Source organism: Methylobacterium sp. J-059 (assembly GCF_022829485.1).
Classification (GTDB): Bacteria; Pseudomonadota; Alphaproteobacteria; order Rhizobiales; family Beijerinckiaceae; genus Methylobacterium.
This window is the reverse complement of the sequence record NZ_JAKSYA010000159.1, coordinates 1-56,171: the sequence shown is the minus strand read 5'-3', so window position 1 is coordinate 56,171 and position 56,171 is coordinate 1. Positions and strand designations below refer to the sequence as shown.

The 56,171-nt window shown below is 70.1% G+C and carries 50 protein-coding genes, 3 tRNA genes and 1 pseudogene (1 of these 54 running past the window's edge); 24 read left to right on the top strand and 30 right to left on the bottom strand.

From position 1 onward, the window contains the following. Positions 1–1,405 carry the 3' portion of a histidine kinase gene (locus tag MKK55_RS24515; protein ID WP_243938094.1) on the top strand. The gene continues 8 nt to the left of window position 1, outside the view, so 1,405 of the gene's 1,413 nt are visible here — the last part of the coding sequence; its start codon lies off the left edge, out of view; its stop codon occupies positions 1,403–1,405. Positions 1,406–1,495: 90 nt separating this feature from the next. Here the strand turns inward: MKK55_RS24515 and rpoH are convergent, their stop codons facing one another. Together rpoH and MKK55_RS24505 are read right to left on the bottom strand one after the other, a co-directional pair. Then, the gene (gene rpoH / locus MKK55_RS24510; protein WP_147728070.1) at positions 1,496–2,380 is read right to left on the bottom strand and encodes an RNA polymerase sigma factor RpoH; all 885 of its coding nucleotides are present in this window, start codon (positions 2,378–2,380) and stop codon (positions 1,496–1,498) included. Between the two features lie 243 nt (positions 2,381–2,623). Continuing rightward, positions 2,624–3,601, bottom strand: a complete 978-nt coding sequence (locus MKK55_RS24505) for an RluA family pseudouridine synthase (protein WP_147728071.1) — start codon at positions 3,599–3,601, stop codon at positions 2,624–2,626. A 128-nt stretch (positions 3,602–3,729) separates the two neighbouring features. Between MKK55_RS24505 and MKK55_RS24500 the strand changes: the two genes are divergently transcribed. Both MKK55_RS24500 and MKK55_RS24495 read left to right on the top strand, forming a co-directional pair. Next, a tRNA-Glu gene (locus MKK55_RS24500) sits at positions 3,730–3,804 on the top strand. Positions 3,805–3,975: 171 nt separating this feature from the next. Further along, the gene (locus MKK55_RS24495; protein ID WP_147728069.1) at positions 3,976–4,233 is read left to right on the top strand and encodes a hypothetical protein; all 258 of its coding nucleotides are present in this window, start codon (positions 3,976–3,978) and stop codon (positions 4,231–4,233) included. Positions 4,234–4,360: 127 nt separating this feature from the next. Here the strand turns inward: MKK55_RS24495 and MKK55_RS24490 are convergent, their stop codons facing one another. The 8 genes from MKK55_RS24490 to MKK55_RS24455 form a co-directional block, all read right to left on the bottom strand. After that, positions 4,361–4,576: a hypothetical protein gene (locus MKK55_RS24490; RefSeq protein ID WP_243938092.1), complete on the bottom strand. Its 216-nt coding sequence runs from the start codon at positions 4,574–4,576 to the stop codon at positions 4,361–4,363. Between the two features lie 46 nt (positions 4,577–4,622). Further along, positions 4,623–6,983: a putative bifunctional diguanylate cyclase/phosphodiesterase gene (locus MKK55_RS24485; protein ID WP_243938090.1), complete on the bottom strand. Its 2,361-nt coding sequence runs from the start codon at positions 6,981–6,983 to the stop codon at positions 4,623–4,625. Positions 6,984–7,433: 450 nt separating this feature from the next. Continuing rightward, the gene (locus MKK55_RS24480; RefSeq protein WP_243938109.1) at positions 7,434–8,915 is read right to left on the bottom strand and encodes a PAS domain-containing protein; all 1,482 of its coding nucleotides are present in this window, start codon (positions 8,913–8,915) and stop codon (positions 7,434–7,436) included. Between the two features lie 708 nt (positions 8,916–9,623). Further along, positions 9,624–11,234 carry an ABC transporter ATP-binding protein gene (locus MKK55_RS24475; RefSeq protein WP_243938088.1) on the bottom strand — a complete coding sequence of 537 codons (1,611 nt, stop codon included), beginning with the start codon at positions 11,232–11,234 and terminating at the stop codon, positions 9,624–9,626. A 2-nt stretch (positions 11,235–11,236) separates the two neighbouring features. Further along, positions 11,237–12,658 carry a M20 family metallopeptidase gene (locus MKK55_RS24470; RefSeq protein WP_147728642.1) on the bottom strand — a complete coding sequence of 474 codons (1,422 nt, stop codon included), beginning with the start codon at positions 12,656–12,658 and terminating at the stop codon, positions 11,237–11,239. A 50-nt stretch (positions 12,659–12,708) separates the two neighbouring features. Then, positions 12,709–13,662 carry an ABC transporter permease gene (locus MKK55_RS24465; protein ID WP_243938085.1) on the bottom strand — a complete coding sequence of 318 codons (954 nt, stop codon included), beginning with the start codon at positions 13,660–13,662 and terminating at the stop codon, positions 12,709–12,711. After that, positions 13,659–14,573 carry an ABC transporter permease gene (locus tag MKK55_RS24460; RefSeq protein WP_147728262.1) on the bottom strand — a complete coding sequence of 305 codons (915 nt, stop codon included), beginning with the start codon at positions 14,571–14,573 and terminating at the stop codon, positions 13,659–13,661. The genes MKK55_RS24465 and MKK55_RS24460 overlap by 4 nt, the downstream gene beginning before the upstream one ends. Positions 14,574–14,624: 51 nt before the next feature. Then, entirely contained in the window at positions 14,625–16,151 is a 1,527-nt protein-coding gene (locus MKK55_RS24455; RefSeq protein WP_409566121.1) for an ABC transporter substrate-binding protein, read from the bottom strand. 171 nt (positions 16,152–16,322) lie between these two features. On the opposite strand from MKK55_RS24455, the gene MKK55_RS24450 reads away from it, so the two are divergent. Then, on the top strand, positions 16,323–17,231 hold the full coding sequence (locus MKK55_RS24450; RefSeq protein WP_147728260.1) for a LysR family transcriptional regulator: 909 nt from the start codon (positions 16,323–16,325) through the stop codon (positions 17,229–17,231). Positions 17,232–17,261: 30 nt separating this feature from the next. On the opposite strand, the gene MKK55_RS24445 is transcribed toward MKK55_RS24450, so the two are convergent. Further along, a complete protein-coding gene (locus MKK55_RS24445; protein ID WP_243938083.1) occupies positions 17,262–18,272 on the bottom strand; it encodes a 1-aminocyclopropane-1-carboxylate deaminase in 1,011 nt (336 codons plus the stop codon). 343 nt (positions 18,273–18,615) lie between these two features. On the opposite strand from MKK55_RS24445, the gene MKK55_RS24440 reads away from it, so the two are divergent. Then, the gene (locus MKK55_RS24440; protein WP_243938081.1) at positions 18,616–19,923 is read left to right on the top strand and encodes a D-serine ammonia-lyase; all 1,308 of its coding nucleotides are present in this window, start codon (positions 18,616–18,618) and stop codon (positions 19,921–19,923) included. A gap of 190 nt (positions 19,924–20,113) precedes the next feature. Here the strand turns inward: MKK55_RS24440 and MKK55_RS24435 are convergent. Beyond that, positions 20,114–20,404: pseudogene (locus MKK55_RS24435) on the bottom strand (transposase); the annotation flags it as partial. 1,021 nt (positions 20,405–21,425) lie between these two features. Between MKK55_RS24435 and MKK55_RS24430 the strand changes: the two are divergent. Continuing rightward, positions 21,426–26,537, top strand: a complete 5,112-nt coding sequence (locus MKK55_RS24430) for an SdrD B-like domain-containing protein (RefSeq protein WP_243938079.1) — start codon at positions 21,426–21,428, stop codon at positions 26,535–26,537. Between the two features lie 160 nt (positions 26,538–26,697). Here MKK55_RS24430 and MKK55_RS24425 read toward each other — a convergent pair whose 3' ends face one another. Then, positions 26,698–27,705: an inorganic phosphate transporter gene (locus MKK55_RS24425; protein ID WP_147725666.1), complete on the bottom strand. Its 1,008-nt coding sequence runs from the start codon at positions 27,703–27,705 to the stop codon at positions 26,698–26,700. A gap of 2 nt (positions 27,706–27,707) precedes the next feature. Further along, complete coding sequence (locus MKK55_RS24420; protein ID WP_147725667.1) at positions 27,708–28,352, bottom strand: DUF47 domain-containing protein; 645 nt, start codon at positions 28,350–28,352, stop codon at positions 27,708–27,710. 107 nt (positions 28,353–28,459) lie between these two features. Between MKK55_RS24420 and MKK55_RS24415 the strand changes: the two genes are divergently transcribed. Further along, complete coding sequence (locus MKK55_RS24415) at positions 28,460–28,696, top strand: hypothetical protein (protein WP_147725668.1); 237 nt, start codon at positions 28,460–28,462, stop codon at positions 28,694–28,696. A gap of 170 nt (positions 28,697–28,866) precedes the next feature. On the opposite strand, the gene MKK55_RS24410 is transcribed toward MKK55_RS24415, so the two are convergent. Further along, on the bottom strand, positions 28,867–29,274 hold the full coding sequence (locus MKK55_RS24410; protein WP_243935207.1) for a MucR family transcriptional regulator: 408 nt from the start codon (positions 29,272–29,274) through the stop codon (positions 28,867–28,869). Positions 29,275–29,698: 424 nt separating this feature from the next. On the opposite strand from MKK55_RS24410, the gene MKK55_RS24405 reads away from it, so the two are divergent. Beyond that, positions 29,699–30,793 carry an NAD(P)/FAD-dependent oxidoreductase gene (locus MKK55_RS24405; protein ID WP_243938076.1) on the top strand — a complete coding sequence of 365 codons (1,095 nt, stop codon included), beginning with the start codon at positions 29,699–29,701 and terminating at the stop codon, positions 30,791–30,793. Between the two features lie 10 nt (positions 30,794–30,803). Here MKK55_RS24405 and MKK55_RS24400 read toward each other — a convergent pair whose 3' ends face one another. From MKK55_RS24400 to MKK55_RS24390, 3 genes are read right to left on the bottom strand one after another with little or no spacing between them, the layout of a single operon-like run. Next, positions 30,804–31,520, bottom strand: a complete 717-nt coding sequence (locus tag MKK55_RS24400; protein ID WP_147725671.1) for an LrgB family protein — start codon at positions 31,518–31,520, stop codon at positions 30,804–30,806. Continuing rightward, entirely contained in the window at positions 31,517–31,915 is a 399-nt protein-coding gene (locus MKK55_RS24395) for a CidA/LrgA family protein (RefSeq protein ID WP_147841528.1), read from the bottom strand. Before MKK55_RS24395 ends, MKK55_RS24400 begins: the two co-directional genes overlap by 4 nt. A 13-nt stretch (positions 31,916–31,928) precedes the next feature. Continuing rightward, positions 31,929–32,399: a TerB family tellurite resistance protein gene (locus MKK55_RS24390; protein ID WP_243938074.1), complete on the bottom strand. Its 471-nt coding sequence runs from the start codon at positions 32,397–32,399 to the stop codon at positions 31,929–31,931. 217 nt (positions 32,400–32,616) lie between these two features. Between MKK55_RS24390 and MKK55_RS24385 the strand changes: the two genes are divergently transcribed. The 4 genes from MKK55_RS24385 (at position 32,617) to MKK55_RS24370 (ending at position 36,461) form a co-directional block, all read left to right on the top strand. After that, a tRNA-Thr gene (locus tag MKK55_RS24385) sits at positions 32,617–32,692 on the top strand. A 380-nt stretch (positions 32,693–33,072) separates the two neighbouring features. After that, positions 33,073–33,339, top strand: a complete 267-nt coding sequence (locus MKK55_RS24380) for a hypothetical protein (RefSeq protein WP_243938073.1) — start codon at positions 33,073–33,075, stop codon at positions 33,337–33,339. A 267-nt stretch (positions 33,340–33,606) separates the two neighbouring features. Next, a complete protein-coding gene (locus tag MKK55_RS24375; protein ID WP_243938071.1) occupies positions 33,607–35,025 on the top strand; it encodes an FAD-binding oxidoreductase in 1,419 nt (472 codons plus the stop codon). A gap of 146 nt (positions 35,026–35,171) precedes the next feature. Next, positions 35,172–36,461, top strand: a complete 1,290-nt coding sequence (locus tag MKK55_RS24370) for an MFS transporter (protein WP_243938107.1) — start codon at positions 35,172–35,174, stop codon at positions 36,459–36,461. Between the two features lie 84 nt (positions 36,462–36,545). On the opposite strand, the gene MKK55_RS24365 is transcribed toward MKK55_RS24370, so the two are convergent. The 3 genes from MKK55_RS24365 to MKK55_RS24355 form a co-directional block, all read right to left on the bottom strand. Beyond that, positions 36,546–36,734 carry a hypothetical protein gene (locus tag MKK55_RS24365; RefSeq protein WP_243938069.1) on the bottom strand — a complete coding sequence of 63 codons (189 nt, stop codon included), beginning with the start codon at positions 36,732–36,734 and terminating at the stop codon, positions 36,546–36,548. Positions 36,735–36,923: 189 nt separating this feature from the next. After that, positions 36,924–37,316 (bottom strand): nuclear transport factor 2 family protein, encoded by a 393-nt coding sequence (locus MKK55_RS24360; protein ID WP_243938067.1) that lies wholly within the window; start codon positions 37,314–37,316, stop codon positions 36,924–36,926. Between the two features lie 136 nt (positions 37,317–37,452). Beyond that, on the bottom strand, positions 37,453–38,028 hold the full coding sequence (locus MKK55_RS24355) for a L,D-transpeptidase (RefSeq protein WP_243935198.1): 576 nt from the start codon (positions 38,026–38,028) through the stop codon (positions 37,453–37,455). Between the two features lie 279 nt (positions 38,029–38,307). On the opposite strand from MKK55_RS24355, the gene MKK55_RS24350 reads away from it, so the two are divergent. The 3 genes from MKK55_RS24350 to MKK55_RS24340 all read left to right on the top strand — a co-directional run bounded on the left by MKK55_RS24350 (position 38,308) and on the right by MKK55_RS24340 (position 40,106). Further along, complete coding sequence (locus tag MKK55_RS24350) at positions 38,308–38,994, top strand: response regulator transcription factor (RefSeq protein ID WP_147725679.1); 687 nt, start codon at positions 38,308–38,310, stop codon at positions 38,992–38,994. 7 nt (positions 38,995–39,001) lie between these two features. Then, entirely contained in the window at positions 39,002–39,580 is a 579-nt protein-coding gene (locus MKK55_RS24345) for a methylated-DNA--[protein]-cysteine S-methyltransferase (protein ID WP_243938065.1), read from the top strand. A 73-nt stretch (positions 39,581–39,653) separates the two neighbouring features. Continuing rightward, on the top strand, positions 39,654–40,106 hold the full coding sequence (locus MKK55_RS24340) for a cyclic nucleotide-binding domain-containing protein (protein WP_243938064.1): 453 nt from the start codon (positions 39,654–39,656) through the stop codon (positions 40,104–40,106). A gap of 25 nt (positions 40,107–40,131) precedes the next feature. On the opposite strand, the gene MKK55_RS24335 is transcribed toward MKK55_RS24340, so the two are convergent. After that, positions 40,132–41,034 carry an alpha/beta fold hydrolase gene (locus tag MKK55_RS24335; protein WP_243938062.1) on the bottom strand — a complete coding sequence of 301 codons (903 nt, stop codon included), beginning with the start codon at positions 41,032–41,034 and terminating at the stop codon, positions 40,132–40,134. A 1-nt stretch (position 41,035) separates the two neighbouring features. Then, positions 41,036–42,067 carry an SDR family oxidoreductase gene (locus MKK55_RS24330; protein ID WP_243938059.1) on the bottom strand — a complete coding sequence of 344 codons (1,032 nt, stop codon included), beginning with the start codon at positions 42,065–42,067 and terminating at the stop codon, positions 41,036–41,038. Between the two features lie 321 nt (positions 42,068–42,388). Here MKK55_RS24330 and dapD point away from each other — a divergent pair, with 321 nt between their 5' ends. Beyond that, on the top strand, positions 42,389–43,234 hold the full coding sequence (gene dapD, locus MKK55_RS24325) for a 2,3,4,5-tetrahydropyridine-2,6-dicarboxylate N-succinyltransferase (protein ID WP_147729790.1): 846 nt from the start codon (positions 42,389–42,391) through the stop codon (positions 43,232–43,234). Positions 43,235–43,254: 20 nt separating this feature from the next. Next, positions 43,255–44,115 carry an alpha/beta fold hydrolase gene (locus MKK55_RS24320; protein ID WP_243938057.1) on the top strand — a complete coding sequence of 287 codons (861 nt, stop codon included), beginning with the start codon at positions 43,255–43,257 and terminating at the stop codon, positions 44,113–44,115. A 6-nt stretch (positions 44,116–44,121) separates the two neighbouring features. On the opposite strand, the gene MKK55_RS24315 is transcribed toward MKK55_RS24320, so the two are convergent. Continuing rightward, on the bottom strand, positions 44,122–45,384 hold the full coding sequence (locus MKK55_RS24315) for an SfnB family sulfur acquisition oxidoreductase (protein ID WP_243938055.1): 1,263 nt from the start codon (positions 45,382–45,384) through the stop codon (positions 44,122–44,124). Between the two features lie 88 nt (positions 45,385–45,472). Continuing rightward, on the bottom strand, positions 45,473–46,576 hold the full coding sequence (sfnG, locus tag MKK55_RS24310) for a dimethylsulfone monooxygenase SfnG (protein WP_243938053.1): 1,104 nt from the start codon (positions 46,574–46,576) through the stop codon (positions 45,473–45,475). 553 nt (positions 46,577–47,129) lie between these two features. Between sfnG and MKK55_RS24305 the strand changes: the two genes are divergently transcribed. The 7 genes from MKK55_RS24305 (at position 47,130) to MKK55_RS24275 (ending at position 52,725) form a co-directional block, all read left to right on the top strand. Further along, positions 47,130–47,711: an NAD(P)H-dependent oxidoreductase gene (locus MKK55_RS24305; protein ID WP_243935187.1), complete on the top strand. Its 582-nt coding sequence runs from the start codon at positions 47,130–47,132 to the stop codon at positions 47,709–47,711. Positions 47,712–47,719: 8 nt separating this feature from the next. After that, positions 47,720–48,673, top strand: coding sequence for an aliphatic sulfonate ABC transporter substrate-binding protein (locus MKK55_RS24300; RefSeq protein WP_243938051.1), 954 nt, complete (start codon positions 47,720–47,722; stop codon positions 48,671–48,673). Between the two features lie 6 nt (positions 48,674–48,679). Then, positions 48,680–49,705 (top strand): sulfonate ABC transporter substrate-binding protein, encoded by a 1,026-nt coding sequence (locus tag MKK55_RS24295; RefSeq protein ID WP_243938050.1) that lies wholly within the window; start codon positions 48,680–48,682, stop codon positions 49,703–49,705. Then, positions 49,702–50,481 (top strand): aliphatic sulfonate ABC transporter permease SsuC, encoded by a 780-nt coding sequence (gene ssuC, locus MKK55_RS24290; protein WP_243938048.1) that lies wholly within the window; start codon positions 49,702–49,704, stop codon positions 50,479–50,481. Before MKK55_RS24295 ends, ssuC begins: the two co-directional genes overlap by 4 nt. Continuing rightward, entirely contained in the window at positions 50,481–51,377 is an 897-nt protein-coding gene (locus MKK55_RS24285; RefSeq protein ID WP_243938046.1) for an ATP-binding cassette domain-containing protein, read from the top strand. Before ssuC ends, MKK55_RS24285 begins: the two co-directional genes overlap by 1 nt. A gap of 20 nt (positions 51,378–51,397) precedes the next feature. Then, the gene (ssuD, locus tag MKK55_RS24280) at positions 51,398–52,573 is read left to right on the top strand and encodes an FMNH2-dependent alkanesulfonate monooxygenase (protein ID WP_243938045.1); all 1,176 of its coding nucleotides are present in this window, start codon (positions 51,398–51,400) and stop codon (positions 52,571–52,573) included. Positions 52,574–52,651: 78 nt separating this feature from the next. Continuing rightward, positions 52,652–52,725: transfer RNA gene (locus tag MKK55_RS24275), tRNA-Gly, on the top strand. A 55-nt stretch (positions 52,726–52,780) separates the two neighbouring features. On the opposite strand, the gene MKK55_RS24270 is transcribed toward MKK55_RS24275, so the two are convergent. The 5 genes from MKK55_RS24270 to coaD form a co-directional block, all read right to left on the bottom strand. Next, on the bottom strand, positions 52,781–53,032 hold the full coding sequence (locus MKK55_RS24270; RefSeq protein WP_147841842.1) for a hypothetical protein: 252 nt from the start codon (positions 53,030–53,032) through the stop codon (positions 52,781–52,783). Positions 53,033–53,758: 726 nt separating this feature from the next. After that, positions 53,759–54,217, bottom strand: a complete 459-nt coding sequence (locus tag MKK55_RS24265) for a peptidylprolyl isomerase (protein WP_147841843.1) — start codon at positions 54,215–54,217, stop codon at positions 53,759–53,761. A 70-nt stretch (positions 54,218–54,287) separates the two neighbouring features. Then, positions 54,288–54,785 (bottom strand): hypothetical protein, encoded by a 498-nt coding sequence (locus MKK55_RS24260; RefSeq protein WP_243938043.1) that lies wholly within the window; start codon positions 54,783–54,785, stop codon positions 54,288–54,290. Between the two features lie 6 nt (positions 54,786–54,791). Next, positions 54,792–55,340 (bottom strand): peptidylprolyl isomerase, encoded by a 549-nt coding sequence (locus MKK55_RS24255; RefSeq protein WP_147841844.1) that lies wholly within the window; start codon positions 55,338–55,340, stop codon positions 54,792–54,794. A 31-nt stretch (positions 55,341–55,371) separates the two neighbouring features. Then, the gene (gene coaD / locus MKK55_RS24250) at positions 55,372–55,875 is read right to left on the bottom strand and encodes a pantetheine-phosphate adenylyltransferase (RefSeq protein ID WP_147841845.1); all 504 of its coding nucleotides are present in this window, start codon (positions 55,873–55,875) and stop codon (positions 55,372–55,374) included. Positions 55,876–56,171: the final 296 nt, after the last annotated feature.

The following is a 56,171-nucleotide window of genomic DNA, read 5'->3' as shown; positions in this document are numbered from 1 at the left end:
TTACTACCCGTTGCTGGCGCGGGCGCTCGACGCCCTGCCCGACCGGACGCCGGCCATGCGCAAGGCGGTCTACGAGCGCGCGCGCAACGCCCTGATCGGCCAGCTCCGCTCCCTCGACCCGCCGCTGCCCGAGGCGGACATCGATCTCGAGCGGCAGGCGCTCGACAACGCCATCGCGCGCCTGGAGGTCGATTACGGCGCACCTGCGCCGGCACCGGAGGTCGCCCCGCCGCCCGCCCCGCCGCCCGCGCCGGCGATCGTGCCGCCTCCGCCGCCGCAACCGCCGATCCCCGAACCGACCCCGGCGCCGCTGCCGGCCCCCGTGCTCGAGCCCGAGCCGCAGCCCGAAGCCACGCCGTTCCTCCCGCCGGCTCCGGCCCCGTCCTTCCTGCCGAAGCCGCCGGAGGAGCCGCGCGAGGCCGCCGTGCCGATCACCGCGCGCAAGCCCAAGGGCGCGGATCCGATCCCCGAGCCGGAGCCTGCCGCGGTCCAGCCGGCTGAGGCCGTCGACGATCCGATCGCCGCCAACGATGCGGCGAACGGGCGGCAACGCCCGCGCATCGACGTGGTGGCGCCGCGCGGCGGGCGCTCGCGGATGCTGCGCAACGCCTTCGTCGGCATCGTCCTGACGGTGGTGATCGGGCTGATCGCGGTCGCGGCGTTCCTGCTGCGCGACAAGCCGGCGAACCTGCCCTCCGGCGGTGCCGAGACGGCGGAAACCCAGCCGGAGGGCGCCGAGACGAAGTTCTCGGACCGGATCGGCGGCGACCCCGCCCCGAAGGCGTCGCCGCCGGCCGTCGCGACGGATCAGGCCGGGTCGCGCAATCCCGCGAGCCCGCCGAGCCAACCCGGGATCGCGGTGGCGCAGCGCGCCGTCCTGATCGAGGAGAACACCGCGGGCCAGAACGCGGCGCCGACCTCGACGACCGGCCGCGTGGTCTGGCGCCTCGATTCCGTTCCCGGCGAGCAGGGCCAGCCCCTGGAGACGGCGATCGTCGCCACGGTGACGGTGCCGGAGGCCGGCCTGACGCTGGTGATGACGATCCAGCGCAACCTCGACCAGACCCTGCCGGCCTCGCACACCATCAATCTCGTCTTCACCGGCACCGGCGCGGACGGCGAGAAGCGCTCGGTGCAGGATATCGGCCTGCTTCAGGCCAAGGACGACGAGGCCGCCCGCGGTTCGCCGGTCTCGGGCCTGCCGGTCCGCGTGCGGGAGAACCTGTTCCTGATCGGGCTGTCGTCGCTGCGCGGCGACGTCGACCGCAATACCGACCTGCTGCTGCACAAGCCCTGGTTCGACATCGCGATCCGCTACGCCAGCGGGCAGCGCGCCGTGCTCAATTTCGAGAAGGGCAGCGCCGGCACGCAGGTGGTGCAGGAGGCGTTCGACCAGTGGAAGTGAGCTGACCGCTTCGACGGAAGGCCGTGCCGCCCTCCCCGTATCGAGGGGAGGGGACATGCCCGGATGTCGTCGCCGACGCTGGTCTCGGCGTCACGCACCCATGCGCGGCAATTCCCGCGTCGCGAGGTTGCGTTTGACCGCTTCCTGGACCTTCTCGAACGCCCGCACCTCGATCTGGCGGACGCGCTCGCGCGAGACGCCGAACTCGCCCGAGAGGTCCTCCAGGGTGATCGGATCGTCGGCGAGGCGCCGCGCCTCGAAGATGCGACGCTCGCGGGCGTTGAGCACCGAGAGCGCGTCGCGCAGCGCCGAAAGCCGGTTCTGGCCTTCCTGCTCGCCGGCCAGCACCGTCTCCTGGCTCGGCGCGTTGTCGACGAGCCAATCCTGCCACTCGCCCTCGCCCTCCTCGCGCAGGGGCGCATTGAGGGAGGTGTCGCCGGACAGGCGGCGGTTCATGTCGATCACGTCCTGCTCCGGCACGCCGAGCCGGGTCGCGATCTGCGCCACCTGATCCGGCTTAAGGTCGCCCTCCTCGAGCGCCGAGATCTTGCCCTTGGCCTTGCGCAGGTTGAAGAACAGCTTCTTCTGGTTGGCGGTGGTGCCCATCTTCACGAGCGACCACGAGCGCAGGATGTATTCCTGGATCGCCGCCTTGATCCACCACATCGCGTAGGTCGCGAGGCGGAAGCCCTTGTCGGGATCGAAGCGCTTGACCGCCTGCATCAGGCCGACATTGCCCTCGGACACGACCTCGCCGATCGGCAGGCCGTAGCCGCGATAGCCCATGGCAATCTTGGCGACGAGGCGCAGGTGCGAGGTGACGAGGCGGTGCGCCGCCTCGCGGTCGCCGCCGTCGCGCCAGTTCTTGGCCAGCGTGAACTCTTCCGTCGGCTCCAGCATCGGGAACTTGCGGATCTCGTCGAGGTAGCGCGACAGGCCACCTTCGTTGGCGAGCACGGGCAATGCGCCGGCCATGGCATTCTCCTTGACGATGGTCCCCCTGGCGGGCGGACACTCTGGTGCGGAGCACCGCTTCTCAAGCCGGCTCTCCGAATCCCCATGGTAGAGGGGAAAACTCCGAGCCGGTAGCGGGTCCGCGACGCGAACATAGACCTCAACGCATCACGCCTCCGGAAGGTCGAACCTGTCACGATCGGTCGCGGGCCTCGGTGCGGTTTCACACGCTGGTCCTTGACCGTGGCCCGGCGGCCACGCGGCTCAGCGCTCCGCCAGCGCCGCCACCAGCCGCGTCATCTCCGGCGGGAGCGGGCTCTCGAAGCGGAGGTGCTCGCCGGTGCGCGGATGGGCGAAGCCGAGCAGCGCCGCGTGCAGCGCCTGCCGCCCGAGGGCCTTCAGCGCGGCCTGCGCGGTCTCCGACAGCCGCGCCGCCTTGGTGATGAAGGCGCCGCCGTAGACCGCGTCCCCCAGGAGCGGATGCCCGCGATGGGTCATGTGCACGCGGATCTGGTGCGTGCGCCCGGTCTCGAGCCGGCAGCGGACCAGGGCGGCCTCGGGGTAGGCCGCCTCGACCGCGTAGTGCGTCACCGCGTGCCGGCCCTCCTCCGGGCGCACCACCGCGATCTTCTCGCGGTTCTTGCGGCTGCGGTCGAGGTTGGCGTCGATGGTGCCGACCCGCGGCTCGGGCAGGCCCCAGACCAGGGCGAGGTAGGCCCGCTCCAGCGGCCCGTTGCGGCCGTGGTCGGCGAACTGCGCGGTGAGGCCCTTGTGGGCGGCGTCGTTCTTGGCGACGACGATCAGCCCGCTCGTGCCCTTGTCGAGCCGGTGGACGATGCCGGGCCGGCGCACGCCGCCGATCCCCGACAGGCTCGCCCCGCAATGGCCGATCAGCGCGTTGACGAGGGTGCCGGCCGCGTGCCCGGGCGCCGGATGGACCACCAATCCCGCCGGCTTGTCGATCACGATGAGGTCGGCGTCCTCGTAGGCGATGACGAGGTCGACCGCCTCCGCCTGCGGCTCGGCCGACACCGCCTCGGGCAGCACCACCGCGAGCACCGTGCCCGGCCCGACCTTCACCGCCGAATCCAGGATCGTCACCCCGTCGCGGCGGACATGGCCCGCCTTGACCAGATCCTGCAACCGCGCCCGCGACACGTCGGGAAAGGCGATCGCCAACGCCCTGTCGAGGCGCACCCGCTCCGCCTCCGGCCCGATCACCGCCTGCCGCTCGCCTTCGATCTCGAAACCCTGCAACACGCCACTCCTCACGACCCGGCGAAAAAGGCTCCGCCCGGGTCTTGCTCCATCGCCGTACCGTCGCTATACGAACGCCTCGCCGGCCGATAGCTTCATCAGCCGCAGCGACCGCGCCCATCGTCTAGCGGTTAGGACAGGTCCCTCTCACGGATCAGACCGGGGTTCGATTCCCCGTGGGCGCGCCACTTCCGTATAGGACTGCGAACATCAGGTACGGCTGTGCCACCGGCACCTGTCACGGCAGTTTTTAGGCTTTCCTTGTCGCCGACGATGCGGATCACGTCCGCTCCGACCTCCACCCGGTCGACGATCGCCTGAATCCACGCCTTTCGAAACGGGATCTCGCCCGACGTCACGTGCTCGCGCATCAGGCGCTCGATCGCTTCGGGGCTGATATCTGCTGGACCCGGAACGGCATCACGGATCCGGCCGAGCGCGGCTTTTGTCAGTTCCTGCTCCGCCCACACAGCCGAAAGCCGCTCCTTCAGGAGGTCGTCCGGCTCGTCCTCACCGATCTAAACCAGCCGGTAGAGCCGCCGCAGCTTCTTCTCCGCTATCGCGAGCTCGCTTCGCAGCCACGCGGCCGTCGACATCCGCCGCACGCTCAGCTCTGAGCGCCTAGAGACAAGCCAAAGTAGCCCCCAGTCGCTTGGGCTGCAGCAGTTCGGCTACGAGGCGGTCGGTGACGAGCGAGTCGAACGTCACCATTCGGATCGAGCGGCCGGGGCAGCCCGTCGCACCTTAACGCACCTGCGTCGAGCAGCTGCAGTAGGTGTGCCCTTTCTTCGACTTCGAGGTTCCGGTCCGCAGCCTCATCGCGCCGCCGCACGTCGTGCGCGTCGCAAGTCCGGTGAGCAGGATCGGCCCCGTCACCACGCGTGCGGGCGTGACACGCGGATTGTGGGCATTCAGCGTCGTCTGCACCGGGTTGGACACGTCATGCGCGATGAAAAGCAAATGTCGGGTTCATCCTGAAAGCAGCGCGACGAAGGTCAGCGATTGCTCAAGCCGCGGCCTTCATGCCCGTCAGGAAACTGAGGAACTCGAGATGGGGCAGCGGACGGCTGACGTGATAGCCTTGAACTTGGCTGCATTGGGCCTCGGCGACGAACGCGTACTGTTCCGCCGTCTCCACACCTTCGACGGTGGTCGTCATACCCAGGCACGCGCCCATGGTGATGATGGCCCGGACGATCGCCGCACTCTCCGTATCCTCAGGCAGGAGACGAACGAAGGAACGATCGATCTTGATCTTCGAGAACGGGAAGCGGCGCAGATAGCTGAGTGAGGAATACCCGGTCCCGAAATCGTCCATCGCGAGGCTGACACCAAGCGCCTTGAGCTTCGTGAGCATCGAAAGGGTCCGTTCCTCGTCGTCGAGCATGACGCCTTCCGTGATTTCGAGTTCGAGACGGCCCGCCTCAAGCCCGGTCGCCTCGAGGGTCGCAGCGACCGTTTCCGCGAGACGGTCGTCGCGGAACTGAACGGGCGAGAGATTGACCGCCACCTTGATCGCGCTGGACCACGTCGACGCCTGCGTACAAGCCGTTCGCAGCACCCAGGCACCCAGGTGCAAGATGAGGCCGGTCTCCTCGGCCAGGGGGATGAACTCGATCGGCGGAATGAGGCCGTGTACAGGGTGACGCCAGCGGACCAGGGCTTCCGCTGCGGTCACTACCCCCGTCTCGGCATCGACAAGCGGCTGGTAGTGGACCTCGAACTCGCCGACCTCGAGGGCGCGGCGCATGTCGGCTTCCAAACGGATGCGCGCCTGCATGCGTTCGGCAAGCGCCGGCTCGAACAGGCAAAAAGACCCCTTGCCCTCACCCTTGACCTTGTAGAGGGCGAAATCGGCATTGCGGAGCAGTTCCTCGGGTTGGCTGCCGTTCAGCGGAGCCATCGCGATACCGATGCTGACGCCGACATGAACCAGCTGCCCGTCGAGCAGGAAGGGTCGATCGATCGCCTCCACGAGGGCAACCGCCAGGGATTCCGCAGACGCGACGCCGACGGAGCCCAGAAGCAGGATGGCGAACTCGTCCCCGCCGAGACGTGCCACGATGTTGGTTTCGCCGACGACGGCTTGCAGCCGTGCGGCGACCTTGCGCAGGAGGTCGTCGCCCATACCGTGACCGAGCGTATCGTTGACGAACTTGAACCGATCGAGATCGAGCATCAGCACGGCGAAGCCGCCTTCCCCGTTCCGCAAGGTCGCGGAATGGTGGGTCAGCAGGTCGCCGAAGCGAGCCCGGTTGGGCAATCCAGTCACGGTGTCCGTGAAGGCGAGCGTCCGGAGCCGGGCTTCCGATTGCAGGCGCTCCCGTTGGTCCCGGAAGGCGATCACGGTCTGGCGCTTGTGGCCGAGTGAGATGTCTTTCCGTACGACGCGGACCGGGACATGCCCACCCGCGGCGTCGACGAGCTCGACTTCGCGTTCCTCGTGTTCCGGGAGGTCGCCCAGCACCAGTCCGGGGAGCAGGCGTTTCACGTTGCACCCGACCAACTGTGCCTGAGTCAGGCCGGACATCTCTTCAAGGCTACGATTGGCCGTCGTCACGACTTCGCCGTCGCATACGGCGAGGCCTTCGAGCGAAAGGCTTGCCAGCTCCCGCAGACGCGCGCTGTCCCTGCGCAGCTGCGCCCGGGCATTCAAGGCGGACCGCAAGCCGAAGAAGGCGAGGCTGAGCAGGCCGAACGAGACGAGCGCGATGATCGGGGCGATCATCTCCGGGGCGATGGCGGAGGCGGGCAATGCCACCTGAGGGTCGTAGGCGATGGTGACCGCGGTCATACCGGCGAGATGCAGGACCACGATCGAACCGAACAGCAGGGGGCCGGCGAAACGTCGGCGGGAGCGATCGCGCTCACCCGCCATGATCAGGGCGAGGCCGGAAAGACCGAGGCTCAGGAGCACAGATGGGGCGATGAAGCCCCAGTCCCAGGTGACGTGCCCCGTCACCCGATATGACGCCTGTCCGACGTAGTGAAGGGCTGTGACGCCCGAACCTAAAATGACGCCTGCCACGAAGCGGGGCGCACGCGCGCGCTGGCCGATGGAGAGGCCGACGCCGGTGCCGATCCCCCCGATCACGAGGAATAGCGAGACTGCCGTCAGGATCGGTTCGAAGCCGGCTGCCATGCCGGGTCGATAGGCCAGCAGGGCGATCATGTGGGTCGCCCACGCGGTACAGCCGGCGGCGACGATACTGACGATGCCCCATTTGCGCCGAGCTACGCCTTCCGAACGCGCCGCATGAGCGGCGATGGCGGATGAGGCGTAGATGCCGACGCTGCATACGACTGCGGCCAACAGCAACAGCTGCTCGTCGTGGAAGTCTCGAACGCAAGTCACAATCGAATGCATGTCGACTTCACTGGTGATATCAGAGTCGGAAGTGTCCGGTGATCAGAGGTGGCCATCGCACCTGGCTGCGGTGGCTTTACTCGCGCCTTTTTATGGTTGCGCCTTTGGGTGTGGACCGAGCAGAGTTTTGCCGTGTGGGATCAGGAGCTCGACTTCCGCTAGGGCTCGCACGGAGATGTCTTTCAGGTCGTCGGTGGAGGGACCAAAGCTCGCGTGCATCTGCAACGAAGACGTCCAAAATCTTTCGATGCCCGATCGTAATATCTCCCGTCGAGCGCGTAGGCCTTGTGCAGCAAGCGAACCGGCACTGCGTTGGTGGATCCGTTTTCCTGATCGGCATCCACGATCGTATCACGTGCGCTTGAGCCGACGACCGACCGCGTCGGCTTGGACCATCGGACAAGAGAAGCGAACTCAGCGCTCATCTCGTCCTCGCCTGGGACGACGTCTCTAGACAGCCGCTCGTGATGCCTGACGAACCTTTCGGGTGGCTTGATCGACTTGCTCGCTTGCCCGGGCGATGTCCTCCATGCTTCCGGCGATCGTCGTCACCCCGTGGGCGGCCGTATGCATGCTTCCCGACATCTCCCGGGTCACGGCGGACTGTTCCTCCACAGCAGCGGCGATGGCGCCCGACACCTCATCGAGCGAGCGTATCGTTCCCTGGATGGAGCCGATGGCATCCACGGCTTCGCGTGCGGCGGCCTGTGTGGCGGAGATCTGCTCACGGATCTGGTCGGTCGCCTTGGCGGTCTGCTCAGCCAACGCCTTCACCTCGGAGGCGACCACCGCGAAACCTTTCCCGGCCATGCCGGCGCGCGCTGCTTCGATGGTCGCGTTCAAGGCCAAGAGGTTGGTCTGCGCGGCGATGCCCTGGATCAGTGTCACCACGTCGCCGATCTGCGCCGCCTGGCCGCTCAGCCCGGCGACGATGCTGCCCGTGCGCTGTGCCTGCTCGACCGCCTGGGCGGCCATCCGCGCGGCATGGCTCACCTGCTGGCTGATTTCGCCGACCGAAGCCGATAACTCCTCCGCGCCCGAGGCGACGCACTGGATGTCGTTGGACACCTGCCCCACCGTGCCGGCGGTCTCGGCCGTCTGACGGGTGACGTTCTCGACGGCTTGGCCGATCGCGTCGAGATCGGTGCCGATCGCCTGCTGCGCTTCGGCGCGACGCTGCCGCTCGTGCACCTGGGCCGTGATGTCGGTCGCGAACTTCACCACCTTGATCGGAACCCCATCGCGATCACGGATCGGATTGTATGTTGCCTGGATCCAGACCTCTCGCCCCCCCTTGGCGATCCGCCGGAACTCGCCCGACATGAACTCGCCGCGTCCCAGCTCAGCCCAGAAGTTGCGATAAGCCTCCCCCGTCCGTTCGTCCGCATCGACGAACATGCTGTGCCGCTGCCCGCGGATCTCATCGAGCCGGTAGCCGACGGCAGCGAGGAAGTTGGCGTTGGCCGTCAGGACGGTGCCGTCGAGAGAGAACTCGATCACCGCCTGCGAGCGGTTGAGGGCAGCAAGCTGGCCTTCATGGTCGATCGCGCGCTGAACCTGCGAGGTGATGTCGGACGCGAACTTGACGATCTTGCGAACGCGGCCGGCGCGGTCCAGCACCGGATTATAGGTCGCCTGGATCCAGATCGCACGACCATCGTTGGCAATGCGCTTGAACTCGCGGGTCTGGGACTCCCCTTTGCGCAATGCGTCCCAGAACGCGTGATAGGCCGGCGCGTCGCGCTCTGCCGGCGTGACGAGCTTGCGGTGGTTCTGGCCCTTCAGTTCCGCCAGCGTGTAGCCAACGAGGCCGAGGAAATTCGCATTGGCATCGAGGATCGTGCCATCGGGGGCGAACGCGATGCGGGCGCGCGAGCGGTCGATGGCCTCGAACAGCGCACGGAAAGAGCTATCGAACAAGCGCACCAACAGACTCCCAACCGGAGGGTCTACGACCTCTTCGACTTGAATTGTAATTCTTGCCGTAAATTATAGATTAATTTCTCGATCAAACTGCCTATTTGTCGCATATGCGGGATATTTTTTACAATCTAGAAACCGCCCGGAAACACCCGAAGTATGGTAAGGGCCCTTGTAGAATTTGCCCTTTCGAGCGTATAGGGCCCTTCCACCCCGTCCCTTGCATACTTCAAGTTGGCTGCGTTCCATCAGTCGACTTCTGCGCCCCTGAGACATCAGCGCCCCGGCGCCCTATCGAGAGCGCCAAGCCGACCGCCGCACGACAGCGTCTGCCGCCAACTCCCACCCGGAAGCGGAACGGCAGAAATCCATCCGACCCGGCCTAAAATCGCCGTCGATCAGGCTGCTACAAAGCGGACCTTCCGAGCGTCTGAGAAGGGTTGTAAGCGGGCGCGGTGGCGATGTCCGCTTCGGCCAGTTCCCGCCCGCGAGCGGACCGACTGGGAACCGCCCACTCCGGCCGTAGGACATCGTGCACCAAGCTGGCCGGAAGCGGACGTTACAGGGCGCTGCATAGGGTGGGCAGCCAACCTGAGTCCTTCGCTTCGAAGCGGACGTTCCGCCTCCGACCCAGGCGTCGGGACCACCGCTAGCGCTTACCGAAAGCATCCGTCAGTCTGTCGTCTGGGAGCTTCGGCCGTCTCGCAGACCGTCGTGCTATCAGGGCCGGGTAGGCTGCAGGCCCGGCACCGCCGCGAGGAGCGAGCGGGTGTAGGCGTGATCCGGCTGCTGGAAGAGGTCGGCCGTGGGCCGCATCTCCACGATGGCACCGCGATGCATCACGGCGATGCGGTCGCAGATCTTGGCGGCAACGCGCAGGTCGTGGGTGATGAACAGCATCGCGAGGTTCAGGCGCTGCTTGAGGTCTTCCAGCAGGTCGAGCACCTGCGCCTGGACCGAGACGTCGAGGGCCGAAACCGCCTCGTCGGCCACGAGCACGTCGGGCTCCATGGCGAGCGCCCGGGCGATGCCGATGCGCTGGCGCTGGCCGCCGGAGAAGGCGTTGGGGTAACGCTCGGCCGCGCTCGCCGAGAGGCCGACGAGGTCGAGGAGCTCGCGAGCCCGGGCGCGGGCCTCCCGCCGGGGCGTGCCGTGCGCGATCGGGCCTGCCGTGATGATCTGCTCGACGGTGCGGCGTGGGTTCAGGGATGCGAACGGGTCCTGGAAGATCATCTGGATGCGCCGGCGCTCGTCACGCAGCGCGCGCGGCGCCAACGCCGTGTAGTCGAGGCTGCCGAGGCGCACCGTGCCCCGGTCCGGCTCGATCAGCCGGATCGCGAGGCGCGCGGTGGTGGACTTTCCGGAGCCGGATTCGCCGACGAGGCCGAGGGTCTCCCCGCGGCGGACGTCGAAGGCCACCTCCTTGACCGCCGCGACCACGCGCGGCTTGCCGAACAGGCCGGCGCGCGTGGCGTAGGTCTTGGTCAGCCCGATGGCCGAGAGGGCGAGGGGCTCGGCCTCGCGGGAGGCGCGCGCCGGCGGCACCAGGCTCGGCACCGCCGCGAGCAGGGCCTGGGTGTAGGGGTGCTGCGGATGCTGAAGGACGGTCTCGGCGCTGCCCTGCTCCACCAGTCGCCCGCGCTGGAGCACGGCGACATGGTCGGCGATGTCCGCCACCACGCCGAAATCGTGGGTGATGAACAGGACGCTCATGCCGCGCCGCCGCTGCAGGTCGCGGATCAGCTGGAGGATCTGGGCCTGGGTGGTGACGTCGAGCGCCGTGGTCGGCTCGTCGGCGACGAGGATCGAGGGCTCGAGGGCGAGCGCCATGGCGATCATCGCGCGCTGGCGCTGGCCGCCGGAGAGCTGGTGCGGGTAGGCGCGCACGATCTGCCCCGGATCGGGCAGGCCGACCTCGGTGGCGAGCGCGACGGCCCGGGCCCTGCGCTCGGCCGGCGTCAGGAGGGCGTGCGCCTCGAACATCTCGGCGATCTGGTCGCCGATGCGCATGACCGGGTTGAGGGCCGTCATCGGTTCCTGAAACACCATGGCGATGCGGCGACCGCGAAGGCTGCGCCAGCCGCGCTCGTCCAGGGTGAGCAGGTCTCGCCCCTCGAACAGGATCTCCCCGCCGACCGGCTTCAGCGCGCGGGGCAGGAGGCCGGTGAGCGCGTAGGCGCTCATCGACTTGCCCGAGCCCGACTCGCCGACGACGCAGAGGATCTTGCCCGGCATCAGGTCGAGGGAGAGGTCCTCGACCGCGTGGGGACGGTCCGAGCCCTTCGGCAGCGCCAGGGTGAGATTCCGGATACGGACGACGGGCTCGCTCATGCTCAGGCTCCCTTGAGGGCTTCGCGCCGGGCGAGCACCGCCGGCCCGGTCGCGGCGAGGTCCCAGTAAAGGCCCGCCATCAGCATCAGGGCCTCTCGCGAGGGCGGCCCGAGCAAGTGCTCGTCGGGGCCGTGCTGGAGGCAGGCCGGGTAGGAATGCGGCACCCACAGGGTCGGCAGGCCGAGGATCTCGGAAAAGGCGTCGTTGGGCAGCGAGCCGCCGAGGTTCGGCAGCAGGGCCGGCCGCTTGCCCGTGCTCTCGGCGATCGAGGCCAGCGCCCAGTCGACCCACGGGTCCTCGACGGGGAGCCGGGTGGCGCGGAACACCTCCGTGCGCGCGGCACGGACCTCGACCATCGGGTAGCCGTGGGCGTCGAGATGAGCGCGCAGAGCGGGCAGGATGCCTTCCCAGTCGGTGCCGACGACGAAGCGAAGCTGCAGCGTGGCCTTGGCAGTGGGCGGCACGGCGTTGAGCGGTCCGTCCGGGTCGCCGGTCTTGAAGGCCAGCACCTCGAGGGTGTTCCAGCCGAACACGCGCTCGGCCGCGGTCAGTCCCGGCTCACCCCAATCCGCGTCGATCTTCGGCGCGGTCGGATCGGTGCCCACAGTGATGTCGGCCAGCGCCGCCCGCACGTTGACGGGGAGCCCCGGTGGCCGAAGGGCGTCGAGAAGGATTTTGCCGCGTCCATCGACGAGGGTCGCGATGGCGTTGGCCAGCACCGTGCCGGGGTTGCGCAGCAGGCCGCCCCAGTTACCGGAATGGTGGCTGCCCTCACGCAGGTCCAGCACCATCTCGAAGGTGTAACCGCCGCGCGAGCCCAGGAAGACCGTCGGCCGCTCGGCGCTGACGCGGGGCCCGTCCGAGGCGATGAGCACGTCGGCCTTGAGCGCCGCGGCCTCGGCGCGGCAGAGGTCGCGCAGGCCCGGCGAGCCGGCTTCCTCGCCCATCTCGATCAGCAGCTTGGTGTTGAAGCCGAGGCGCCCGTCGCGCGCCGCCATCACCGCCGCCAGCGCGCCGAGGTTGAGGATGTGCTGGCCCTTGTTGTCGGCGGTGCCGCGGCCGTACCAGCGCTCGCCCTCGATGGTCACGGTCCAGGGGTCGAGGCCGTCGCGCCACTGCTCAGGATAGCCCCGCACGGTGTCGCCGTGGCCGTAGATCAGCACCGTGGGCAGCCCGTCGCCCTCGTGGCGCTCGGCGATGAGGAACGGGCCGTGGACGCCGTCCGGGTTGTCGAGGATGCGGCTGGTGAAGCCGAGCGGCGCGATCCGCGGCACCAGGAAGTCGGTGAGGTAAGCCTTCAGCTTCGGCAGCTGCCCCGAGGTCTGGCTCTCGGTCGGGCGGGCGACGGCGTCCTGCAGCACGCTGAGGAAGCCGCCCTCGTCGTAGTGGCGCGCGGCGCGCGCGATCGCGTCGTGTCGGGACATGGGCTCACTCGATCTCGGTGCGGTGGGGTTTTTTGCGGGGCAAGGGGGGCTCAGCGCCGCCCCTCGGGGGCGGTGACGTCGCGGATGCCGTCGCCGAGCAGGTTGATCGCCAGGACGAGGACCAGGAGCGCGACGCCCGGGATGGTGATCACCCAGGGCTGGAAGAACATGTACGGCTTGCCCTCGGCGATCATCAGGCCCCAGGACGGCAGCGGCGGCTGCACGCCAAGGCCGAGGAAGGACAGGGCGGCCTCGAGCAGGATGGCGTGCGCCATCTCCAGGGTCGCCACCACGATGAGCGCGTTGAGGATGTTCGGCAGCACCTCCTGGAACAGGATGCGGGCCGGGGAGAAGCCCGTGGCGCGGGCCGCGGCGATGAAATCCTGGTCGCGGATCTGCCGGGTCGCCGCGCGGGTGACCACGGCGAAACGGTCCCAAAGCAGGAAGCCGAGCACCAGCACCACCACCTTCAGCGAGCCGCCGACGAGGGAGGCCATGGCGAGCGCGACCAGCACCACCGGCATGGCCAGCCGCGTGGTCACGACGTAGCTCACCACCGCGTCGACCCGGCCGCCGAAATAGCCGGCGCAGATGCCGAGCGTCGTGCCGATCACGCCCGAGATGGCGGCCGCCGCGATCCCGATCAGCAGGGAGATCTGGCTGCCGTAGATCAGGCGGCTGAGGTAGTCGCGCCCGAGCTTGTCGGTGCCGAGCACGTGGTCCCACGTGCCCTTCGTCTGCCAGATCGGCGGGATCAGGCGCCGCGAGACGTCCTGGACGTAGGGATCGTGGGGCGCGATCAGCGGGGCGGCGAGCGCGCAGAGCAGGATGGTCCCGAGGATGCCGGCACCGATCACAAAGCCGCCGTGGCGGAGACCGCGCCGAAGCGCCAGGGCGGTGGGCGAGCGGGCGGCGGGCAGCGCCGCCGGCCTGTCGGCCGGGAGGGCCGCCGGCGTCTCGGGCAAACCGGCGCTGAGCGGGGAGGCGGATGGCTGGAGGGTCATTGGCGCAGCCGGGGATCGAGGAAGGCGTTCAGGAGGTCGGCGGCCAGCGTCAGGGCGATGTAGATCATCGCCAGGACCAGCACGATCGCCTGCACCACCGGGAAGTCGTTGCGGGCGATGGATTCCCAGGCAAGCTGGCCGAGCCCCTGGAGCGAGAACACCGCCTCGATCACGATCGAGCCGCCGAGCATGAAGCCGAACTGGACGGCGGCGAGCGCGATCACCGGGATGACGGCGTTGCGCAGCGCATGCCGGATCAGGATCTTTCGCGGCGGCAGACCTTTGGCGCGGGCGGTCCTGACATAGTCCGAGGCCAGCACTTCGAGCATGCCGTTGCGGGTCAGCCGCATCACCGCCGGCATGGCGTAGTAACCGAGCGCGATCGCCGGCAGCACGAAGTGCTTCCAGGTCGTGTTGCCGGAGACCGGCAGCCAGCGCAGGTTCACCGAAAAGATCATGATCAGGGTCAGGCCGAACCAGAAGCTCGGCATGGCCTGGCCCAGCACCGAGACCGAGAGGGCGGCCCGGTCGATCCAGGTGTCGCGCCGGACCGCGGCGAGCACCCCGAGGGGGATGGCCACGAAGAGCGCCACGGCCAGGGCCACCACGCCGAGGAACAGGGTGATCGGCAGGCGGGCAGCGAGCAGGTCGATCACGCTCTCGCGGAAGTAGAACGAGTTGCCGAAATCGAGCCGGATCGCCCGGCCCGCCCAGGCGGCGAACTGAGCCAGAAGGGGCTGGTCGAGCCCGTACTGGACCCGGATCGCCTCGACCTGGACGGAGGTCGCCTCCGGCCCCGCGATCGCGGTGGCCAGGTCCCCGGACATGTGCAGCAGCATGAAGCTCGCCACCGACACCGTCACGGCGACCGCCAGGGCCACCAGACTTCGTTGGATCATGAATCGCAGCATGGTCCGGCTCCCTCGGTCGGTCGGCGGTCGGTCGGCTTCAGGCGCCGGCCGTCACTTCCATTGCGCCGCGTAGAAGCGCGGCAGCTCGTCGGGCTGCGCCGTGAAGGTCAGGTCCGACGTGAAGGCGTAGTTCGTCGAGTACGAGAACAGCGGCAGGGCGTAGGCCTGGCCGGCGATGCGCTTGAGCGCTTCGGCGTACTTGACCTTCCGCACCGCAGGGTCGGTCGCCCCGTCCCCGGCTTGGAGAGCCGCGATAGTCTCGGGGTCCTTGGTCAGATCCTCGTCGCCGCCGCGGAAGTAGACGCCCGTGAAGGCCGAGACGTCGAGGACCGAGAACGACCCCCAGGTCTGGAAGGCGATAGAGACCTTGCCGCCGCGGATGAGGTCGCGGAGCGCCGCGTAGCGCAGGTAGTTCAGCCGGGCGATGATGCCGACGGCGCGCAGGTAGCCGATCACGGCCTCGGCGTAGTCGCGCTCGCGGTAGGCACCGAGATCGATCTCGAAGCCGTTCGGGTAGCCCGCCTCCTTGAGGAGCGCCTTGGCCTTGGCCGGATCGTAGCTGTAACGCGGCACGCCCTCGTCGGTGCAGCCGAACTGGTCGATGAAGCAGGCCGCGTTCATCACCCGGCTCCCGCCGCGCACGAGGTTGTCCACCATGGCCTTGCGGTCGACGGCGTACGAGATCGCCTGCCGGACGCGGGGATCCTTCAGGGGCGAGTTCTCCTTGGCCCGGCCGAGAGTGTCGAACTGCAGAAAGCCGACCCGCATGGTTTCGGCGCTGAGGACCGAGACGTTGGGGGCGCCCTTCAGCTGGTCGGCCTGATCGCTCGGCACGCGCCAGATCCAGTCGATGCCGCCGGTGACGAGCTCGGCCATGCGGCTGTCGGCGTCGGGGATGACGCGGAACTCGAGCTTGCCGATCTTGGCCGCGCCGATCGGGCTGCCGGGCCAATACTTGGCGAAGCGCTCCATCTTGACGCCGCGCCCGTTCTCGACCGCGGTGATGCGGTAGGGGCCGGTGCCGACCGGCGCCTTAGCGAAGCCGTCGAGGCCGACGCGCCTGAAATAGGTCGCCGGGAAGATCGGGGTCGGCCCGGCGAGGTATTCGAGCGCCGCCGGGAAGGCCGCCTTCAAATGGATGCGGACCGTGTGGGCGTCGACGACCTCCGTCGACTTCATCCAGTCGACGTTCTGCTTCGTCACCGTGCGGGCTTCCGGCGTCAGCACGTAGTTGAAGGTGAAGGCCACGTCTTCCGGGCCGAAGGCGTCGCCGTTGTGGAAGGTCACGCCCTCACGCAGGGTCAGTTCCAGGGTGACGGGATCGACCCACCGCCAAGAGGTGGCCAGCATCGGCTGGTAGGTGCCGGTCTTCGGGTCGCGGTAGATCAGGGTGTCCCAGACGTTGCGGGCCAGGATGACGCCCTCGCGGGCGCTGTTGTGGTAGGGGCTGACGTTTTCCGGCTCGGTGTCGGAGGCGTAGACTAGGGTGTCATTCGCCTTGCCGGCAACGGCCGGGACACTGGCGGCCAGCATCAGCAGGGTGAGCGCGGCGCGTGCCGTGGAGCCGTGTCTCGCCATGATCCCGCTCGCCATGATGTCGGTCCTTTTCGCCCGTCCGCGCGGTCGACCTCGTGCCGGCCGCCTCGGCATGCCGCTTTTTTCGTCGTGCCATGGTGTTGTGCAATTGGTATCGCAACAAGTAGAATTTCGCGATTGCTGCCGTGCCGTTTCGGCAATCGACAGGTTTCCATGAACATTTCGGGCCTCCGCTACCTCTTGGCCGTCGCCAGAACCGGGTCGATCGCCGCGGCGTCGACGCACTTGAACATCGCGGCGTCGGCGATCAGCCGGCAGATCTCCAACCTCGAGAGCGAACTCGGCTGCGTCCTCTTCGAGCGGCGCCCGCGCGGCATGGTGCTGAGCCCGGCCGGGGAGCTGCTGGCGGAACACGCGCGCCAGACCCTCCTGCGCGCCGAGCAGGTCGCGGCTGACATCCAGGAATTGCAGGGCCTCGCGCGCGGCTTCATCCGCGTCGCCACCTCGGAGGGCTTCGCCCTCGATCTGCTGCCCAACGCGATCGCGGAGTTCCACGCCGCCCATCCGGGCATCCGCTTCGAGGTGCAGATGTTGCCCCCCGCCCAGGTCACGCACGTCGTGGCGGCGGGCGACGCCGACATCGGCATCACCTTCGCGCTCGCCCCCTCGAGCCTGGTCGCGGTCGCCTACGACAACGCCGTCGAGATGGTGGCGCTCAGTGCCCCCGATCATCCCCTGGCGCGCCGACCCGCGATCCGGCTCGCGGACCTGAAGGCCTACCCGATCGCGGTGCCGACCCTCGACACCACCGCTCGCCGGGTTTTCGACGCGGCCTGCCTCGCGGAGGGCATCACCATCGAGCCGACGCTCACGGCCAACATCCTTTCCGCCCTGCTGCCCTTCGTCCGGCGGACGAAGGGGCTCGCGCTGATGTCGGCCCTCACGGTGCAGACGCCGGTGCGCCTCGGCGAGCTCGTCTGCATCCCGGTGCATGCGCGGATGAGCCTGATGCGGGGCATCCAGGTCCAGGTGATGCGCGACCGCAAGCTGCCGCACGCCGTCCAGGCCTTCCTGCGCCGGCTCGTCGCCGCGCTGCCGCCGACGGAGCCCGGCGGCGTCTGACATCGGTCGGCCGGTCCGGCGCAAGTCGGCTCAGCCGTTTCGGAAGGTGTAGCTGTAGCCGTTGAGCGCCGGGGCGCCGCCCAGATGGGCGTAGAGCACCTTCGCGCCCTTGGGGAAGAAGCCCTTCCGCACGAGGTCGATCATCCCCTGCATCGACTTCCCCTCGTAGACGGGGTCGGTGATCATGCCCTCCAGCCGGGCCGAGAGGCGGATCGCGTCCACCGTCTCCTTCGAGGGCACGCCGTAGACCGGGTAGGCGTAGTCCTCGTTGAGCACGATGTCGTCCTCTGCGATCGCCGGCGCGCCGACGAGGGCGGCGGTGTTTTTTGCGATCTCCAGCACCTGAGCCTTGGTCTGGGCGGGCGTGCAGGACGCGTCGATGCCGATGACGTTGCGGGCGCGCCCGTCGGCGGCAAAGCCCACCACCATGCCGGCATGGGTCGAGCCGGTGACGGTGCAGACCACGATGTAGTCGAAACGCAGGCCCATCTCAGCCTCCTGGGCGCGGACCTCCTCGGCGAAGCCGATGTAGCCGAGGCCGCCGAACTTGTGCACCGAGGCGCCGGCGGGGATCGCGTAGGGCTTGCCGCCCTTGGCCTTCACGTCCTCCAGGGCCCTGGTCCAGCTCTCGCGGATGCCGATGTCGAAGCCGTCGTCGACGAGCTGCGTCTCGGCGCCCATGATGCGGGACAGCATGATGTTGCCGACCCGGTCGTAGACGGCATCCTCGTGCGGGACCCAGGCCTCCTGGATCAGCCGGCACTTCATGCCGATCTTGGCGGCGACCGCCGCGACCATGCGGGTGTGGTTCGACTGCACGCCGCCGATCGAGACCAGGGTGTCGGCCCCACTCGCGATGGCGTCGGGCACGATGTACTCGAGCTTGCGCAGCTTGTTGCCGCCGTAGGCGAGGCCCGAATTGCAATCCTCGCGCTTGGCGTAGATCAGCACGTCGCCGCCGAGATGGGCCGTTAGCCGCGGCAGGTGCTCGATCGGGCTCGGGCCGAAGGTCAGGGGATAACGCTCGAACTTCGACAGCATGGGCGACGTCCTTTGTTGGTCAGCCCGAAAAAGCTAGCAAAGTCGGTGCGGAAGGTGCTCTCGAAATGCGCCGTTGTTTCCTATTGCGATGAGACGACCGGCGGTCTTAGCCGAAAGATCGTTGCGCCATCACCCATTGGAATGGAAGGATCGTTCATAAGCGCTCGGCGAGGGCGAACGAGCCGGGAGCTTCGCCGACGGCTTTATGATGGGCGGCCGCATGGGCGATGCCGTCCGGGCCCGGTGGACGAGGCCAGCCGCCCGGCCGCCGATTCGTCCCCGGCCGGCTCGGCACGCCGGCCCGGGCGATCCGAGCCGATTTCCGTCACAGGACACCGCCCGTATGAGCGCCGCCTGCACGCCCCCGCTCGATCTCCCCAATGCCGTGCGGGATGCCAAACCCACGGTCGGGCGCAACCCGCGCCTGGGCCGAGCCGCCGAGATCCTGCCGGGCCTGGCCTTCGGCCTCGCGGACGTCGCGGCGGCCGAGGCGCGCTGGCGCCGCTTCGATCCGCTCCTCGCCCGGCTGTTTCCCGAACTGGCGACCGGCCGGATCGATTCGGCTCTCCTGCCGCTCTCCGCCGACTTGGCCGCCCTGGTGTCGGGACGCCCGGGGGCCTCGGCTTGGGTGAAGGCCGATCACGACCTCCCGATCACCGGCTGCATCAAGGCGCGGGGCGGCGTCTACGAGGTGCTGGTCGAGGCCGAGCGGCTCGGCCTCGCGGCGGGCTGGCTGTCGGGCGCGCCCTCCTATGCCCGCCTTGCCGACCCGGATGTCCGGGCGGCCTTCGGCGCCCACACGATCGCGGTGGGAAGCACCGGCAACCTCGGGTTCAGCGTCGGGGTGATCCACCGCGCCCTCGGCTTCCAGGTCGAGGTGCACATGTCCCACGACGCCAAGGCGTGGAAGAAGCGCCGCCTGCGCGACCTCGGCGCCCGGGTGGTGGAGCATGCGGGCGATTACGGCCGCGCCGTCGCCGTCGCGCGGGTCGCCTTCGAAGGCCGCGCCGACGCGCACTTCGTCGATGACGAGAGTTCGAAGGACCTGTTCCTCGGCTACGTGGCGGCGGCCTTCGACCTGCAACGCCAGCTCGAGGCGGCGGGCGTGAGCGTGGACGCGGCCCATCACCTGTGCGTCTACCTCCCCTGCGGCGTCGGCGGCGCCCCGGGCGGCGTCACCCTCGGCCTGAAGCTGCTCTACGGCGACGCCGTGCGCTGCGTCTTCGTCGAGCCCGTCGCCGCGCCCTGCATGCTCGTGCAACTCGCCGCAGGCTCGGCGCGGTCGGTGAGCGTCTACGAGATCGGCCTCGACAACCGGACCGCGGCGGACGGCCTGGCCGTGGCCGCCGCCTCGATGCTGGTGGCCGGCACCGTCGTCGCCCTCGTCGAGGCCGTGGTGACGGTGAGCGACGCCGACCTGTTCGCCTGGCTGCGCGATCTCTGGGACCGGGCGGGCTTGCGCCTCGAGCCGTCGGCGGCGGCGGCCTTCGCGGCGGTGGGACCGGCTTGCGGCGTCCTGCCGGACGTCGCCCACGCCACCCACGTCGTCTGGACCACCGGCGGGGCGCTGCTGCCGGAGGCCGAGTTCCAGGCCGCCCTCGCGCAAGCGGCCAGAAATCGAGCCGCGGAGGCTGAGTGCTCAATCCAATGAAGGCCTGTCGTTCAATAGGCTGCGGCGCCGGCACCATACGGCAGACGTCATAACGTACCAGGGCGGCCGTTCGTCCGTTTTCGTGAGAATATCGCCAACCGTGGTCCGACCGCCCCCACCGAGGCAGTGTGGGAACGCGGTGTGCTGTGTTGAATTGGGGCGGCGATGGCGCACGGTGCGCCGCGTGCCCTCACGCCCGCAAGGCGGTGAGGAGCGGTCCGGTGCCGAGGATCGCCATCACCCGCTTCAGATTGTGGGCCAAGACCTTCAGGCTCATCTCGGTTGAGGCGTTCTTTAGCCTGTGCATCCGGAAGTGGGTCGCCCCCATCCAGCCTTTCAGCGTCCCGAACACCTGCTCGACCGTCTGCCGACGCGTACGCATCGCGTGACGATCCTCGTCGAGCCGGTGCTGCACGGCTTCCAGGACCGCCTCGTCCCCCCAGCACGTCACCCGTCACTCCTTGGCCGGCGTGCTCCTCGCGCTTCGGTGAAGAAGCCCGATAGTGCACCTAGGCGCCGGCCCCGCCGTTCACCGCGCAACGGTGTTGAGGTCGCCGCGAGGCGTTCCGTTGGGCACCGCACGTCGGTCGGTCCGTCGGCCCTCCGCAGCCGACGATGAATCAAAGATCCGCGCGGGGCGCACAGCATCACCGTCGGTGGGCATTCCTATCCGTGATACAATCTGAGGGTATTAAGGACTCTGGTCCCCGACGACTCGTTCCGCGTCCACTGGCCGGCAGCTTCGTGGGTCCATTCGAGCGGCACTGGCTCGGCGGCGGCGACGGGCCGAGGAAGGTTCGGGCAGCGGTCATCATCGACACGTTGTTCAGCGCTATATCGTTGTCATAAAATGATCTTTTTGACGGCGAGAGCGCTGTCGGCAGCGTGTGATTGTCCGGGCCGCGGCAGCTCAGCGTCGGTGCATTCGACGTCGACACACCGCCAACGCCGACCTCGGCCGCGTTACAAATGTGGGGGCGTGTTGATATATTTCCTAGGTCGGTCATTGCCCGGGCCGTATATAGCTAATAGTTCTTGATACGCATGAAAAAAAGCAGCTCCAAAAGCTGCCCTCGATGCAGCGTGACCATGTCCCCCTGCGTCGGGTTCGTCTTGGAGGCGGGCCGATCGATGTCGAGACCAATGAAAAACATCCTTTGCAACCAGGAGATGTTGCCCCTGGCCGAGACTGTCGACCAGGCGACGCGTCGCGTTGCGGGTGGTGCACGCCTCTCGTGGGACGCGCCGCCGCATCCGGCCCGCTGCGATCGGCCATCCGTGCGACCGAGGATCATCCTCCTCTCACGCGACCTAGCCTGATCTCTTTCGCGAAAAAATCGTCCGCGCCGATGCATCGCGCGTCGTTCGAAGGCTGAAGCGGTCAGCGCGGCGCGCGTTGCTTGCGCGCCTCGCTGCAAGCGTCGCCGCGTTCGCGGCGGATGCCCTCACGGCACCTGCCTCGAGACAATCAACAACGACGATCAGACCGGGGAGAGAGCATCATGGCCGTCTATGGCAGCCTCAAGGGGCACACGTTCTTCGACACGAACGGCAACGGCACGCAGGAATACGGTGAGGGCAACCTGTTCGGCGGGTTCCCGGTCGGCCTGTACAGCGCGGACGGCAGGACCCTGATCGCGACGACCTTGACCGACGCCAACGGCAACTACGATTTCGGCCAGCGCCCCGACGGCACCTACGCGATCCGCTTCGGCAGCGGCGGCGACTTCCGCGGCGACCAGGCCACGATGACCGCGGACGGCGCCAGCTGGATCACCAACGTCACCGTCGGCCGCGGCGCCACCAACACGGTTGACCAGGGCTTCCACGTCGGCGCCGGCGGCACGATCGGCGGCACGGTCGGGACCGACCGCGATGGCGACCGGCAGGTGACGGCAGGCGAGGGCCAGGGTGGCGTCATCGTCCGCGCCTTCGACGGCGTCGGGAACCTCGTCGGAAGCACGAGCACCGACGCCGACGGCCATTACGGCTTCTCGGGGCTCGCCGGCGCCTACACCGTGCAGGTGGTCAACCCGCTGGGTCAGACCGTTGTCGGAAGCGCCTACAAGGCGGTCGCGACCTCGGTCGCCTCGGGGTCCGACGGCAACAGCTTCGTCCTGGCGGCCGCGCCGACGCTCGCGCCGTCCGCTGGCAGCGGCAGCGTCGGCGGCCACACCTTCTTCGACACGGATGCCGACGGCAGCCAGCAAGCCGGCGAGTACAGCCTCGGCGCCGGCTTCCCGATCGACCTCTATAATGCGGCCGGAACGGTCCTCTACGGCAGCACCGCCACCGACGCGAACGGCAACTTCGTCTTCGCCAACCTCGCCGACGGAACCTACGCGCTGCGGTACCACACCAGTGGCGGCTTTCACGGAGACCAGGGCATCACCACCGCCGACGGGTTCAACTGGCAGGCGGTTGCCGTCGATCACGGCGCGCCGTCCCTCGTGAGCCAGGGATTCAACTTGGCCCCCGCGGGCAGCATCAACGGCATCGTCTACGCGGATGCCAACGGCAACGGACGGATCGACACCAGCGACGGCGGACAGACCGGCGCCGTCGTCACGCTGTACGACGCGAGCGGACACGCGATCCAGACCACGACGACGGGCCCGAACGGCGCCTGGGCCTTTCTCGGCTTGGGCGGCGGGCAATACACGGTCGCGTTCGATCCCGGTCTCGGGAACGCCCTCGTCGACGCGCCCGCGAGCGTCTCGCGGACGGTCGTGAACGGCACCGCCGTCAACTACGAGCACACCCTCGTCACCGGAGCTGCGAAGGTCGCGGCCAGCCTGTTGGGCACCGTGTTCGCCGACGCCAACGGCAACGGGCGCTTCGATGCCGGCGAGGCCGGCGTCGCCGGCGCGCACGTCGCGGTGATGGACGGCGGCGGCTACGTCGTCGCGACCCTGACCGCCGATCCGAACGGCCACTACACCCTGCCGGACCCCTATGCCGGGCAGAACTACCGCGTCGTCGTCAGCCCGCCCGCCGGCTTCGCCAGCGAGGACGCCCGCGGCGTCTCGGGCCTGGCGCTCGTCCCGGGCCAGGCCCTGGACCATGTCGACCTCGCCGTCGTCGCGGCCACCCCGCCGGCCACCGTGGTTCCGCCCACGGTCAGCAAGGTCATCAACGTCGTCGTGCGCGGCCAGTCCAACACCTACTACCCCACGGTCGAGGGGCAGATCGAGGTGATGCGCCAGGAGATCCAGAAGCTGCTCGGCTTCGACGGCATCAACCAGCGCGTGAACGTCGTCGCGACGAGCAACGATCCGAACAAAGCCGACACCGAGATCGGCGGCACCTCGCTGACGGCCGACTGGCTCCATCCCAACGGACCCGACTGGTCCTCGACCTATCTCGAGCGCGGCTATCTCAGCGCGATCAACCAGCTGCCGGCCACCGACCGCGGCGCGCCGACCGCGATCGTGATGCTCCACAACGAGTGGGACAGCAACTTCACCACCGGGCTTACGGCCGACCGCTGGATGAGCGCCATGCGCTACGAGGCCGGCCTCGCCCGCGCCGTCCTCGGGCTGAGCGCCAACGACGCGCCCTACCTGTTCGTCTCGCCGATCCCCTTCGCCGCCGGCGCGCCGCAGCAGCCCCTGCAGAATCAGGCGATCGCGGTCGGGCAGGCGGAGCTCAGCGCCGACGCGGCGTTCAACGCGAAGGTGGTCACGCTGCAGAGCAGCGACGTGACCATGGATCACGACGGCGCCAACGGCGGGTTCCACCTCAATACGCAGGACCAGCAGGCGCTCTACGGCCGCGCCGCTTTCGGCTTGGCCCAGCAGTTCGCGGCATCGGCGATGCCGGGCTCGCCGATCAGCCTGGCCAACGGCAACATCGACAATCTCGGGCCGCAGGTCACCCAGGTCTCGGCGGTGGCCGGGCACGCCAACCAGCTCCTCGTCACCCTGGCCTTCGATCAGGCCGCGAGCCTGCAGGGGCTCGACGGCGTGGCCGCCTCGGGCACCGGTTGGTCCGTTCGCGCAGGCTACGACGACGCGACCGCGGAGGCCAACGGCACCGCCGCCCAGATCGTCGACGCCAACCACCTGCTGCTGACCTTCGACACCGCGGTGCCGGCCGGCGAGCGGCTGTTCTACAGCTGGGGCAGCCTGCGCCTGCAGCAGAACAACGGCCCGGGCAACGGCAACGCGATCTACGACAACAACGGGATGCCGCTTTCCGTCGATCCGCACGGCCTACCGATCGGCTACGTCGCCGCCGGGGGCCCGGCGATCACCGGCACGGTCGCCAACCAGACCACCGCGCAGGCCGCGATGAGCCCGTTCGCGACGACGACCCTCGCCGACCCGAATCTCGGCGCGACCGACACCCTACGGATCACCGTGACGGGGGCCGGCGGCACGCTGTCCGGCGCCGGGCTCGTCGCCACCAACGACGGCGCCTACATCCTGTCCGGCTCGGCCGCGACCATCACCGCGGCCCTGCACGCGCTCACCTTCGCGCCCACGATCGGCCAGCCCGGCACGACGACCTTCACCCTGCAGGCGATCTCGAACGCCTACCCGACCGCCGCCATGGACAGCACCACCTCGGTGGTGATCAAGGCGCTCGGCATCACGACGGCGCTGGCACAGGACACCGGCACGTCGGCGATCGACGGCATCACGGCGAACGCCACGGTCAGCGGCGTCACCAATGCGGGCGCGACGGTGACGTTGGTCGACGAAGCCGGCCGCACGGTCGGCCGCGCGACCGCCAATGCGAACGGGCAATACACCATCGCCCCGGCCGGGCTCGCCGACGGCGTCCACACGTTGACGGCGACGGAAACCTATCTCGGCGTCGCGGCGGGCTCCGCACGTGTCGGCCTCGTCCTGGACCGTGCCGCGCCGGGCACGCCCGGGCTCGCGCTCGCCCACGACACCGGCGCGTCGGCGAGCGACCGGATCACCTCGGACGCATCGCTCACCGTGAAGGCGGCGGAGACCGGCGGCAAGCTGGGCTACGTCGTCGACGGCAGCGCGGTCGGGACCTACGACCCGAGCACGCTGAAGGACGGCGCCCATACGGTCTCGGTGACCCAGTCGGACGCCGCCGGAAACGTCTCCGCCGCCCGCACGGTCGGCTTCACCCTCGACCACACCGCGCCGGTTGCGCCGACGATCGCGCTCGCCCACGATACCGGCTTCTCCTCGACCGATCGGATCACCGCCGACGCGACCCTCAAGGTCACGCCGGCCGAGGCCGGCGGCAAGCTGAGCTACGTCGTCGACGGCAGCGCGGTCGCCGCCTACAACCCGAGCACGCTCAAGGACGGCGCCCACACCGTCTCCGTCGTGCAGACCGATGCCGCCGGCAACGCTTCCGTCGCCGGGTCCCTCGGCTTCGTGCTGGATCACGTCGCTCCGACCCTGAAGGCCGACACCGCCTCCGGCACCGGCTTCGCGGCGGCGCTCGCCGGCAAAGTGCTGGCCAACGACACCGGCGCAGCCGGGCTCCACCTGGTGGCGGTGCAGTTCGGCAACGGGCCGTCCCACGCCGTTTCGGCCTCGGGCACGGTCCAGGCCTACGACCCGAGCGGCACGCTCACCGTCTCGGCCGACGGCAGCTACAGCTACCAGCCGACGAAGGTCGGCCACGCGGTGTACATCGAGACGGTGGCGGATGCGGCCGGCAACACCGGCCAGACCACGCTGACGATGAACGTCGCCAAGGCGGCGATCCCGTCGTCGCTGAGCTTCGGCTTCGCGCTGACCGAGGCGCACTTCGACTTCCGCGACGGTCACGCCCTGATGACGACGCCGAACGGCATCGTCACCGACCTGACCGGCGTCGCCACCATCGCCTTCACCGACGGGACCGTGCGGGAGAAGGACGGGTCGCCCCTGGTCGACGACCTGTACTACGACGCGAACAACCTCGACGTCTGGCGCGCCCACATCGATCCGGACACGCATTACGCGCAGTACGGATGGCACGAGGGCCGCGACCCGAACGACTCCTTCTCGACCAACGCCTACCTGGCGGCCAATCCGAAGCTCGGTCCCGCCGGCGTGAACCCGCTGACGCACTACGACGTGCGCGGGTGGCTGGACGGTCGCAGCCCCGGCGCGGACTTCTCGGCCGAGGCCTACCTGGCCGCGAACCCGGACGTGGCCGCCGCGAAGATTGATCCGCTCAAGCACTACCTCGCGACCGGACAGGCGGAGGGCCGCGCCGCGTTCCCCGGGCTGACCATCGCCAACGGCACGGGCGACCATCTCTACGGCGACTTCGACGCGACCTACTATCTCGCCCACAACCTCGACGTGGCGGCCGCCGCACGGTCGCAGATCGGGTCAGCGGATTCGTTCGCCTTCACGCACTACCTCACCACCGGCGCGCATGAGGGCCGCGACCCGAACGCCTACTTCTCGACCGACGGCTACCTCGCCGCCAACCCCGACGTCGCCGCCTCCGGGACCAATCCGCTGCTGCACTACGAGCAGACCGGCTGGTTCGCGGGACGCGACCCGAGCACGGCCTTCCACACCGACGCCTACCTCGCCGCGAACTCGGACGTGGCGGCTCTCGGCATGGATCCGCTCCACCACTACCTGCAGTTCGGCATGGCGGAAGGGCGCCATCTCGCCTGAAGCGCGCCGCGCCGGTGCGCCGCCTCGACGGGACGCATCGGCGCTCTCCGGCCGGCGAAGAAACCGGCTCGGCGCGAAAGCGTGCACCGGGGCCAGGGTGCTCTCCGTCAGCCGCAATGTGCGAATCGGGGCAGGCTTGCGCGGCGACCCCGACGGCGGGTCAGGCGAACAGCCCGACGAGCGCGTAGCACCCCGCCGCGATCAGCGCGGCGGCGGGCATCGTCAGCACCCAGGCGATGACGATGTTGCCGGCCACGCCCCAGCGCACCGCCGAGGTGCGGCGGGCGGCACCGACGCCGACGATGGCTCCGGTGATGGTGTGGGTGGTCGAGACCGGCACGCCGAGCCAGGTCGCGGCAAACAGCGTGATCGCCCCGCCGGTCTCGGCGCAGAACCCCTGCATCGGGTTCAGGCGGGTGATGCGCGAGCCCATGGTATGGACGATGCGCCAGCCGCCGAGCAGCGTCCCGAGCGCCATCGCGCCCTGGCAGGCGAGCACGACCCAGAGCGGGATGTAGAACTCGGATCCGAGCAGCCCCTGCGAGTAGAGCAGCACCGCGATGATGCCCATGGTCTTCTGGGCGTCGTTGCCGCCGTGCCCGAGGGAGTAGAGCGAGGCGGAGAGGAACTGCATCACCCGGAATGTGCGGTCGACCGCGAACGGCGTCGCGCGCACGAAGCTCCAGGAGACGGCGAGCACCAGCAGCAGCGCCAGCAGGAAGCCGAGCAGCGGCGACAGCACGATCGCGGCGATGGTCTTGCCGAGGCCGGCCCACACGATCACCGGCGGCCCGGCCTTGGCGAGGCCCGCGCCGACGAGCCCGCCGACGAGGGCGTGCGAGGAGCTCGACGGGATGCCGAGCACCCAGGTGGCGACGTTCCAGGCGATCGCGCCGATCAGCGCGGCGAAGATCACCGGCGCGTCGACGATGCTGGCGTCGACGATGCCGGTCCCGAGCGTCTGCGCCACGTGGAGGCCGAAGAACAGGAAAGCGATGAAGTTGAAGAACGCCGCCCAGATCACGGCGTAGCGCGGCCGCAGCACCCGCGTCGAGACGATGGTGGCGATCGAGTTGGCCGCATCGTGCAGGCCGTTGAGGAAGTCGAAGACCAGCGCGACGGCGATCAGTCCGACGAGCCAGGGCAGCGCGAGCGCGGTGATCGTCATCCTCAGACGTTCTCGATGACGATGCCGCTGATCTCGTTGGCGACGTCCTCGAACCGGTCGACCACGCTCTCGAGGCTGCCGTAGATCTCGCGTCCGATCAGGTAGCGCATCGGGTCGGTGTGGCCGTGGGCCTGGTACAGCGCCTTGAGGCCCTGGTCGTGCAGCTCGTCGGAGCGGCCCTCGACGCGGGTGATCTCCTCGGTGAGGGCGGAGAGCCGCGTGGCGTGGGTGCCGATCGCGCTCAGCAGCGGGACGGCCTCGGCGGTGAGGCGGGCCGCCTGCACCACCGTGTCGCCCATCTCGCGCATCAGCGGCTCGAAGGTGCGGATCTCGTAGAGCTCGATGGTCTTCACGGTCTTCTGCATCTGGTCGATGGCGTCGTCCATCGACTGGATCAGGTCCTTGATGTCGCCGCGGTCGAACGGGGTGATGAAGCTGCGGCGCACCGCGAGCAGCACCTCGCCGGTGATCGCGTCGGCCTCCGCCTCGCGCGCCACGATCGTGCGGCCGAACTCCGGCACGGCATCGCCGCCCTGGAGCAGGCCGTGAAGGGCGTCGGCTCCGGCGACCAACGTCTCGGCGTGGCGCGCGAACAGATCGAAGAACCGATCCTCGCGCGGCATCAGCGCCCGGAACCATCCCAGCATCGCGGCGATACCCCTCGGCGCCCGACCGTCGACGCGCCGCTTCCGGTCCCTCGTGGCACGCTTTGCGGCTCGGCGCGAGGGCGGGCGCGTGAAAGGCTCGACCGATCATGCCGAAGCGTATCGGACGGCGCTACACCACCTTCCTCGTCGCGGTGACCGCGGACGCGGCCACAAGCACGGTGCCGGCTTCGGTCTACGCGGTGATGGCGCGACGCCCGGACGAGGCGTTGGAGATCGTGCGCGCGCAGGCCGACGGGAGCGACGAGGTCGTCGTGGTCGGGTCGCTGTCGAGCCGCATGGCGAAGGCGATCCGGCTGTCGGCGGGCGAGATGCGCGCGATCTGAACGGCGAGCCCGCGCATCGCCGCGACGGCGCCCGGCCGGGATCGTCGGATCCCGGGGACGGCATCGGATCGGGCCCGCACGGCGGTCGCCGCGGCAGCCCGATCCGGTTCGGCCCATCCATGCGCCCTCGGCGCCGACCTCGGACGCGAGGGCGGTCGAGGTTCAGCGGATCACTCCGCCGCCTGCTGCAGCCGCAGGCGCTGGTTCTGGCCGATGGTCCGGGAGATCACCGAGCGGCGGGCGCTGTAGCTCGCCGAGACCAGGGGGTAGTCGATCGGGAGGCCCCACTTGGTGCGGTAGGCCTCCGGCGACAGGCCGCGCAGCGTCAGGTGCCGGCGCAACGCCTTGTAGGGCTTGCCGTCCTCGAAGCTGATGATCGAATCCTGGCGGATCGAGGCGCGGATCTGGGCGTCGGTCGGCCGGGCGAGCACCGGCTTCGGCGGCGTCTGCAGGCCGGTGATCGAGCCGTGGACCGTCCGGATGAGGTCCGGCAAGCCGGCGGCCGGCACCGAGTTTCGGGCGACGTAGGCGGCGAGGATCTTCGCGGCGAGATCGATGGGGTCTGAGGTGGTCTGCACGGTCGTGTCCTTCCGAATTCAATCTGGTGGGTGCGCCGGGGCGCGAAGTCGTCGAAACCAGGATGCTTCAGCGGTCGATCGCTCTAGAGGGACGCGGCGGGAGGAGCCGCTGCCGAACGATTATGCGCCTGCGCGCTCAAAACACAACTTATGCGCGATCCATTCAGTGCGTTAAATCTACTTAGAATTGATTAACGCGCTCAATCGGGTTGCAAATGCACGCACGCAGCGCGCTCTGGTCGGCCATTTCGCTCACGGCGACAATCCCTTAGGTGAATCTTAAATCGTCCGCCGCTCGCGCGAATCGCTATACACTTTCTAGTTGTATGCCTCGCGTTGCCGCCCGGTCCGACGCCCTCGACGAGGCACCGGGCCTTTACCGGTCCGGCGACCTCGCCGAGAACGGGCGGCGGAGGATCGCATCATGGAAGTCCTGGTCGTCGGTGCGGGCGTGGTCGGCCTCGCGACAGCGCGCGCCCTGGCGCTGCGGGGGCACGAGGTCGTCGTCGCGGAGGCGGCGGAGGCGGTCGGCACCGGCGTGTCCGCGCGCAACTCCGAGGTGATCCACGGCGGGATGTACTATCCGGCGGGCTCCCTGCGGGCGAAGCACTGCGTTGACGGCGCGCGCCGGCTTTACGCGCTCTGCGAAAGCCACGGCATCGCCCACCGCGCCTGCGGCAAGCTCATCGTCGCCACGACGGAGGCCGAGGCGGAGACGATCGCCGCGATCCGGGATCGCGGCGTCGCCAACGGCGTCGAAGGACTCGATCTGCTCGACGCCGCCCAAGCCCGACGCCTGGAGCCGAACCTCGCCTGCACCGCAGCGCTTCTGTCGCCGCGGACGGGAATCGTCGACAGCCACGGCCTGATGCTGGCGCTACAGGGCGATCTCGAGGATCGCGGCGGCGCGATCGCCCTGCACACCCCCGTCACCGGCCTGGCGCGCCGCGACGGACGCTGGGTCGCGGCATTCGGCGGTGCGAGCCCCGGCGACTATCCGTGCGACGCGGTGGTCAACGCGGCGAGCCTCGACGCACAGGCCCTGGCCGCGCAGACCGAGGGCTACCCGGCCGAGCGGGTGCCGCGCCGCGTGCTGGCGCGCGGCAACTACTTCGGCTTCACGGGAAAGCCCGCGTTTTCCCGGCTGATCTATCCGGCACCGGTCGAGGGCGGCCTCGGCACCCATCTCACCCTCGATCTCGCCGGGCGGATGCGCTTCGGCCCCGACGTCGAGTGGATCGAGGCGGTCGACTACAGGGTCGATCCGGCGCGCGGCGACGCCTTCTACGCGGCGATCCGGCGCTACTGGCCCGGCCTGCCCGACGGCGCGCTGGTCCCCGATTACGCCGGCATCCGCCCGAAGCTCACCGGCCCGGGCGAGCCGGCCGCCGACTTCGTGATCGACGGGCCGGCCGAGCACGGCCTGCCGGGCCTCGTTCTCCTGTTCGGAATCGAGAGCCCGGGCCTGACCGCCAGCCTGTCCCTGGCCGAGGCGGTAGCCGACCGCCTCGGCGCGTGACGGCGCGCTCTCAGGACAGGATCCGCAGCGCCAGCGGCACGAAGATCGCGGTGAGGAAGGCGTTCAACCCCATGGCGATGCCGGCGAAGGTGCCGGCGACCTCGCTCACCTGGAACGCCCGCGCGGTGCCGACGCCGTGGGCGGCGAGCCCGACCGCGAAACCACGGGCGCGCATGTCGCGGATGCCCAAGGCCTGCATCAGCGGCGTCACCAGGATCGCCCCGGTGATGCCGGTCAGCATCACCAGCACCGCCGTCAGCGTCGGGTCGCCGCCGAGCGCTTCCGAGATGCCCATCGCCACCCCCGACGTGACCGATTTCGGGCTGAGCGAGACGATGACGGGCTCCGGGATGCCGAGGAGGCGCGCCAGCACGATCGCGCTGCCGAGCGCCACCGTGCAGCCGGCGACGAGGGCGGCGAGCATGGGCAGGAGCGCCCGCATCACCGTGGCGCGGTGCTCGTAGAGCGGCATCGCCAGCACCACCGTCGCCGGCCCGAGCAGGAAGTGGACGAACTGCGCGCCGTCGAAGTAGGTGGCGTAGGGCGTGCCGGTCAGGGTCAGCACCGTGCCGGTGATCGCGATGGCGATGAGCACCGGGTTCGCCACCGGGTGGCGCCCGCTCGCGGCCGAGATCCGGTCCGCCACGAGGTAGGCGGCCAGCGTCACCGTCAGCCACAGCAGCGGCGTGCGCGCGAGGTAGACCCAGACCGCGAACTCGCCGCTCACCGGTCGCCCCCGATCCGCGCCGTCAGCCGCGCGACCCAGAGGAACACCAGAACCGTGGCGACGAGCGCCGCCGCGGTCGAGACCACGACCACGATCGCGAGGCGAAGCCCCTGCGCCTGCACCACGTCGAGGCGCCCGACGATTCCGGCGCCGGCCGGAACGAACATCAGCGACAGGTTCGCGAGCAGCCCGCGGGCCGTGTTCTCCAACGTCCCGTCGGTCAGCGGCTTCGGCAAGACCCGCGCCAAGTGCAGCGCGCGCCGGTCGCGCAGCACCAGGAAGCCCAGCATCAGGGCCATGCCGAGGACCGGGCCGGGGAGGGGCAGCCCGGCGCTGCGGGCAAGCACCTCGCCGAGGAGCTGCGCCAGCAGGATCAGGGTCAGGCTCGCGATCATCGATCGCCGCCGCTCAGGCCGGATCGGCGGCGATGCCGGGGATGCCCTCGCCGCGCGCCCGCGAGATCCCGGCCTCGTCGAAGCCGAGGAGCTTGCCGAGCCGCCAGACCAGCGCCTCCTCGAACTCGTCGACGTGGCCGTCGGCGGCGGCGACCGACCACGCCATCGCCAGTATGCGCCCGCGCTCGCCGGCATCGGCCTCGTGCGGCAGCATCTCGACGAGGCTCGCCACGTCGCGGGTCTCGGAATCGAAGGCGGCGGCCCGGGCGATCAGGGCGTCGGCGGCCTCGGCGCTCTCGGCGTAGCGCCCGCGCACCAGACGCGCGAGGCGGTCCGATTCCGCCGGCGCGAGGATGCCGTCGGCCCGGGCCACGTGGACGAGGAGCGCGGTGGCGGCCAGGTGGGTGTCGTCGCCCGGCGTCTCGTGCGCGGCGACCCCGAGGGCCTCGGCGGCATAGGCCCGCAGGCGTGCGATCAGCGACATGGCGATGTTCCCGCGACCGGCGCGCCCGGTGCGGTGGGACCCTTCCCGCCGCATCCGCCCCCGTCAAGGACGCGAAGCCCAGCCCCGACGCTTCCCCGCGCCGCCGTGTCCCGCCTGCATCGCAGCCGGCCCCGCGAACGGTGCCGCCTTGCCAACGGCAGACCGGACGGCTATGCACCGTGGCCTCGGCGATCGCACCCTGCGACCGCGGACGGATGCCGCTTTAGCTCAGCTGGTAGAGCACCTCATTCGTAATGAGGGGGTCGGGGGTTCGAATCCCTCAAGCGGCACCATTTTGGTTGCGGTCCCGCAACGGTCCTGAACACTTCAGCTCGAATCGATGTCTGCCGCTCGCGCAGCGGTGACCCTGTGCGCCCGATCGGCTCGACGTCGTTGGAGCGATCGCCTGGACCATGCGATCCCGCGGGGTGGCGTCACGCTGTCGCCTGGAGCCGATGCGGCGCTCGCGGCCCGCCCCCAGCGCAAGCTTGCAATCTTGCCGAACGAGGACGCCGACGCTGGCGATCTGCTGTAGTTGCGGCAAGATTTTTAATCCCGGCCGGTGCGTGCGCGGCGGCACGTCGAAAATGTAAGCGGCTCACCATCTCAGTCTCAAGCAGAGAGAAACGGACCCGGATCAGGGTTTGTCCTGCAGAGGAGCCGAGACGCCATCATGAAGACCCGTATCGCCGCCATCGCCGCCGCTGCTATTCTTGGCGTCGCCACGATCTCGTCGGCAATGGCCTACGACCGTCCGGCGCGTTACACCGGTTTCGCGCCCTACGACGTCGAGACGACGGGTTCGTTCGACGGCTTCGATCAGCGGTTCGACCGCAATCCGGCTACCTGCCGGATGAGTTCCGCCGCCGAGGGCAATGCCAACCAGCAGAACTTCCCGGTGAAGCAGTACGGCCAGACCGCCGGCGGCAATCGCTGCTGATCGGCTGGCGGGCTTGGAGGTCGTCGCCGACGTCGTCCGTCGGGTCATTCCCCGCGACGTGATCGCGACGGTCGTAACGCGCGGGTCGTCGTCGGTGAAAGGCGGCGCGCCCGAGCAGAGGGCCGAGATCCAGCGGCGGGGTGCGAGCCCTGCCGCTTTCTCATGCGTCCGAGGCGGATCGACCGGCTGAGGCTTGATCGCGGCTTTTCAACCGGGCGTTGGGGCGACATGGTCCGCGCCCGAGGTCCGAAACCCGCGCGAGCTGTCATGACCCTCTCCGATGCCGTCGCTCCGTTCCGCAGCCTCCTCGGCGAGGGTGGGGTGCTGACCGGCTCCGACACCGGGCGCTACACCCGGGACCAGCGCGACCTGATGCAGGGCGAGACGGCGGCCGTGCTGCGGCCGCGGTCGGTCGCCGAGGTGCAGGCGCTCGTGCGCCTCGCGAAGGCCGAGGGCTTCGGGCTCGTGCCGCAGGGCGGCAACACCGGCTACGTCGGCGGGGCGACGCCGCAAACCGGACGACGGCAGCTGGTCGTCAGCCTGGAGCGGATGACGCGGATCCGATCGGTCGATCCCCTCGATTTCTCGCTCGCCTGCGATGCCGGGGCGATCCTCGCCGACGCTCAGGCGGCCGCGGCCGCGCACGACCTCCTCCTGCCGCTGAGCCTCGGCGCGGAGGGAAGCTGCCGCCTCGGCGGCAACCTCGGCACCAATGCCGGCGGCCTGCAGGTGCTGCGCTACGGCATGACCCGCGACCTGGTCCTCGGGCTGGAGGCGGTCCTGCCGGACGGGTCGCTGCTCTCCGACATGAAGCGGCTGCGCAAGAACAACATCGGCTACGACCTGAAGCAGCTCTTCGTCGGCGCCGAGGGCACGCTCGGCATCGTCACCGGGGTGGTGCTGAAGCTGTGGCCGGCGCAGAGCTTCCGCGCGACCGCGTGGCTGCAGCTCGCCGCCGGCGCGCCGATCCCGGAGATCGCCGCGTTCCTGCGCCGCGAGACCTCGGACCTGGTCTCGACCTTCGAGCTGATCTCGGCCTCGTCGCTCGCTCTAGTCGCCGAGATGCGCGGCGCCGCGACCGGCTTCGCCACCGGAGCCGGCGGGGCGGTGCTGCTCGAGCTCTCGTCCTCGTCGCGTCACATCCCGCTCGACGACGTGCTGATGGCGGCCCTCGAAGCCCTGATGGAACGGGCATGGATCACCGATGCGGTGCTGGCCAGTTCCGAGGCGCAGCGCCGGGCGATGTGGACCGTGCGCGAGACCATCCCCGAGGGCGAGAAGCAGGCCGGCGGCTCGGTCAAGCTCGACATCGCGGTGCCGGTCTCGCAGCTCGGCGCGTTCCTGGCCCGCGGCGGTGCCCTGGTGGCGGAGCGGATGCCGGGCGTGCGCCTGTCCTTCTACGGCCATGTCGGAGACGGCAACGTCCACTACAACCTGATGGTGCCGGCGGGCGAGGACCGCCTCGCCTTCACCCGCCGGGTCGAGGCGGGCATCGCGCACGACCTCTACGCGGTGGCGATCGATCTCGGCGGCAGCTTCAGCGCCGAGTACGGCATCGGCCGGTTCAAGCGCGACCTGCTCCGCCGCTACGCCGACCCGACCCGGCTCGCCCTGATCGAGACCGTCAAGGCCGCCATCGACCCGGACGGGCTGATGAACGCCGGCGCCATGGCCGGACGCGACTAGCGACGCTCGCCGCCGGCTCCGTTCGGTCCGCCGCTTCGCCAGAAATCCGAGCTTGGCGTCCCGCCGAAATACATGCATATGCCTGTTTCGGGCGCGGGCGCTCCGAATCGGTCGAGGGTGTGATGATGGTCGCCAGTCCGTCCCCTGTGCTGTCCGGCGCGCTCGCCCGGGCGCTGGCGCGCCGCGGAGTGCATTATGGCTGGGTCGCGGCCGCGGTCACCTTCCTCACCATGCTGGTCACGGCCGGCGCGGTCGGGGCGCCCGGCGTGCTGATCCTGCCGCTGCAGACCGAATTCGGCTGGGACACCGCCTCGATCTCCTCGGCACTGGCGATCCGCCTCGTGCTGTTCGGTTTGATGGGCCCCTTCGCCGCCGCCCTGATGAACCGCTACGGCCCGCGCCGGATCGTGCTGGCGGCATTGGCGCTGATCGCCTCGGGGTTGCTGGCCTCGCTCGCGATGACGCAGCTCTGGCAGCTGATCCTGCTCTGGGGCGTCGTGGTCGGCGTGGGCACCGGGCTGACCGCGCTGGTGCTCGGAGCGACGGTGGCGACGCGCTGGTTCTCGCATCGGCGCGGCCTCGTCGTCGGGCTGCTCACCGCGAGCTCGGCCACCGGCCAGCTGATCGTGCTGCCGATCCTCGCCGCGCTGACCGAGGCGCTCGGCTGGCGCGCCGCCCTGCTCACGGTCTGCAGCCTGCTCGGGCTGGCGGCCCTCTTCGTGTTCCTGTTGCTGCGCGACCGGCCGGAGGATGTCGGCCTGCTGCCCTACGGCGAGACGGCGGCGAATGCCGCCCCGCCGCGCGGGCCCGCCGTCGGCGCCATCGCGGCGCTTCGCGAGGCCGCGCGGACGCGGGTGTTCTGGGTGCTGTTCCTCACCTTCTTCATCTGCGGCGCGAGCACCAACGGACTGATCCAGACCCACTTCATCCCGCTCTGCGCCGATTACGGCCTGCGCCCGGTCCAGGCGGCGAGCGTGCTCGCCGGCATGGGCGTGTTCGACTTCGTCGGCACGGTCGCCTCGGGCTGGCTGTCGGACCGCTACGACAACCGCTGGCTCCTGTTCTGGTACTACGGCCTGCGCGGGCTCTCGCTCCTGTGCCTGCCGTTTTCCGATTTCTCCTTCGCCGGGCTGTCGCTGTTCGCGGTGTTCTACGGCCTCGACTGGATCGCCACCGTGCCGCCGACGGTGAAGCTGGCGGCGCAACGCTTCGGGCGCGAGCGCGCCAACGTGGTCTTCGGCTGGGTCTTCGCCGGGCATCAGCTCGGCGCGGCGACGGCGGCCTTCGGCGCCGGCCTCTCACGGACCGAGCTGCAGAGCTACCTGCCGGCCTTCTTCGCCGCAGGCGCGCTGTGCCTAGTCGCCTCGGCGCTGATCCTCACGCTGAGCCCGCCGCGGCGGGAGGCGGTGCCGGGTGCGGTGCCGGCCGCCGGTTGAAACCGCGTGCCGGCGTCCGACCCATCGCGATCGGGCATCGAGCCCGATCGCGGGCGCCGTTTACGACCATGGCGCAGGTGACGGCTACACCGTCCGGTCGACGACCCGTCCCTGACCGGCCGGCGCCGGGGGCGAAACGGCAACCGCCGTCTCCGCGACCAGCGCGGCGACCGCCTTCTGCGCGTCGATCTGCTGACGCGCGACGGCGGTGCCGATCGACTGAGACAGGGCACCAGTCTGGATCTGGACGGCTCGGGCGACGGGGCTGGTCATCGCGCATCATGACCCGGCGTCGGTGAAGGGCCGGTTATGCCGACGCTTCAAAAGTCTGTCCCGGCCGGAAAGAGATCGGTTCGGTCGACGGTCCGCCTGCGGTCCGAAGTCGACCGCCCGTCGCCGATGGCCCCCCGCACGCCGGCGAAGCCCCGTGCCTTGGTGGGCGCGGTGGTGCTCGACGCGCCCCTAGGTTTTCGGCGGGTCCAGCATGACCCAGAGGCGGGTGATCCGCCCATCGACGACGTTCGCGACGTCCGCGCCGGTGACGACGACCGGCCCGTTCCGAGGGCCGCCTTTCCAGCGCAGGACGCCGAGCCCGTGATGCCCGACCGCGACGCCATCGGGCGCGAAGCGGAAGTCCGGCCCGAACTGCTCGAGAAGCTTGCCGGCGATCTCGGAGATCGCCGCACGGCCCACGACGACGGTCGTCGGCTCGTACATGACCGGGTCGGCGACGAAGAGCTCATCGAGGGCGCGCTCGCGCTTCGCGCCGTCGCGTTCGTTGAAGATGCGTTCGAGATCCGCGCGCAGCAGGCGGTCGTAGTCCGGCGCGTCCGGCGTCTTGGTCTCGTCCCGCACGGCTCATCCTCCGGCGGTGGCGATCTGCGCGAGGAGGGTATCGGCCCAGACGCCAGATGAGAAGCCATGGATAGGCAAAGATTCTGGTGTCACGGCTTCATGGCGGCCGACGGTCCTGGTCTCGATCCTCGCGCGATCACCCGATCACGAGGCGGGTGCGCGGCCCGAGGCGGCGCAGGAGCCGGAGCAGGTCGGCGCGCTTGAGCGCGACGCAGCCCTCCGTCGGCGTGTAGCCCGGCCGGGCGATGTGCAGGAAGATCGCCGAGCCGCGGCCGGGGCGGATCGGGCCGCGGTTGTGGTCGAGGTCGATCACCACGTCGTAGAGACCGTCGTCGCGCCACATCCGTTCCGCGCTCACGCCCGGCGCGGGCAGGGCGATCGGCCGGTTGTAGCGGCGGTCGCGGACGTCGTCGCACCAGCCGTCGCCCGGCGCCGTCCGGCGTAAGGGGAGGGCGGTGGCAGGGCGAGGAAGATGGTCGGGCCGATAGCTGCCGCCGCGCAGGCGGACGCGACCGCGCGGCGATCCGCCGTCGCCCTCGCGCTTCACCTGCACGATGCCGCCGCTTCCCAGGGCGCAGGGGATGACCGCGTCGCCGGCCTGAAGCAGGCCCTTGCGCCGGTCGCCGACGCGCGGGTGCACGCGAAGCGTCGCCAGGGTGGTCGTCTTGCCGGGTCGGGAGCCGGTTCGGGGAGGGCGAGGTCGTTGAATCATGATGCTGCGCGAGAGTGATTCCAGGCTCGGCGTTCGGGGCCCCGATCGGCTCCGCCCGCCCGTGCCGGCCCCGTCCTGCGAGGCCCATACGGGCAGGATGTCACCGTAATGGTCGAATAATTGTGCACAAGGCAATTCCCCGCCGCGAAAAGCGCGTTATTCTAAGGCGACTACCCGGGTCGAAGAACCCTCGGGTTTTTGGGAGCGAGATCGCCCGCGCGCCGGAGTTCCGGGGCACGACTCGTTCCGGTCGTACCCTGTCGAAGAGTTCCTCGGACGATGTCCAACGCCTACCGCCTTCTCATCTGCGACGACGACGCGATCCTGCGCGAGACCCTGACCGAGCAGCTCGACCTCTGCGAGGAGTTCACGGTGGTCGCCGAGGTCGATGCGGGCCGGGCCATCGCCCGCGTCGCCGCCGACCGGATCGATCTCGCGGTGATGGATGTCGGGCTGCCCGACATGGATGGGCGCGAGGCCGTCCGCCTGATGCGGAAGAACGGCTTCAAGGGGCCGGTCATCATGCTGACGGCGCAGGATTCCGAGGCCGACACCGTCGAGGGCCTCGAGGCGGGCGCCAACGACTACGTCACCAAGCCGTTCAAGTTCGCGATCCTGCTCGCCCGCATCCGCGCGCACCTGCGCAGCCACGAGGCGTCCGAGGACGCGGTCTTCCAGATCGGCCCCTACACCTTCAAGCCGGGCGCGAAGCTCCTGGTCGGCGAGCGCGGCTCCAAGCTGAAGCTGACCGAGAAGGAGACCGCAATCCTGCGCTTCCTCTATCGCGCCGGGCGCGAGGTGGTCGGCCGCGACACGCTGCTCGCCGAGGTCTGGGGCTACAACGCGCAGGTCACGACGCACACGCTCGAGACCCACATCTACCGGCTCCGGCAGAAGATCGAGCCGAATCCGGGGCTCGCCGCGATTCTCGTCACCGAGGGCGGCGGCTACAAGCTGCTGCCGTGATGCCGGCATGAGGGCCGCCCCGGTCGCCCTTCGGCGCGAGACCCTTGCGAGCCCGATCGGAACGCTCGTCCTCCTCACCGACGCGGACGGGCGGCTGCGGGTCGCCGACTTCGACGATTATCGCGACCGCATGGAAACGCTGCTCGAACGCGGCTACGGTCGCGGCGGCTGGTCGATCGCCGACAGCCCGCATCCGAGCGGGGCGTTGCGCGCGCTCGCGGACTACTTCGACGGCGACCTCACCGCCATCGACGCGATAGAGACGGCCACCGGCGGGACCGTGCTGCAGCGGGCGGTCTGGGCCGCGTTGCGCGCCGTGCCGCCCGGGACGACCGAGAGCTACGGCGCGCTCGCGGCGCGAATCGGGCATCCGCGCGCGGTGCGCCCGGTCGGCGCCGCCAACGGTGCGAACCCGATCTGCGTGGTGGTACCGTGCCACCGCGTCGTCGGCGCGAACGGCACGCTCACCGGTTACGGCGGCGGCCTGGAACGCAAGCGCTGGCTCCTCGACCACGAGGCCCGCCATGTCGGGCGCGGCGGCGTGGAGCGTCACGCCGACCTGCTCGGGGCGGCGCTGCTGCGCTGAGCCCGTTCCCCGTTCCCCGTTCCCGACGCTTCCGCTAAGGATCGCCGATCGGATGGGGAAGGACCGGCGCGGGTTGGGCATCGAAGACGACATCGCGATCCTCGCCGCCGCGCCGGTGTTCGAAGCCTTCGGGCGCGACGCCCTGCGCCTGCTCACCTTCGCCGCCGAGCGCCGGTCGCTGGATCCCGGCGAGCGGCTGTTCGCCCGCGGCGATCCTGCCGACGGCGGCTTCATCGTCCTGTCGGGCACGATCGCCCTCGAGCCGCGCGTGCCCGGCGGCGAGACGATCCAGGCCGGGCGCTCTGCGCTGATCGGGCGGCTCGCCCTGTTCGTCCGCGGCGAGCGGCCGAGCGAGGCCACCGCGCGCGACGCGGCGGAGGTCATGCGCATCACCCCGACGCTGATGCGTAGGGTGCTGGAGGAGTTCCCCGACGCCGCGGCCGCGATCCACGACGCGTTGGCCGAGGACCTGACCGGATTGAACCGGGGCTTCGACCGGGTCCGCGCCATGCTCGACGCGGGTTGAGCGACCGGGCCACTGTGGCCGGCGGTCACGATCGTGGCAGGACGGCGCGCGCAGCCTCCGTCACCGCATCGGCGCGGAAGTGGTGCAGCATGTGCCCGATGCCCGGCAGCCGCTCGTAACGGGCGCCGGGGATCACGCGGGCGGCCAGAGCGCCGTGGATCATCGGGTTGACCACGATGTCGGCATCGCCCGCCAGGATCCGCACCGGCACACGGCAGGTCGCGTAGGCCGTCGCGCTCCGGCTCAGCGCCACCCAGAGCGACAGCGCATCCTCCGCCTCGGCGACGATCTGGCCGGACCGCCCGGCGAACCCGAACGGGAACGCCTCGGCGAAGGCCTTCGGCATCGTCTGCGGCAGGAACATCGCGTTCCACAGCATCGGCAGCAGCGTCGGGTCGGCGGACGCCCCGAGAGCCCGCGACAGCACCGGGCCGGACACGGGGGCGGCGCGCGGGCCGAACAGCACCTGCTCGAGGCGAAGCTCCGGAAAGCAGACCGGGGCGAGCGCCACGATGCCGGCGACGTCGTCGGGGTAGAGCAGCCCGTAGGCCAGCGCGACGGCGCCCCCGTAGGAATGCCCGACGATCACCGGGCGATGCAGCCCGAGCGATCGCACGGCCGTCTGGATCAGCTCGGCTTGGCGCCAGGGCGAGGCGTCGGTTCCGCGGGCGCGGGTGCTAAGTCCGTGCCCCGGCCGGTCGACGGCGACCACCCGGAAGTGCCGGGCGAGCGCCGGCACCGGACCGAGCCACATGTCCTCCAGCGTCATCAGCGTGCCGTGGATGGCGACGAGGTCCGGCCCGGCACCGGTCTCGGCATAGGCGATCGACCGCCCGTCCGGCAGGTCGACCATCTTGCGCGGGACGATGCGCTGGGTCTCGGGGGGAGGGCCGGGCAGGCCGGGCGTGTCGAGCAGCAGGGCGGCCATCCTAGAGCGAGCGCCTGCGCCCGCGGAACGGATTGCCCGCCTTGCTGCCGATGCCCGTCAGCGCCAGCGCGGCGAGGCCGAGCCCGATCAGCCCCGCCGTCGCGGCGACCGGATGCAGGGTCGCCCGGGTGTAGGCGCTGGTGCGCATCACGTAGCCCGGCTGGGTGCCGCGGACCGCGCCCGCATGCTTCGGCGCATGCAATGCGCCGGCCGGGTCGCGCGGTGCCTCGCCGCGCCTCTGCATCGCGATGATCGCCGGCGCCAGCAGATCGTAGGCACCCGGCGCGAATTCCTTGCCGGCCACCATCAGCTTGCCGCCCCCGCCGACGATGATGTCGCGCTGCGGATGCACGGCGGCGTGCAGGATGGCGTTCGCGACCTCCTCGGGCGGGTAGATCGGCGGCGGCAGCATCGGCTCCCGGTCCATGTAGTTGCGCGCCCGCTGCGGCAGCGGCGTGTCGATCGAGGTCGGCTTGACCAGCGTCACCGAGACCGGCGCCTCCTCGGCCAGCAGCTCCATGCGCAGGGCGTCGGTGAACCCCTTCACGGCGTGCTTGCTCGCTACGTACATGCCCTGGAACGGGAAGGCGAGGTCGGAGGCGACGCTGCCGAGATTGATCAGCGCACCGCCGCGGCGGCGCAGGTGCTCGACGGCGACGAGCGACCCGAACACGGTGCCCCAGAGGTTGGTCTGGATCAGGCGGAGATTGTCCGCGTCGGACACCTCGCGCAGCGGCCCGTAGATGGTGAGGCCGGCGACGTTCACCCAGGTGTCGAAGCCGCCGAACGCGGCCACCGCGCGATCGGCCACGGCCTGGACCTCGGCCCGGTTCCCGACATCGCAGGCGACGGCGATCGCCCGGCCGCCGGACGCCTCGATCTCCGACCGCACGGTCTCGAGAACGTCGGCGCTGCGGGCCGCCAGCACCACGCGTGCGCCCCCGGCCGCGGCCCGGCGGGCGGTCGCGAGCCCGATGCCGCTCGACGCGCCGGTGACGACGACGACCTGATCGCGCAATGCCTTGTGTCTCATGCCGTCCCATCGCTCCACGCACCGGTCGGCACGGAGCCGCGGTCTTCGGGAGCTACCCGCGAAACCGTGAGATGTTGCCGAACGAGGCGCGATCCAGGCGCGTCCGTTGCACGCAGGCGTTCGAGTGCCCGAGCCGGCCGGCTCGGGTTCGAGCGGCTGCGGAAGCCATGCGCCGGCGAGGCGATGTCGCGGGTGCTGCGCACGGTGATCCGTATGCGGGACGGCGGCCGGACGCCGTCCCGGGCCCCGGGACCGTCAGGTGACAGGGCGGTCGGCCGCTTGTAAGCACGGGCGCTCACGAAAACCCTGTCCGGAAGACCCATGTCCCACGCCGCCCTCGCCCAGACCATCGAAGCCGCCTGGGAGGACCGCGCCGGCATCGACACGAGCACGCGCGGCGCCGTTCGCGAGGCGGTCGAGGCGGCCCTCGCCCTGCTCGATTCCGGCGAGGCGCGCGTCGCCGAGAAGAGCGGCGACCAGGATTGGGTCGTCAACCAGTGGCTGAAGAAGGCGGTGCTGCTGTCCTTCCGCCTCAACGACATGGCGCCGATCTCCGGCGGCCCCGGCGAGGCGCCGTGGTGGGACAAGGTGCCCTCGAAGTTCGAAGGCTGGAGCGAGGCCGAGTTCCGCGCCGCGGGCTTCCGCGCCGTTCCCGGCTGCTTTGTCCGCCGCGGCTCGTTCATCGCGCCCGGCGCCGTGCTGATGCCGTCGTTCATCAATCTCGGGGCGCGGGTCGGCAAGGGCACCATGGTCGACACCTGGGTGACGATCGGCTCCTGCGCCCAGGTCGGCGACAACTGCCACATCTCGGGCGGCGCCGGCATCGCCGGCGTGCTCGAGCCGCTGCAGGCCAACCCGGTGATCATCGAGGACAACTGCTTCATCGGCGCCCGCGCCGAGGTGGCCGAGGGCGTGATCGTCGGCGAGGGCAGCGTGCTGTCGATGGGCGTCTACATCGGCGCCTCGACCCGCATCGTCGACCGCACCACCGGCGAGGTCTTCTACGGCCGCGTGCCGCCCTATTCGGTGGTCGTCTCCGGCACGATGCCGGGCAAGGCGCTGCCGGACGGCTCGCCCGGACCGGGCCTGTACTGCGCCGTCATCGTCAAGCGCGTCGACGCCGGCACCCGCGCCAAGACCGCGATCAACGAGCTGCTGCGCACCTGATCCGAGCCGGGCCCGATCCGATGCGCGAGACCGCGACCCTCGACCTCACGGTGGCCGGCCGCTCGGTGCCGACGCCGTGCGATCGGATCGGGGCCGGCCCCGACGTGCTGCTGCTGCCGGCGCTCTCGACGATCGCGTCGCGAGCCGAGATGCGCGGCCTCGCCGACCAGCTCGCCTGGGACCATCGCTGCCTGATCCCGGACTGGCCCGGCTTCGGTGCGCATCCGCGGGCGCGGCTGCCGCTGAATCCGGCGACGTTCCACGCCTATCTCGACGCGCTGCTCGCGGCTGCACCCGGCCCCTACACACTCGGCGTCGCCGCCGGCCACGCGGCGGGCTACCTGGTGGCCGCCGCCCGCCGGCATCCGAAGGCGTTCGCCCGGCTCGTCCTGGTGGCGCCGACCTGGCGCGGCCCGCTTCCGACCGTGATGGGACCGGAGCGCCGGGGCCTGTTCACCGCGATCCGCCGCGCGGTCGAGATGCCGGGGCTGGGCGACGCCCTCTATGCCCTCAACATCCGGCCCAAGGTGATCGGCCGGATGATGCGCGCTCACGTCTACGGCGACGCGGCGCACGTCACCGACGCGCTGATCGCGGAGAAGACCGCGATCACCCGCCAGCGCGGCGCGCGCTTCGGCACGGCGGCCTTCGTCACCGGCGGGCTCGATCCGGTGCCGACGCGCGAGGCCTTCCTCGCCCTGTTCGGCGACGGCCTGCCGCCGATCCGGGTGCTGCGTTCGAGCCGCGCCCCGCGCCGGTCCGGCGCCGATATGGACGCGCTCGTCGCGTCGGGCCGCGTCGAGGGCCGACCGGTGCCGGGCGCCCTCAGCCCGCACGAGGAATATCCGGCCGAGACCGCCGAGGCGATCCGCGCGGCCTGACGCGCCTCAGCTCCAGGCGTGGGAGGGGGGCGTCACCCCGTTAAGCGCGTGGTTGCCGACGATCGCCACCTTCCAGCGGACGGGGTCGTGCAGCGTGTGCGTCCGCGCGTTGCGCCAGTGCCGGTCGAGGTTGTGCTCGGCGAGCGTCGAGCGGGTGCCGCCGAGCTCGAACAGCTTGTTCGAGGCCGCGAGCGCGATCTCGGTGGTCAGCACCTTCGATTCGGCGACCGCGATCTTGGCGGCATTCACCAGCCCCGCATCGTGGTCGACGAGCGCGGCGTCGATCGCGAGGCCGGCGCGGTCGAGGATTGCTTCGGCCGCGTGCAGGCGGATGGTGAGGTCGCCGACGGCCTGGATGGTGTAGGGGTCGTCGGAGGCCCGATCCTGACCGGCATCGATGCACGGCCGCGCCTTCTCGCGCACGAAGGCGATGGTGTCGTCGAGGGCCGCGCGGCCGATGCCGGCGTCGATCGCCGCCTGGATGATCTGGAAGATCGCCCCGTCGAGGCGCGGCAGCTCCTGATAGGCCTTCCAGGCCGGGACGAGGTGGCTCTTCTCCACCCGCACGGCCTCGATCAGCACCGTGCCGCTCGCCGTGCCGCGCTGGCCGAAGGCCGACCAGTCGTCGATCACCGTCAGACCGGGCGCGTTGCGGTCGGCGATCGCGTACCAGGCGAGACCCGCATCGTCGACGGCGACGATCGGCACGAGGTGGGCGAGCAGCGCCCCGGTGGCGTAGAACTTTTGGCCCTGCACGATCACGTGGTCGCCGTGGTCGGTGAAGTGGGTGGCGAAGTCGGCGGCGCGCCCCGTGCCCTTCTCCGAGAATGCGTTGCCGAAGCGGGTGCCGCGCAGCACCTCGGCGAACAGGAGGGCCTGCTGCTCGGGGTCCGACACGGTGCGGATCGCGGCGACGATGCCGAGGTGGTTCTGCGCGATCTGCGCGATCGAGGGGTCGGCCGCGGCGACGATGGCGATCACCTGCGCCAGCGTCCGATACGACACCTCGGGGCCGCCGTGCTCGCGCGGAACGTTGATCGACCATAGGCCGCTCTGCGAGAACCGGTCGAGCTCCGCCAGCGGCCGGGCATGCGCGAGGTCGCGCTCCGACGCCCCCTCGCGGATCGAGGCGGCGAGCGCGTGGGCGACGCGGATCGCCTCGGCGTCGTCGCGGATGACGTGGGCGGCCTCGGATGGACGGGCCGGGCCCGGGACGCCGCGAGAGGACGCTGTTCCGGACAGCGCCTGGGTGCTGACGGCGATGGTCATCGATGTCTCCGAAGTTCGAGGGCGGTCGTCGGATACGCATCCGCCTCTTCCCGATCGCGCGGCGAGGGGATGCTCGGCATCGGCGCGCCTACGCCGCCTCGGCGCGCTCGGCGCGGGCCGCTTCGAGCGCGCGGACCCGCGGGATGATGTGCGCGCCGAAATACGCCACGTCCTCCTGGAAATGCAGGAAGGCCAGCAGCGCGAGATCGGTCCCGGCATCCTTGAGCGCGATGATGCGCTCGGCGATCTGGTCCGGCGTGCCGATCAGGTTGGTCTTGAAGCCGTCGTTGTACTGGACGAGGTCCTCGAAGGTCGATTTCGCCCAGTTGCCCTCGCCCTCGGGCGAAGCCCGGCCGGCGTTCTTCGCCTCCTGGCCGAAAGCCTTCACCGCATCCGGGTTGGCATGGTCAAGGATCTCCTGCAGCACGGCGCGCGCCTCGGCCTCGGTGTCGCGCGCGATGACGAAGGCGTTCACGCCGACCTTGACCGCATGGCCGTTGGCGGCGGCCTTCGCCTGCAGGTCGGCGACCTGCGCCCGGATGCCCTCGGGGGTGTTGCCGTTGGTGAAGTACCAATCCGACACCCGCGCCGCCATGTCGCGCGCCGCCCGCGACGAGCCACCCTGGAAGATCTCCGGCGTCACCGCCGGCTTCGGCTTGAGGTTGTAATCGGTGTAGCGATAGAAATCGCCGCGGAACGTGTAGTTCTCCTGGGTCCAGATCCCGCGAAGCGCGGTGATGAACTCCTCGGAGCGCCGGTAGCGCTCGTCGTGGTCGAGCCACGGCTCGCCGATGGCGCGGAACTCGCCCGAGAACCAGCCCGAGACCACGTTGATCGCGATGCGGTTGTCGGTCAGTTCGCTGATCGTCGCGATCTGCTTGGCCGCGATGGTCGGGTTCCACGGCCCGGGCAGCAGCGCGGCGATGACCTTGAGCTTGGTCGTCACGGCGAGCAGCGCGTGGCTGAAGGCCACCGATTCATGCTGGTACTCGGCGCCGTAGCCGGCGGTGAAGCGGATCTGCGTCAGCGCGTAGTCGAAGCCGGCATCCTCGGCGATCCGCGCGAGCTTGCGGTTGTAATCGCCGTCCCAGCTCGTGCGCTGCGGGATTGCGCTGATGACGAGCCCCCCGGAGACGTTCGGCACCCAGTAGGCGAAGCGGATCGGCTCTTCGGTCGCGTTGCGGTTTGTCATGGGGTTGCGCCTCCTCGTCGGTCAGGCCTCCCGCAAGGGCGAAGAGCGATCGTCCCGCATGGTCGCGGATCGAAGATCGCATCGAGCAGCCGCTCGCCGTCGTGCCGATTTGCCTGTCTGCCAAGTATTTCCAAAGTCGATGCCGCCGTCAAAGGAAGCAACGCGCAATCTTTTGACTGAATGAGCAAGAAATTTTCGTCGCCCGCCCTTCCGGGGAACGAAGCTTCCCCGAGCCGAGCGCAGCGGCCGACGCACCACGCGAACGATCGTATCGGCGTTCTTCACAAAGAACGATGGTGGGCCGAGCTCGTAGAATAGGTCGGTCGTTTCGTGGCGCACAAGGGGAAGGAGAACGAAAAACCCCCTCCCGGTCGCATCGGGCAACGATCACCTCAACCGGAGCGTTCTTTTGCAAGAACGTTTCATTGACCGCGTGCACCGCACGCCTCACCTTTGGGAGGACATCGCGGCACGGTCCGAACGGGTGGCGGGGCGGCCGTCCCGCGTCCGGACCGTGCCTTGCGCCACCTTTCTTTCGAGACGAGATCCGACGATGACGCGACCGAAACTCGTGGGCTTCAGCGCCAACCTTCAGCGCCCGTCCAAGACCCGCGCACTGGTCGAGGCCGTAGCCGAGGCCGCCACCGTCGACGGCGGCCTCGACCTTCGGCTGTTCGATCTCGTCGATGCCGGCACCGGGCTCGGCGCGGCCTGGTCGCGGGATGCGCTGTCGCTTCCCGCCCGCCGGGTGATCGAGGCGATCGAGGGCGCCGACGCGCTGGTCGTCGGCTCGCCGGTCTACAAGGGCAGCTTCACCGGGCTGTTCAAGCACGTCTTCGACCTGATCGATCCGGCGGCCCTGGCCAATAAGCCGGTCGCGATCGTCGCCACCGGCGGCGGCGCCCGCCACGCGCTCGTCGTCGAGCATTCGTTCCGGCCGCTGTTCGGGTTCTTCGGCGCCCTCCAGGTGCCGACCACCGTCTACGGCTCCGATCCGGACTTCACCGACGGCCTCCCGACCGATGCGGGCGTGCGCGAACGGATCGCCCAGGCCGGCGCCCAGCTCGCGGCCCTGCTGCGCGCCGGGATCGCGGCGGAATCGTCCGCCCCCGTGGCGCTCGCCGCTGCGCGCTGAGACCCGCGATGATCGACCGCCGCCGCCTCGTCGCCACGGCCCTCGCCGCGGCGCTGCCCCTGACCCGTCCGGCGGTGGCCGCCGAGCCGGGCGTGCTGCGCATCGGCTACCAGAAGAACGGCATCCTCGTGGTCGCCAAGCAGCAGGGCGTGATCGAGGAGCGCCTGGCCAAGCTCGGCCATAGCGTGCGCTGGATCGAGTTCTCCTTCGGGCCGCCGCTGCTCGAGGCCTTGTCCCTCGACGGCATCGATTTCGGCCAGACCGGCGACGCCCCGCCGATCTTCGCGCAGGCCGCCAAGTCGAGCCTGGTCTATGCCGCGGCGCAGGAGGCCGGCGGCTCGGGCTCGGGCATCCTGCTGCCCAAGGGCTCGACGATCCGGTCGCTGGCTGAGCTGAAGGGCAAGCGCGTCGCCTTCGCCAAGGCGTCGAGCGCGCACAACCTCACGGTCGCCGCGCTGGAGAAGGCGGGCCTCACCTACGCCGACATCGAGCCGGTGACGCTGGCGCCCGCCGACGCCGCGGCGGCGTTCTCGCGCGGCAGCATCGACGCCTGGACGATCTGGGACCCGTACTACGCCATCGCGGAGGGCGGCGACGGCGTCCGCGTGCTGGCGACGGCTAAGGCGATCGCGCGGCAGAACAACTTCTTCCTGGCGAGCCGCGCCTTCGCGGAGGGCCGCGGCGCGGTGCTGGCCGAGGTGATCGACGTGCTCGGCGGCGTCGCGCGCTGGTGCGGCGACAACCGCGGCGAGGTCGCCGACCTGCTTTCGAAGGGCACCGGCGTGCCCCTCGCCGCCACCCGTCGCGCGGTCGACCGCACCGACTACCTCATCGGCCCAATGAACGACCGCGTCGCCGCCGAGCAGCAGGTGATCGCCGACCGCTTCCACGCCCTGAAGCTGATCCCGAAGCCGATCCGCGTCGCCGACGCGGTCTGGATTCCACCCGCACGCAACGGCTGATCCGCGATGACCGACGACCACTTCTCGCGCGCGCCGCGTGCGGCGCTCGACGCTCTGACGGAGGCCGGCGCGCAGATGCGACGCCGCACCCTGCTCTCGGCCGGCCTCGGCCTCGCGGCGGCGGTCGCGCTACGTCCGGCCCGCGCTGCGTCCGCTGTCCGGATCGGCTACCAGAAATACGGGTCGCTGGTCCTGCTGAAGGGCCGCGGAACCCTCGAGACGGCGCTCGCGCCCCTCGGCTACGAGGTCGCGTGGTCGGAGTTTCCCTCCGGTCCGCCGCTGCTCGAGGCGCTGAACGCCGGGGCGATCGACCTCGGCTCGGCCGGCGAGGCGCCGCCGATCTTCGCCCAGGCCGCCAACGCCGACCTGCGCTACGTCGGCACCGAGCCGCCGGCCCCGCGGGGCGAAGCGATCCTGGTGCCGAAGGACAGCCCGATTCGCGCCGTCTCGGACCTGCGCGGCAAGACCATCGCGTTGAACAAGGGCTCCAACGTCCACTTCCTCGTGGTGCGCGCCCTGGAGAAGGCCGGCATCGCCTACGATGCGGTCAGGCTCGTCTTCCTCTCGCCGGCCGACGCGAACGCCGCCTTCGTGCGCGGCTCGGTCGACGCCTGGGCGATCTGGGACCCCTATCTCGCCGCCGCCGAGCGCTCGACCGGTGCGCGCATCCTCGCCGACGGCACCGGGATCGCACCGAACCGCCAGTTCTACCTGTCGCGCCGCGCCTTCACCGAGGCGAGCCCGGACATCGTGTCCGCGATCCTGAAGGCGATCGCCGAGGTCGACACCTGGGCCGCCGGCAACGGCGGCACGGTCGCCTCCGAGCTTGCACCCTCGGTCGGCATCCCGGCGCCGGTGCTCACGGTGGCGCTCGATCGCCTGTCCTACGGGGTCGCGGCCCTCGACGCGCAGACGATCGCCGACCAGCAGGCGGTGGCCGACGCCTTCCACGCCCTCGGCCTGCTGCCGAAACCGATCCGGGTCGCGGACGCGGTCTGGGCCCACCCGCAACGCAAGGCCGAGCTCCGATGAGCCCCACCCCCTCCCGCATCCGCGACGCCGCCGTGCCCTGGCTGCTGCCGGTGGCGATCCTCGTCGGCTGGCAGGCGGCGGTCTCGGCCGGCCTGGTCTCGAACCGCTTCATGCCGGCGCCGCTCGACGTGATCCGCGCCGGGATCGAGGCCGGCCGCACCGGCGAGCTTTGGACCAATCTCGGCGTCAGCACGCTGCGCGCGCTCGCCGGCTTCGTGGTCGGCGGCGGCATCGGCTTCGGCCTCGGCCTCGCCAACGGGCTCTCGCGCCTGTCCGAGCGCCTGACCGACACCTCGGTTCAGATGGTGCGCAACGTGCCCCACCTGTCGCTGATCCCGCTGGTGATCCTGTGGTTCGGCATCGGCGAGGAGGCCAAGCTGTTCCTGGTGGCGCTCGGCGTGTTCTTCCCGATCTACGCCAACACCCTGCACGGCATCCGCTCGGTCGATCCGGCCCTGGTCGAGATGGGCCGCGTCTACGGCATGTCGAACGCCGAGCTGTTTCGCCGCGTGGTGTTGCCAGGCGCGCTGCCGTCGATCTTCGTCGGCCTGCGTTACGCCCTCGGGATCATGTGGCTGACGCTCATCGTCGCCGAGACCATCTCGGCCTCCTCGGGCCTCGGCTACATGGCGATGCAGGCACGCGAGTTCATGCTGGTCGACGTCGTGGTGCTGGCGATCCTGATCTACGCCGCGCTCGGCAAGCTCGCCGACGCGCTGACGCGGCAGCTGGAGCGCAGCTGCCTCGCCTGGAACCCCGCCTACAGGAGCGCCTGATGCTGCTCGACGCCCAACTCCGCGACAAGCCGCCGGCGCGGGAACCGGACACCGGCGCGCGTGCGCTGTCCCAGGGGGAGAGGGTCGCGACGCCCTCGGGCAGCGCGCAACCTTCATCCCGATCCTCCCCCGACCGGGCGGGGGAGCAACGCGGCATCGCGGTCACCGTCCGCGACCTCCACAAGAGCTTCGACGGCAACGCCGTGATCGCGGGGCTCGACCTGTTCCTGCACGCCGGCGGCTTCACGGCGGTGGTCGGCCGCTCCGGTTGCGGCAAGAGCACCCTGCTGCGCCTGATCCTCGGCCTCGAGACCCCGACCTCCGGGCGCATCGGCCTCGACGAAGCCGAGGCCGGTCCGCGCCGGTCTCAGCGGCCGCGGCGCATCATGTTCCAGGAGCCGCGGCTGCTGCCCTGGGCCCGCGTGGTCGACAACGTCGCCGTCGGACTGTCCGGCACCGGCACCAAGGCCGAGCGTCGGGCGCGTGCGCTCGCGGCCCTCGAGGAGGTCGGCCTGGCCGACAAGGCCGGCGTCTGGCCCGCCACCCTGTCCGGCGGCCAGCGCCAGCGCGTGGCGCTCGCCCGGGCGCTGGTCAGCGGACCCGGCCTGCTGGCGCTCGACGAGCCGCTCGGCGCGCTCGACGCGCTCACCCGCATCGGCATGCAGGACCTGATCGAGCGGATCTGGCGGGCGCAGGGCTTCACCGCGCTCCTCGTGACCCACGACGTTGCGGAAGCCGTGGCGATGGCCGACCGCATCCTCGTCGTCGACGAGGGCCGCATCGCCCTCGATCTGCGGGTCGACGTGCCCCGGCCGCGCCGCCGCGGCGATCCCGACCTGGCGCGGCTCGAAGGCCGCATCCTCGAGCACCTGCTCGGCACGCCCTCGGCGGCCTGAGCCGACACGGAGACCTTTCGATGACCGCCTCGACCGACGGAAAGACCGACGTCCTCTGGTTCCTGCCGACGCACGGCGACGGCCGCTATCTCGGTGCGTCGGAGGGCGCGCGCGACGTGTCGCTGAGCTATCTCCGCCAGATCGCGCAGGGCGCCGACGCCCTCGGCTATTACGGCGTGCTGCTGCCCACCGGCCGCTCCTGCGAGGATTCCTGGGTGATCGCCTCGGCGCTCGCGCCGCTGACGCAGCGCCTGCGCTTCCTCGTCGCCGTGCGTCCCGGCCTGATGGAGCCCTCGGCGGCCGCCCGCATGGCCTCGACGCTGGACCGGATCTCCGATGGGCGCCTGCTGATCAACGTCGTCACCGGCGGCGATCCGGTGGAGCTGCGCGGCGACGGCGTGTTCCTCGACCACGACGCGCGCTACGCGGTGACCGACGAATTCCTCCACATCTGGCGCGGCCTGATGGCCGGCGAGACCGTCTCGTTCACGGGCAAGCACCTCTCGGCGGAGGCCGGCCGGCTGATCTTCCCGCCGGTGCAGAAGCCCTATCCGCCGCTCTACTTCGGCGGCTCGTCGCCGGCCGGCATCGACGTAGCGGCCGAGCATTGCGACGTCTACCTCACCTGGGGCGAGCCGCCGGCCGGCGTCGCCGAGAAGATCGCGACCGCGAAGGCGGCCGCTGAGGCGCGCAGCAAGACCTTCTCCTACGGCATCCGCCTGCACGTCATCGTCCGCGAGACCGAGGGCGAGGCGTGGGCGGCGGCCGACCGCCTGATCTCGAAGCTCGACGACGCCACCATCGCCAAGGCGCAGGCCACGCTGAAGCGCCAGGATTCGGTCGGGCAGAGCCGGATGATGGCGCTGCACGGCGGAAGCCGGGACAAGCTTCAGGTCTCGCCGAACCTCTGGGCCGGCGTCGGGCTGGTGCGCGGCGGTGCCGGCACGGCGCTGGTCGGCTCGGCCGATCAGATCGCCGACCGCATGAAGGAGTACATCGATCTCGGGATCGACCGCTTCATCCTCTCCGGCTACCCGCATCTCGAGGAGGCCTACCGCTTCGCCGAGCTCGTCTTCCCGAAGCTGCCGCTGCGCGCCACCACCGGCATCGGCCCCTCGAACGCCCGCAACGACGGCCCGTTCGGCGAGGTGATGGCCAACGACATCGTGCCGACGCGGCAGGTCGCGGCGCACTGAGAACCACGCCGGGAGGGGCCGGATCGCAGCGTCTCCGGCCTTCTCAAGCTCACCGCGCCATGCTATCCGGCGCGGATCGCGGGTGTAGCTCAATGGTAGAGCAGCAGCCTTCCAAGCTGAATACCCGGGTTCGATTCCCGGTACCCGCTCCACCCCTTCTGTAGATCATGCCGACGGTCGCGACGCCTGCCATTTACGGTTCGGGCGCTACCAAGTGACTGCGTTGAAGCGCTCGATCAGGCGCGGGCCGTCCCAGACCTCGATCACCCGGCCTTCGGCGAGCGCGAGCGCCTGCGCGATGGCTTCGTCGTCGCCGAATGCCGGCAACGGGTGAAGGCTCTTCGCGCCGTCGCGGGCGGTGATGACCGCGTGATAGCGCGGACCTGCGGGGGACGCCCTGCGGCTGCGGGCGATCGCGACCGGCGCCTGCAAGGTTTCGTCCTGGATCGCCTCGCTCACGCCCGTATCCCGCTTCTCGGCCATCCGGTGTGTTCTTGCTCGCGCATGGCCATGGACGACATCGTGTCGATCCGCGTCCGCACCCGCGAGCGCCGGCCTCGGCACGATGGCTCCGCGGCGGAAGAGATCGACGCGCCAACCGTGACGTGTTCGAATGACGGGCGAGCGCAACCGTCACGCTAAGTTGCCGGCGCAAGATCGACACCAACATGGGTTAAATTCGCCGGGCGTTCCGGGTGCGCGCCAGCGACCCGGACGACGCCGAGCGAGCGGTCCCGCCCAAGCATCGCTACGGCGAGCGATGCGAGCGCCTTCGGGGCGCAGACGGGTTCGTGACGAGTCCGGCCACCGTGTCGAGCCCGATGACGAGCGGGATCGAGCGATCGCCGATCGAGCAACCGCCGGCGGGGCCATGGCGCTGCAAGCGGACGGCTCGATCCTGGCATAGCATCGTCGCGAATGGCTCAGCCGAATTGCATGATCCGGCATTCGCGGAGGGGGTGCGGGTAGGGCGTCGGCGCCTCCCGATCTTTCGATCCTCGATCCTCGATCCGATACGGCTGCCGTCGGCAGTTCGCGCTCGACGATCGTCTGCTCGATGGAGGCATGCATCGCCTCCGCCGCGGGCGAGGGATCGACGGCTAAAACGGGTATCGCGTGCAGAAAACTTGGGGCGTGGGGCACCGCCCGTCGCCCGGTTCTCGGGGGCGACGGGCGCGTCCGGGTTCAGGCGGCGGCGATGCTCGCCTTGACGATCTTGTCGGGCGAGCGCGGCGGCTCGCCCTTGTTGATCGTGTCGACCACGTCCATGCCTTCGACGACCTTGCCCCAGACGGTGTACTGCTTGTCCAGGAAGCGGGCGTCGTCGAAGCAGATGAAGAACTGCGAGTTCGCCGAGTGCGGGAAGTTGGTGCGCGCCATCGAGCAGGTGCCGCGGGTGTGCGGCTCGGCGTTGAACTCGGCGTTCAGGTCGGGAAGGTCGGAGCCGCCCGAGCCGGTGCCGGTGGGATCGCCGGTCTGCGCCATGAAGCCGTCGATGACGCGGTGGAACGGCACGCCGTCGTAGAAGCCCTGGCCGGCGAGCGTCTTGATGCGCTCGACGTGGTTCGGCGCGAGGTCGGAGCGCAGCGCGACGACGACGCGGCCCTTGGTGGTCTCGAGGACGAGGTTTTCGGTGTCGGCCATGTCGGTCTCCAGGTTGTTCAGGGCGGGGGCGCTGCGCCTGGCTGCGGCGCGGCGGGGTGATCGGTGGCCGTCATCCGGGTCGGTTCGCGGTGACCTTCCGGTAGACGAAACGTAGGGCGACGGGACGCCCGGCGATCGCTCGGCCGAGGCCGGGCGTGATCTGGGCCGGCAGGCAACGGTTCAATCCGTCGATCGTCGCATGCACCAGGGTCGGGCGCGTCTTCGGACCGACGCCCCTCGCATACGTGATCCGCGGCGGCCCGAGCAAGCTTCCGTCGCGCCGGAGCGACAGCCGCGCGGTGATCTCGACGTTCGACGCATCCTCGAGGATGGCGGGCGGGCGCCAGCACGCCGCGAGGGCGGGATAGAGCTCGGCCAGGGTGTTCGGGCGCGGAACCGGCTTCACCGCGAGCGGGACGACGATCGTCGCCCGCAACGTCTGCGGCAGGCTCAGCGGATAGCCGGGGCCTTCGCCGTCGAACGCGTAGCCGTAGAACGGCTGGGCGCCCGCGGCGGCGGGCACGAGGGCGACGAGGAGGGTCGCCGACGCGCGGTGCAGGCCCCGCATCGCCGCTTACTTGGCCTTCTCGGCCAGCTGCATCTTGACGATCTTGTCCGGGTTCTGGACCGCGCCGCCGGCGGCGCCGGGCGCCGCCTTCTTGATCTTGTCGACGGCATCCATGCCGTCGGAAACGAGGCCGACCACGGTGTACTGGCCGTTCAGGAAGGAGGCATCGCCGAGACAGATGAAGAACTGCGAGTTGGCCGAGTTCGGATCTGACGAGCGCGCCATGCCGACGGTGCCGCGGCGGAACTGCGCCGAGGAGAACTCGGCCGGGATGTCGGGCAGGCTCGAGCCGCCGGTGCCGTTGCCCTTCGGGTCGCCGGTCTGGGCCATGAAGCCGTCCATCACCCGGTGGAACTTCAGGCCGTTGTAGAAGCCCTGGGCGATCAGAGTCTTGAGCTGCTTGACGTGCTTGGGCGCGATGTCCGGGCGCAGCTCGATCGTGACGCGGCCGTCCTTGGTGTCGAGGTAGACGGTGTTGGCGTCGGCGGCGCGGGCGGCGGAGGCCCCGAGCGTGAGGGAGAGCGCGAGCGCGAAAACGGCGTTGCGGCGGTTCATGGGGATCGTCTCCTTGAGAAGCGTTGGGGGCTCAGCTGCGGCTCGCGAAGCGGGCCGCGAGGCGTTCGGCAACTTGGGCCGGCACGAAGGGCGAGACGTCGCCGCCCATCGCGGCGATCTGCCGGACGAGCGTCGCGGTGATCGGGCGGACCTGGATCGAGGCCGGCAGGAACACGGTCTGGACTTCGGGCGCCATCGCGCCGTTCATGCCGGCAAGCTGCATCTCGTAGTCGAGATCGGTGCCGTCGCGCAGGCCGCGGATGAACAGGCTGGCGCCGCAGCGGCGCGCCGCCGTCACGGCGAGGTCGTCGAAGGTCGCGATCTCCAGCTCCGTCCCCTCGGCGGCGGCGAGCGGCGCGCAGGTCTCCGCGAGCAGCTCGGCCCGCGCCTCGGCGGAGAAGAGCGGGGCCTTGCCGGGATGGACGCCGATCGCGATCACGAGGCGCGGCACCAGCCGACAGGCTTGGCGGACGACGTCGAGATGGCCGTTGGTCACCGGATCGAAGGAGCCGGCATAGAGCGCGGTGCGGTTCATGCCCGCAACGCCCTAGAGGATTTTCGTGACGAACGGAACCGCCGGCCCCGGCGAATGGACCGCCGGCCGGAAACGCGCGGAAGGGCGGAAGCGCTTCCGCTCCCACCCTTCCGGTCGATCTCGATCGATCCGGGCGGCCCGCCGCCCGGCGCAGATCCTAGTGGTTGAGCCCTGACGGTTGAGTCCGTGTGGGGTTTCGGTTTGCGCCCCATCCTGCGAGTCTGGCGGGATGCGCAGTGGCATCTCTTTCACGCTCTCCACCTCGGATCGCCTTCGGCTCGAAGCACTCGTCGCGG

Excerpts from the sequence above, each read along its gene's own strand:
- MKK55_RS24460 (WP_147728262.1), bottom strand. The coding sequence starts at position 14,573 with ATGCTGCGATTCATGATCCAACGAAGTCTGGTGGCCCTGGCGGTCGCC.
- MKK55_RS24330 (WP_243938059.1), bottom strand. The coding sequence starts at position 42,067 with ATGAGACACAAGGCATTGCGCGATCAGGTCGTCGTCGTCACCGGCGCG.
- MKK55_RS24395 (WP_147841528.1), bottom strand. The coding sequence starts at position 31,915 with ATGATCGCGAGCCTGACCCTGATCCTGCTGGCGCAGCTCCTCGGCGAG.
- MKK55_RS24450 (WP_147728260.1), top strand. The coding sequence starts at position 16,323 with ATGAACATTTCGGGCCTCCGCTACCTCTTGGCCGTCGCCAGAACCGGG.
- MKK55_RS24350 (WP_147725679.1), top strand. The coding sequence starts at position 38,308 with ATGTCCAACGCCTACCGCCTTCTCATCTGCGACGACGACGCGATCCTG.
- MKK55_RS24455 (WP_409566121.1), bottom strand. The coding sequence starts at position 16,151 with ATGGCGAGACACGGCTCCACGGCACGCGCCGCGCTCACCCTGCTGATG.
- MKK55_RS24355 (WP_243935198.1), bottom strand. The coding sequence starts at position 38,028 with ATGATTCAACGACCTCGCCCTCCCCGAACCGGCTCCCGACCCGGCAAG.
- ssuD (WP_243938045.1), top strand. The coding sequence starts at position 51,398 with ATGACCGCCTCGACCGACGGAAAGACCGACGTCCTCTGGTTCCTGCCG.
- MKK55_RS24465 (WP_243938085.1), bottom strand. The coding sequence starts at position 13,662 with ATGACCCTCCAGCCATCCGCCTCCCCGCTCAGCGCCGGTTTGCCCGAG.
- MKK55_RS24320 (WP_243938057.1), top strand. The coding sequence starts at position 43,255 with ATGCGCGAGACCGCGACCCTCGACCTCACGGTGGCCGGCCGCTCGGTG.
- MKK55_RS24345 (WP_243938065.1), top strand. The coding sequence starts at position 39,002 with ATGAGGGCCGCCCCGGTCGCCCTTCGGCGCGAGACCCTTGCGAGCCCG.
- sfnG (WP_243938053.1), bottom strand. The coding sequence starts at position 46,576 with ATGACAAACCGCAACGCGACCGAAGAGCCGATCCGCTTCGCCTACTGG.
- MKK55_RS24265 (WP_147841843.1), bottom strand. The coding sequence starts at position 54,217 with ATGGCCGACACCGAAAACCTCGTCCTCGAGACCACCAAGGGCCGCGTC.
- MKK55_RS24260 (WP_243938043.1), bottom strand. The coding sequence starts at position 54,785 with ATGCGGGGCCTGCACCGCGCGTCGGCGACCCTCCTCGTCGCCCTCGTG.
- ssuC (WP_243938048.1), top strand. The coding sequence starts at position 49,702 with ATGAGCCCCACCCCCTCCCGCATCCGCGACGCCGCCGTGCCCTGGCTG.
- MKK55_RS24485 (WP_243938090.1), bottom strand. The coding sequence starts at position 6,983 with ATGCATTCGATTGTGACTTGCGTTCGAGACTTCCACGACGAGCAGCTG.
- MKK55_RS24335 (WP_243938062.1), bottom strand. The coding sequence starts at position 41,034 with ATGGCCGCCCTGCTGCTCGACACGCCCGGCCTGCCCGGCCCTCCCCCC.
- MKK55_RS24425 (WP_147725666.1), bottom strand. The coding sequence starts at position 27,705 with ATGACGATCACCGCGCTCGCGCTGCCCTGGCTCGTCGGACTGATCGCC.
- MKK55_RS24315 (WP_243938055.1), bottom strand. The coding sequence starts at position 45,384 with ATGACCATCGCCGTCAGCACCCAGGCGCTGTCCGGAACAGCGTCCTCT.
- dapD (WP_147729790.1), top strand. The coding sequence starts at position 42,389 with ATGTCCCACGCCGCCCTCGCCCAGACCATCGAAGCCGCCTGGGAGGAC.
- MKK55_RS24295 (WP_243938050.1), top strand. The coding sequence starts at position 48,680 with ATGACCGACGACCACTTCTCGCGCGCGCCGCGTGCGGCGCTCGACGCT.
- MKK55_RS24420 (WP_147725667.1), bottom strand. The coding sequence starts at position 28,352 with ATGCTGGGATGGTTCCGGGCGCTGATGCCGCGCGAGGATCGGTTCTTC.
- MKK55_RS24415 (WP_147725668.1), top strand. The coding sequence starts at position 28,460 with ATGCCGAAGCGTATCGGACGGCGCTACACCACCTTCCTCGTCGCGGTG.
- coaD (WP_147841845.1), bottom strand. The coding sequence starts at position 55,875 with ATGAACCGCACCGCGCTCTATGCCGGCTCCTTCGATCCGGTGACCAAC.
- MKK55_RS24285 (WP_243938046.1), top strand. The coding sequence starts at position 50,481 with ATGCTGCTCGACGCCCAACTCCGCGACAAGCCGCCGGCGCGGGAACCG.
- MKK55_RS24305 (WP_243935187.1), top strand. The coding sequence starts at position 47,130 with ATGACGCGACCGAAACTCGTGGGCTTCAGCGCCAACCTTCAGCGCCCG.
- MKK55_RS24475 (WP_243938088.1), bottom strand. The coding sequence starts at position 11,234 with ATGAGCGAGCCCGTCGTCCGTATCCGGAATCTCACCCTGGCGCTGCCG.
- MKK55_RS24365 (WP_243938069.1), bottom strand. The coding sequence starts at position 36,734 with ATGACCAGCCCCGTCGCCCGAGCCGTCCAGATCCAGACTGGTGCCCTG.
- MKK55_RS24440 (WP_243938081.1), top strand. The coding sequence starts at position 18,616 with ATGAGCGCCGCCTGCACGCCCCCGCTCGATCTCCCCAATGCCGTGCGG.
- MKK55_RS24445 (WP_243938083.1), bottom strand. The coding sequence starts at position 18,272 with ATGCTGTCGAAGTTCGAGCGTTATCCCCTGACCTTCGGCCCGAGCCCG.
- MKK55_RS24380 (WP_243938073.1), top strand. The coding sequence starts at position 33,073 with ATGAAGACCCGTATCGCCGCCATCGCCGCCGCTGCTATTCTTGGCGTC.
- MKK55_RS24375 (WP_243938071.1), top strand. The coding sequence starts at position 33,607 with ATGACCCTCTCCGATGCCGTCGCTCCGTTCCGCAGCCTCCTCGGCGAG.
- MKK55_RS24390 (WP_243938074.1), bottom strand. The coding sequence starts at position 32,399 with ATGTCGCTGATCGCACGCCTGCGGGCCTATGCCGCCGAGGCCCTCGGG.
- rpoH (WP_147728070.1), bottom strand. The coding sequence starts at position 2,380 with ATGGCCGGCGCATTGCCCGTGCTCGCCAACGAAGGTGGCCTGTCGCGC.
- MKK55_RS24405 (WP_243938076.1), top strand. The coding sequence starts at position 29,699 with ATGGAAGTCCTGGTCGTCGGTGCGGGCGTGGTCGGCCTCGCGACAGCG.
- MKK55_RS24255 (WP_147841844.1), bottom strand. The coding sequence starts at position 55,340 with ATGAACCGCCGCAACGCCGTTTTCGCGCTCGCGCTCTCCCTCACGCTC.
- MKK55_RS24300 (WP_243938051.1), top strand. The coding sequence starts at position 47,720 with ATGATCGACCGCCGCCGCCTCGTCGCCACGGCCCTCGCCGCGGCGCTG.
- MKK55_RS24470 (WP_147728642.1), bottom strand. The coding sequence starts at position 12,658 with ATGTCCCGACACGACGCGATCGCGCGCGCCGCGCGCCACTACGACGAG.
- MKK55_RS24430 (WP_243938079.1), top strand. The coding sequence starts at position 21,426 with ATGGCCGTCTATGGCAGCCTCAAGGGGCACACGTTCTTCGACACGAAC.